The sequence below is a fragment of the Lentilactobacillus sp. SPB1-3 genome (genome assembly GCF_026913205.2).
Lineage (GTDB): Bacteria > Bacillota > Bacilli > Lactobacillales > Lactobacillaceae > Lentilactobacillus > Lentilactobacillus terminaliae.
Genome location: NZ_CP168151.1, coordinates 980,414 through 1,038,084 on the forward strand (window position 1 = coordinate 980,414; position 57,671 = coordinate 1,038,084).

Sequence of the window (57,671 nt, forward strand, 5' to 3'; positions counted from 1 at the left end):
TTTAATAGTTTCGATAATTTAACAAGATTATCTAAGTCAGGCGTTGATTCTCCTGACTCCCAACGATTAACCGCATCACGAGGTACAAATAATTTTTGCGCAATATCATCTTGTGAGAGATTCTTAGCAATTCTCAGTTTATTCAATTGTTCCGAAAATAAAATATTCATGAGCGCACCTCCTAACTACCTTAATTATCAGGGAATAATGCGTTCGGGGTAAAGTATAATGCACGGGAATTTATAATTATTAATACTTTAATTATTTGGAATTTATGATTAATGTGTTAATTCTAATCATTAGAAACGATTTTTTTCATTGAGAACTTATGAAATAGAGCTGATTTAACTTTAAGAGTAATTCCATAAAAATTCTTAGAGCGGTTAATACGAGCTGTAAAATAGGCGACGTTACCTGACCCCTGATTATCTGATGATGAACTTATAGTAATTTTACTAGATTTACTCAAAAGCCTAAATATTTTTTGGTTTCCAGATATATTAGACAATGCCTTATAGTGTCCTGATTGAATTTGCTGATTTAAGTAGTTTTCGGTATACAAATCCATATCACGAGTTTCGTTCCACTGCCAATGAAAAATACATACTATCAAAATTATAAACATCGAGATTAATTGTTTGTAGATCGACAAGATAGTCATCTCCCAAGTGTTATCTAAGATCCAATCTATAGTGTAGAACAACTAGTTATAGCAGAAGATAATGCACAAAAAGTTAACCGTTTCTTTAAAGATCATGGTATACAATCAAATTGAAAATCCCTGTACAGATTAAATTACAGCATGCATCGTTCATATATGTAATGAACGATTCTAACTTGTCATGTTACCTAGATTGGTTATTCTTATTAATTTATATTGGTGTAGCAGAATTGACTTCATATTAATGTCTACGCCGATATTCCCTTTAAAACCACTCACTTTGGCAGGAAAATATGCAATTCTTCCTGCGCCTTGGTTATCCGCAGTGAACTTTAGTGTGATTTTCTTCTGTGTTTTTAACTTGTTATATACTTCCTTATCTCGGACTATATTTTTCAATCTGGAGTACTTTTTATCTGTTAGGGCAGTATTGATATAGTTTTGTGTATAGGTTTCCATACTTTTGTCAGACATTACCCATTGAAAAATTGTTATTAAGACTAATAATCCAATTAAAAATACAAGCATGACATTAAATCCATTTTTCAATGTAAAGTCCTCCTTTTGAAATTCCCTATGCTTGAATCGGACGGGCGTTGGCCACCACGTAGGGGAGGTGATTAATATGATATATAACCAATATTATTATAGTGAGTTAATTAATAATTACTTCAAGAAATTTGTGTAAGTTAATTTATTTACTTTTTGAAATGAAAATCCTTGGGTATATAGTCGATTGTTAACTTTCTTGAAAGTTGCAGCTTCAGTACCTTGATTTGAATAATAGATCGTAACATATGGTTTAACATAAGTTACTTTTTTAATATTAAATGTAGGTGCCTTATCAAGTGAATATTTCTTCATATAATTTGAAGAAATTGCAAATTTGATATGCTTCATACTAATTGCCATTGAGAGAGGCTTTTTCTTGTTTAAAGAAACGTAATAACCTCTAATGCTTTGCGGAACCGTCTTATACGTTGCAGCGTTGGCATTGACTGCACTGGACATTCCAGTGAATGACAGAGCAACTAAACCAGCTAGCACATAATGCTTTAAATTCATAATCTTGTATCCCCAGATATATTCAGCTTTTATTGTCATCAGTGTTTGGACAATTCTCCTGGTTCGAATCGAACGAACGCGAGCTCACCAGAGAGGAGACTTAAAAGCTATTTATTTGTTTTCCCAACGGTTTCTACGAGTTGGTAGAACCATCAGAACGAAGAACCAAATGGTACCAATAAGGGGAATTAAATCAATTAAAATCCACCAACCAACGTGATCAGAATCATGTAGTCGTCTAATTTTAACTGAAATTGTTCCAATCCAAACGATTAGTGAAACAATGCGAGCAACAGTGTTAACTGATAAATCGTTCAGATTATAGATATCATTGATGGGGTGACCTAGTAAAGTATTGATAATAGCAATAATTAATCCACCTAATACATAATTAATAATTACAGGCCACCAATAATCAGCTCTACCTGATGTTCCAGAAAAGTTTAAAATATTTTCCCAGAATCTTTTATAAGAATTTACCATTTCCTAATCCTCCCATACATATTCAGCTTTTAACGTCATCAGTGTTTGGACGTATACTCACCAGCGGAATCGAACCACTGCGAATACCATAGTGAGTTATTACATATCTAGAATCTGCTTCTTTTTGTTATTAAATTCTTTTTGAGTGATTGTGCCATCATCCAATAATGCTTTGAATTTCTTAAGTTCGTCAGCATCTGACAATTTGTTTTCAGAGTTGTGATTGAGTAGATAATCTTCAACGAAATTTTTTATTTGTTCAATCTCATCGTTATGAATTTCTCGGAATACTACGTTATTTGCTTTATTGAAAGCTCCGTTACTAAATCCGGGTAGGGCACCAAAACCATTAGTTTTTTGATTGCCTGCAGCAGTAACAAAATTTATTTGACCGGCGATTAATTTTGATCGTTTAAAATTAATTCCAATCACACTTGAAAGTGGGATGACCTGCTCACCATTTTGGCCACGATTAAGAAAACTTCTAACTCCTAATCGAGTAATGACAATTTTAGCATCATCAACATCAATGATTACATGTTCAGGTATTTTAACTTCTACGTGCATTTTATATCCCTCCTTATTAAAAATTAGTTGTATCTTGCTTTGAAAATGGCACATGTTTAATAACTATTGAGTTTAATACAACATTTTCTATTATTCATTTTTTATTTATCAATTCTGTTAGCTTTAATTTCAGTAGAATCAAGATAAATTTAATTTTTGAAAGGTTTTCGAAATAGAAAGGTTAATATGGGAACAACTTTAAAATAACTTCAGATAAACATTAACTTATTTTACTATATCATTATGTTATGCATAAGTTAATAAAGTACAGTCTATAATATATGATAAAATGAAATCAATAACAATTCTCAAAAGGCGCTCACTTCTTCGGAGGTGGGCGCTTTTTTTATTGACTTTGAAAATTCATCTTCTGTTTTTGTGGTACAATTTTTTATAGTTAAAAAATTGGGAGAGTTATTATGTCAAAAAATAAAATTAGAAATTTCTTGTATTCGTCGGTCATATCTCTTAGTGTTATTGGAGCGCTTTTCGTTAATGCAAATGCTTCCAAAATTGCTTATGCTGACTCTGAAACCGGTTCAACGTCCACGTCAACTATCCAAAATGATGGTATTGCAAATGTTATGTACACTTTTGGGACAGAAAACCCACATTCTACGTTTACCAGTATGTCAACTAACGATCCTGACGATCCAATAATCGTGCCAAAAAACGTTTCTGCAATCCAAGTCAAAAATCTTTATATCAAACCTAATCAGATTCCAGGATCGTGGAATGTTAGTGTTTCAAATCCTGACACTAAGGAACCTGGCGCTAACACAATTGACCCATCATACAAAGTATCAAATATACTAAGTGATGCAGATGGGACGATATTTCACTTTGTATTTACTCCACAGGATAATAACATTGCTCCTTATAATCTTTATTTCAAGTATGTAAACGTTAGGAATATCACTGCTACGGACGGAGAAATATCTTTGGGTGATAATTTGGACACTAGTATTTTCAATGCTAGTGCCACTTTACAAGATGGTTCTGTCAACGATCCAATTACTAGCTTTAATATTCCTAATTTGGATTCTTCAAAGGCTGGAACTTATGATGTCACGATAACTTCTAGATCCGGTCAAACTAAAACAGTTAAATTGACTGTTAACGGTACTAAAAAGTCATTTACCGCTAGTGATGCTACGATCACTGTTGGTGATAAATTTAATATAGACATCTTTAAAGCAAAGGCAACCAACTCGGACGGTAGTGACGATCCAATTACGAGCTATAGTCCTGATCCTGTCGATACCAGCAAACTAGGTGATCAACAAATCACACTCATTACTAAATCTGGTCAACAAAAGACAGTTAAGTTAACCGTTCAGGCGAAGCCAACTGCTGGTGGAGGATCAACGGGGAATAACAATCCTTCAACGGGTAGTGGAACAGTAACTACTCCATCACAACCAAGCACACCAGCGCAACCTGTTCAACCATCACAACCAGTATTACCAACACCGAGCGTACCTGGTAATGATTCAACGGGATTACCAAACTGGGCTGCTGTAAAGGGACAATCAATTTATGGTATAAAAGGGTTCTACTTGTATAGTGATACTAATTTCTATACAAACGAACGTATCAAGCATTATGCTAAGACTAGTCGTGTAAACAGACCTCAATTTATCGTTAAGGGTTACAATTACGACGATAATGGTAAGTTAAGATATAAAGTTCAACAATATAATCCATACAAAGGTAAATATGTCGCCGGAACTAAGGGTTACATTACCGCTAATGAGAAATATGTTGTTAAGGCTTACTACGCTACTACACCAAAGAATAAGCGAATTAAAGTTATTAACAAAAATGGTGTTAAGTCGTACCGTAATGTTAAATTATCTGATAAAGCAAAGCTCTATAAACAGGGTAGCACTTTAAAAGTTAAATCAATTAAGAAATACAAGTTGGCTACACGTTACCGATTGACTAATGGTCAATACGTAACAGGAAACAAGAAATTTATTATTTGGAAATAAATATAAAAAAGCCACTCATCTTATTGCGAGATGAGTGGCTTTTTGTGTTAGAATTTATTTGAGGAGATGATGATTAATGATGGGATTACATCGTTCAAGAACTAATCGTGTTTTTGCGGGTGTTCTTGGAGGAATAGCTGAAAAATTCGGCTGGAATGCAAATGTTTTACGTGCTCTTTGGAGTGTTCTTACATTGACACCTTTTCCGGGATTAATAATTTATTTAGTATTATGGTTAGTAGTTCCTGAAGAGGATTAATTAACTATTAAATAACAGGCGTAAAAAGGTGTCTTTTTAAATAAGACATCTTTTTATTAGTGTTTTTAACCAATCCTGAAGTTAAAATGAAATGAATGATATAATTATTTTACACGCTTAATCGTAATTTTTGGTAAATCTGCCCAATTGGGCTTTTATTTTTGAACACTAAAGAACATACGTTCGATTATTTTTCAACTATTGAAAAAGAAATATAGAGAAGAGAATGGCAAATATAGCAAAAACTCAGTTCACGAATACTAACAAGCAATTCCAAGTACAATTTTTATCACTGCAAAAACAAATCGTAGATTTGCAGAAGGTCATTTCACCTAGCAAACCAGAAGATAATGTAAAGGAAGGTGCTTAATTATGGAAAACACATTATTTACTTTACCAAACATTGAAGTTGCTAAAGTATATGCCTCATGGGGTATGGACATTTCTTTTATGGTTAATTGGTCAATCACACCAGAACAGTACAAGGAAATCACAGGAAAAGACTTCAAGCCAGCTGAATAGAATAATAAAAAGCCGCCTAGATAAAACAAAGCGGCTTTTTACATAAACTATTTTTGGCTTGATTATTTTACTTCGGTTAATTTAACGTTTCTAACTGCCATAGGAGTTTCGCTTGCGGGAGTTCCTTTACTACCGGTAACAAATCCTAGTTCTAAGACATTCCAACTACCGATGGCGTCATCTGCAGGAACAGAATACGATTGAGTATGTTTAACCCATTTTCCGGATTGGTTTGTAAGTTTGATAAAAGTGCCTTCACCTGGTAGGTCACCAATTGGGGTATGAACAATTGGTTCAAACAATAATTGGCTTGAGCTAGTACCTTTATACTCGAAACTCATTTGATATTTTTTTAATGGAGCAGTTGATATATCTTGTCCTAGAGCTGCACCGGAATCAGGTACAGGATTAGTAAGTTCCGCGTAATTACCATCTTCATCAGTTTTTACTGAAACGTCACCACCACCAAAGCCTCCTGATATCCATGAATCAAGGCCTTGACTAAAATCACCATTTTGCATCAAATTATCTTCTGATTCATTAGCAGTTGATGTTTTTATCTCATGCTTAACCACGGATGATATTTCGGTAGTTGCGGCATTTACTGGGATGGCATTTCCCAATGCAAGACCACCTAAAATAGCTGCTGTACCTAATACAATATTAAATGATTTTTTCATAAGTGAAGCCTCCTTGTGTAATTTGGAACAATATAAATTTATCATTCGCTTTTATAACGTTCAAATTTAACGCTTGACGAATCATGAATGTTGATTCATATGATTTTTTAATAATTTTCTGTACATTATGACACCATATTTTAGTTGTTCACCATTGAACTAGATGGATTTTAAAATATTTCATTTACTAAGACACAGAATTAAGTGAATTTGTTTTTACACAAAAATAATATAAAGGGGGTGGAATGACGTTGCTTTGTAGATTTAAAAAATACGCTGACCACCTCATTATTGGAACTGCCCTGATAGGTATTGGTATTTACTTAATTACTCATGATAATTACTTCCAGTGGCCACCAATGGCAACGCCGTTTGCTAATGATGATTTATTCGGCGGCTTGTACGTCATTTGTGGCTTAGCAATTTCCTGGTGGGTTATGTCTAAGCATCACTCGCCACATTTGAATTCAGTTTTATTAACTATTGCGACTTTGCTTATGGCATTCTTATCAATTTATCAATTCTTGAATTTTATTTTTGCGGGAACTGATTACATGCCATGGATTTCGAATTTAGCTCTAACTGCAATGATTTTCACGACCGCTGATCGGAGTGATTCGAGTGAGTAATAATCTTATCAAACAGCTTTTAACAATTATTCCGACAATTTTGGCCGGAGCATATACTTTCTATTTGTCTCGTAAAAAATCAATTCATCAAATTGAACAAGATGATGTTAACTCTCGGAGAACATTGTATTCAGAGATGAAGATTAGGGCCGAGAAAGCAGAAAATAGAGCGGATAAGTTACAGCTAGAACTAGATAAGATAAGAAAGAAGGAAAACTAAAATGGATTTAATTCAACAACTTAATCTTGGATCAACGGCCGAACTGATGATAACAGTTTTGGTCGTTTTTTGTATTACACAAGCTTTTAAGACCACTAGTTTGGGTAATCATTATTTGCCATGGATTGCTATGTTCGTTGGTGTGGTTGCAGGTATCGTTGCAGTTGCTGCTACTGGAGATAGTAATTATGTAGCAAGTGGAGTTATGGGACTATTGGTCGGTGGCTTTACCTGTGGCCTATTTGACGGATTTAAAGGTTTCAAACAAATTGGAGGTATCAAGTAATGGGATATTCAATCAATAAAACATTCGCTTTATCAAATAATGAAGGTGACGGACGTATTGCTGTTAAGCGATTTATTATTGCTCATGATACCGGTAACGACAATAATAAAGGCAAGGGTTCGGCTCATAACGAGGCTAGTTATATGAAGTCACACTTTGAAGTAGCTTACACACACTTTATCGTTGATGACCAAGCAATCTATCAAGTTGGCGAACCTGGTTACGTTGCTTGGGGAGCGCTTGATGCTAATCCATACGCACCAATGCAAGTTGAGTTAGCTCACGTTGACTCACAAACTCGTTTCAACGAATCTTATAAAAGATACATCTGGTTGTTAAGATACTATGCGAACAAATATAATATTCCTTTGACGCTAGATGCTGGAGGTCAAGGTACACCAGGGATTAAGTCACATAAGTGGGTTACTCAAAACTTTGGTGGCGATCACGTGGACCCTTATGGTTATTTATCAAAGTGGGGGATCACTAAGGCACAATTTGCTAAAGACTTGAAGAATGGTTTAGGTGATAGTGCCGCACTTGCTAAAGCAAAGCCAGAGTACTATAAGACAAAAGCTCTTTATGAGGTTATTGCTCCGAAAGTTTACGCATATAAGGATATCAAAGCACAACAAAAGCGTTCTGTCCGCCTTACTAAAGGTAGTCGCTTCTATGCAAAACCTAAGAAGTACGGCAAGATTTATCGTTTCAAAACTGTTGTTGGTTACATCACGGCCAATAAATCTTACGTAAAGTTGATCAAAAAAATAAAATAGTGATAAAATAATATCAACAACGATTCTCAAAAGGCGCTCATCTCATTACGAGGTGGGCGCTTTTTTACGTTGGTATCTAACAACTTACCTGTTTTTCTATGGTACAATTTTTATGGAATAGAAAAAGTTGGGGAGAACTTTTATGTCAAAAAAGAAAATGAAAATTTTATTTTATTCATCGTTGTTGGCCTTAAGCATCGGTGCTTCATTTGGAATGACAAAAGTATCGGCAAAGGCTGAAACTAGCACTGTGAATACAGCTACATCAGCTATCGTTCAAAATTCTAATTTGGATGTAATGAGATATCTAACCGGTGAACACAAAACGCCAGTAAATGTTGATAATGAATTTTCAGTAGAACTTTATTACACCTTTGATGGAAACGATGGTAAGACTTATAAAAGCAACTATGGTCAAAATTTAAATGATGTTATGTCAGGTACTACGGACAAATATGATGCATATTCACTTTTAATGAAAGATGAGTTTAAACCGGACAGTTTAAAGGTCAACTTGGTCATTAAAAATATCACGAGGGTTGATCAGAAATTGGAAGCCGGATTGGGGCTACCTTTGTATTACTTAAGTCAGGTTCCTAATAATTATCCTTCACTGAATAAGTTTCCAGATGTCGTATATGCGGGCAATGGATCGATTGATTATAATTCTACAGAAGGAAGTAAAATTACCAACTTTAATCAACGGTTTGATGGTCTTAGTTCTGATGAAGATCAATCAGGACTTGGTCGTAATCCAGAAGATTTACAGGCAATTGTTATTAAAGGAAATGTAACGCCAGGTGGAGAAGTTCAAACTAGTCTGCCGTTGAAATATAAGAATATCGAATCCTCGTTTAAATTTTCAAAGGATGAACTTGATAAACTTGGAGATTCGTTTTATATGCCAATTAATATTGGCTTCCCATCTCTGTTAGATATCCGGACTGGCATTACTGGGTCTCACAATATTTTATACGTGGCTCCATCAGTCGCTAATCCGGCTACTGTCAATGTTGGTCATGTAGATGAGTCAGGTAATCCGATTGGTACTAATGAGGAATTAAAAGCGTGGGTTGGTGATTCTCTGACTATTCCGCAAGCGAAAATTGATGGGTATGAACTGGATACGTCAAAGGACAATCCAACAAGTTATCAAACCACTCAGAATGATACTGAAACACCAGCAAACATTACTTTGCACTACAAGAAAATGACGAATTCTGGTGGGGGATCAACGGGTACTAATAATCCATCAACAGGTGGCGGTGCAATAACATCTCCAACACAACCATCACAGCCAAGTACACCTGTGCAACCATCACAACCAGTATTACCAACACCAAACGTACCTGGTAATGATTCAACGGGGCTACCAAATTGGGCAGCTGTAAAGGGACAATCAGTTTACGGTATTAAAGGCTTCTACCTATACAAGAATGCTAACTTTAATCGTGGCCAACATATTAAATACTATTCTAAAACTAGTCGAGTAAACCGTCCGCAGTTCATCGTTAAAGGCTATAAGCATGATAATAATGGCAATTTGAGATATAAAGTTCAACAATACAATCCATATAAAGGTAAATATGTCGCCGGAACTAAGGGTTACATTACCGCTAGTGAGAAATATGTTGTCAAAGCATATTACGCTACTACACCAAAGAATAAGCGAATTAAAGTTATTAACAAAAATGGTGTTAAATCATATCAGAATGTTAAATTATCCGGTAAAGCAAAACTCTATAAAAAAGGTAGTACTTTAAAAGTTAAATCAATTAAGAAATACAAATTGGCTACTCGTTATCAATTAACTAATGGTCAATACGTAACAGGAAACAAGAAATTTATTATTTGGAAATAATCATAATTAAAGACGCTCATCTCATTACGAGGTGAGTGCCTTTTTTCATTACGTAATAACTTTAGAAATGGTATTATGAAAATAGTATTCAATTACATAGGGGGAATTATTCAAGATGAAATCAACAATCAAAAAAGTGCTAGTATCACTTAGTTTGTCACTTTCGATATTATCAGTTGTAGCGATAAACACATTTGCCGATGATACGAATCCAGCAAATAATCTTGCTACTTCTGAAGATAAGGCGTTGCTTTTTAATAAGAACAAAGATGGTTATAACGATACTTCTAATTTCGATAATACGAAGTTTGCAATGCAGTTGCAGAGTAGTGCTAATCCACAAAATATCATTGATGACGGTGTCACAGAAAATGATTTTAATATTAATAAATATGATCCAATGGGTACGGCAAATCTTCTAAATATATCCCATACATTAGTCGATCCTAATCGATTCCATGATGGAAAAGGATATTTAAATATTATGTTGAAGAGCTATAGTGAAAAAGATGTTGACCGTATTTTAGATATTCAGTTTGGTGGTGATCTATCCTATCTTGTTCCTGGTATAAAAACAAATCCAAAGATGTTACTCACTAGTGAGTCTGTGGAATATCTACAAAATATAGAAAGAAATAATGATGGAAAAATTTCAATTTATATGACCTCCAAAGATCCATTTGATACACAAAATTTCAGTGAAAGTGACCTAAATGATAGTATCAATGTGAATAACATTACAGATTTAGGTGATGCTAGTAAGTTTTCTAATATCATAGTTGTCATGCGTGATATTCAAAAAGATGATCCCGTTCAATTGGTTTTACCGATTGATATTACGTTTGATCAAAGTAAGTACTCAAACACTGATTTGTTGAGCCTTTTGCCAGGAGAAAACCTAGAAGAATTTGAGAATTTAACGAATTATGATACATCGTCAATGGCATTTTTACAGGCCACACTGTTATATTTTAATAATGTAGGTTATGGTAGAAATCCTGCTGGTAATGACCAGTTTTTTTCAACATTCAACCCAAAAAAATTGTTAGTTAGTCAACCGAAAGTCACTATCAGTGAAGGACAATCAAATTTTGATCCTGACAAATCATTCGAAGTTGATCCAGATGATGCAGATTATGTAATCACAAATGATAAAAATGCAATTGTCTTCGATAGTACTAAACAAGATAAATCCGACCTGCAAAAACTAACTGGTGGTTCATATACGATAACTTTTTCAAAGCCAGGATATAGTGATGGCACTGGTAACTTGACAATTAAGACTAACCAAACAAGCAATCCTGGTAATGGCGGAAATAATAACTCTGGTGGCGGTTCAGCAACAAATCCGACCCAACCAAGTACACCATCACAACCTGTACAGCCAAGCACACCTGTTCAACCATCACGACCAGTATTACCAACGCCAAGCGTACCTGGTAATAATTCAACTGGTTTACCAAATTGGGCGGCTGTAAAAGGACAATCAGTTTACGGTATTAAAGGATTATACTTGTATAGTGATACTAATTTCTATACAAACGAACGTATCAAGCATTATGCCAAAACTAGTCGTGTCAACCGTCCTCAATTTATCGTTAAGGGTTACAATTACGACGATAATGGTAAGTTAAGATATAAAGTTCAACAATACAATCCTTATAAAGGTAAATATGTGGCTGGAACAAAAGGTTACATTACCGCTAATGATAAATATGTTGTTAAGGCTTACTACGCTACTACCCCAAAAAATAAGAGAATTAAAGTTATTAACAAAAATGGTGTTAAGTCGTACCGGAATGTTAAATTATCCGGTAAAGCAAAACTCTATAAAAAGGGTAGTACTTTAAAAGTTAAATCAATTAAGAAATACAAGTTGGCTACTCGTTACCAATTGACTAATGGCCAGTACGTAACAGGCAACAAGAAATTTATTATTTGGAAATAGCATTAATTAAAAGACGCTCATCTCATTACGAGGTGAGCGCTTTTTTTATTGTTCATTTAGATTTGTACTTTCTTTGATAAAAGGAGGCACGCCATGAGTGATCCAAAATACGAATCTAGATTAATTGCTGGTAAGATTAAGCCATTATTCACACTGATGAATGGTGATCACTACCAGTTACAAATAGTAAAAGACGACCAAGCACATCAGTATACTTTCTTTTTCATGCGCTAATCAAGAAGGAGTAGCATGCTTATCAAGCCAGTTTATCAAGTTGACGATTACAACTTAAAGTATTTGGAAGCTGTCCTCCATGAACTAAAACAATATTATCAGTTTACAAATGTCTTCCGTGGCTTTGTTTGCTACCTATGGCCCATCAAATGGCGATCCAATTCAAAAAAACTAAGTATTAGCTATAAACAAATTCTCATCTTTTTTTGACAACTCCGCTTCAATCATATGAAATAATGCGTAAATTTTTGGGAAACAAAAAAGCGCCGATATTAACGATAAATTCGCTAATATTGTCGCTTTTTAAATGATATGCAATTATATGCAACTTTAGGTATAAAACCTTCAAATGGTACCTTATGTCACAGGAGAGATTCGAACCCTCGACCTACGGTTTAGAAGACCGTTGCTCTATCCAGCTGAGCTACTGTGACAAAATCACAAATCAACGTTTATAAGTATATGTGATTTTTGAAGCTTCGTCAATCTAAAATTGGTCAAAAATCACAAATTATTGATTTTTATTCAGAATAGATAGTTTAGGGATGATTAATCGTGTAATTCATCTAAAGTTGTCGAAGTTATTTGATCATTTGACCTTACTTTGAAAGATATAGTGTCAAATTTTAAAATGACCGGATCATCATAATTTAGATGGTTTTGAAACTTATTTAAATACTGTTGAATGTCATCAGTTATTTCGTCAATTGGAAACACATGTAAATTACCTTTGAGACAGATAGAAGAGTAATCAACATCTGAGAAAGAAAATACTGATGCCTGACTTTCTGATCTGATGTTCTTTGCGGTGGATGTGTCCCGATTTGTATAGAATAATATTGATCGGATTGATTTATTAATAGGAAGTGGAGTCAGTGCAACAGTATTCGGAAAATTACTCTTATCAATAGTCGTGACGGAAAAAACTGATACTGAGTTGATTAGTTTGCTAGCAAGTTTTATAGAATTTGTCATGAAAATCCTCCGATCAGGTTAAAGAAATAACTGCGTTCGTAATTTAAATTTAATTATAACAAATTTCTACTATAAAAGATAAATATACAAAAGAGATATTCATGTGAGTAGTTCAGAAGTATCAATACTTGATTGTTGAAACGCTGGACTTGCCCACTGAGTTGAGCTAGAAATTTTGATCCTTTCAATATTATGTTACATAGATTAAGCTATCAGTTTTCTACAGTCAGCGGGCAATAAAAAAACCAACTAAGGTTTTTCCTTAGATGGCTCATTTAATTCATAAGTATTAATTACCTGGTAACTGACCTCTCAAGACACACAATAAGCGTTCACCCTTGCTTGAAATCCAAGTAGAGTTGTCAGAATTTACGATATAGTGATCATCTTGAGTTGGTAAATAGGTGATTTTTAATAATTGATCGTGTTGATTATCCATGGATACTAGTTCCTTGAATAACTCTTTTGAATCATATCCCATGATTTGACCAGCTTTAATCATATCTTCGACCACATCTAAAGAAACATCATGGTTATATGGTAGTAGAAATTCCAGAATGAATTGACGTTTTTTATCAGTTGAGTTCATTGCGCACCTCCCGCATATTACTCAATACTCTCTATAAATTCATTATAAGGTCTGATTTTCTTACAATAAAATTTAAGGATTATCGGATGGAACATATAATTTGTTTTTCTGAATGTCCAAAAACTCTCAAAAAGCTCGGCGATATATTGTGATTTTCTTAAGATAGTTTAGATTTGGTTAAGTGACCTGCAAAATGGGAGCAAATATTTGGTTTACAAGCATATTAACTAGATAATGAAGATGCGTAAAAGAAAACGCACATTTTTAGGGGGTGGAAGTTGTGGAATTCGTTGTATTTATTGTACTTATATTTATTATTTGCGGTTTAATTCAATTATATTTGAATACTTCAACATCCATTAGAGAAAATGGCAAGCATCTTGCAAAGAAATAAATTTTGGGGAAAACCAATCGTTATCAGCGATTGGTTTTTATTTTATGTTAATACAGACCAATATTAATAATTATGTTGACGCAAGGGTGGATATTTTGTATACTAGTCACGTTGTAATTGTGGCTTCCACAGCTACAACCGCACGAAATGAGCTTCTAAGTCCGAAAGGCGCTTATTTTCGGCGAGTCTAAGCAAATTATAAGGAGGTGCACATATATGTACGCAGTTATTACTACAGGTGGTAAGCAATACAAAGTAACCGAAGGCGAAGCAATTTACGTTGAAAAATTAGACGCAAATGAAGGCGACAAGGTTACCTTTGATCAAGTTGTTATGGTCGGTGGCGATTCTACTAAGATTGGTTCTCCATTAGTTGATGGAGCATCAGTTGAAGGTACTGTTGAAAAACAGGGTCGTGAAAAGAAGGTTGTTATCTTCCGTTACAAGGCTAAAAAAGGCTCACGTTCAAAGAAGGGTCATCGTCAACCATACACCAAGGTTGTTATCAATTCTATCAAGGCCTAACTTAAATCGGGGGTGGCTAAATGATTCAAGCATCAATTGATCACTACTCAGGACACGTCAGCGGATTCCAACTAACTGGCCATGCAGATGCTGGAGAGTACGGACAAGACATCGTCTGTTCTGCTGTTTCGGTTTTAAGTATTACTACTGTTAATGGATTACAGGAAGTTGCCGGCGTTGATTTAACTGTCGATAGTGATGATGAGAATGGTGGTTATTTGTCGGTCTCGGTTCCAGTTTTAAATGATGCTAAGAAATCAGTTAAAGCTGATGCAATTTTAGATACTTTCGAGAATGGTATGAAAGACATTGCGGAAAGTTATTCTAAATATATTATTTTAAAAACTAACTAAATTAAATACGGAGGTGAATCCTATGTTGAAAATGAATTTACAATTCTTCTCTCACCATAAAGGTGGTGGATCAACTGCCAACGGTCGTAACTCTGCTGGTCGTCGTTTAGGTGCTAAGGCAGCTGATGGCTCAACTGTTACAAGTGGTTCAATTATCTACCGTCAACGTGGTACTCACATTTACCCAGGTAACAATGTTAAACGTGGTAACGATGACACATTGTTCGCATTGGTAGACGGTGTTGTTCGCTTTGAACGTAAAGGCCGCGATAAGCGCCAAGTATCAGTATATCCTCTTGAGGAAGCTGCTGCTAAATAAAGATTTACTAAAATTGGGCCCTTACCGGGTCCTTTTTTTATGCCAATATTTAAAAATTAACTATTTAAGGCAAAAGTATTATATAATCAAGTATGTTATAAAAATCGAGGAGGATTTAAAATGGCTATATCAACTGCTGATTTTAAAAACGGATTGACTATCGAAGTCGATAACGCAATCTGGAGAATTATTAGTTTCCAACACGTTAAACCAGGTAAGGGTGGCGCATTTGTTCGTTCAAAGCTAAAGAACTTAAGAACTGGTGCCGTTCAAGAAAAGACATTTAGAGCCGGTGCCAAAATGGAACAAGCTCAAATTGACACTCGTAAGATGCAATACTTGTATGCTGATGGCGATGATCACGTATTTATGGATCTTGATACTTACGATCAAATCAGCATCCCAGCTGCTCAAATCACACAAGAATTAAAATACCTACAAGAAAACATGGAAGTTAGTGTTATTCAATACGGTAACGAAACTCTTGGTGTTGAATTACCTAACACTGTAACTCTTGAAGTTGCTGAAACTGAACCAGGTATTAAAGGTGATACTGCATCAGGTGGATCAAAACCTGCTACAATGACAACTGGTTTAACTTTACAAGTACCATTCTTTGTTAACCAAGGCGACAAATTGGTTATTAACACTCAAGATGGTACTTACATTTCCAGAGGCTAATTTCTGAACTGAAACGGAGGCTATACAATGGCTGATGAAACTAACATTATTTTGCAAAGTGATGATCCTGAATTAGGTAACATTCAAATTGCACCTAATGTTCTTGAAATTATTGCTGGTGTTGCAACTACTGAAGTAGACGGAGTTAACCGGATGCGCAGTTCACTTGCCACCAGTTTAAACGAATTAATTGGTAGAAAAAAGGAACACGGTAAGGGAGTTAAGCTTTCTTACAACGCTGCTCATGAATTGGTAGTTGATATTGACGTTTTCTTGAACTATGGGGTTTCTGTTCCCAAGGTTGCCTTGGAAATTCAAGGCCAAGTTGAACAACAATTATACTTTATGACTGGACTTAAAGTCTCAGAAGTCAACGTTCATGTTCAAGGGGTTGTTCCTGAAAAGACTGAAAGTTCAGTTGACCCTAATAATCCGTTTGCTAACGATGACACAGAAAATGGTGAAACTAGTGGAAATTAATCGTCACAAGATTCGTGAAATTGCGTTTCAAACGCTGTTTGCGATGAATACCAACGCTAAAACTGATGTAAATGATTTTTACGCAGTGATTACCGATGGTAAATATGGTCAGGATGTTCCTGAATATTTAACTACAGTTGTTTCTGGCGTAGTTGAACATAAAGCTGAATTAGATGCTTTAATTGAAGATAACCTAACTAGTGGTTGGTCAATTTCTAGAATTGCTAAGACTGATTTGATTATTATTGAGGTGGCATTATTCGAAATGAAGTATGTCGATGATGTTCCTGCCAAAGTAGCAATTAATGAAGCCATTGAATTAGCTAAGAAGTTCAGTGATGATCGTTCAAGAAAATTTGTTAACGGGATTTTGTCACACGCCCATGAAGAACTGGTAAAATAGATTTACGAACTTGTAAATCTATTTTTTTATACATAAAATTATCTAAAGGAGTGGTTTGATTGGCAACATTAATTGACGGAAAGAATTTAGCGAAACGGTTAAACGAAATGACCGCTCAGCGAGTTGAAAAGTTGCGCACTAGTCATGATATTGTCCCTGGACTAGTGGTAATCATCGTTGGTGCTGATCAAGCTAGTCAACGATACGTCCGTAATAAACATAGAACTGCACAAAAGCTGGGTATTAATTCCACAATCAAGGAATTATCAAGTGATGTGTCTCAAGAAGAATTACTAACATTGATTCGTCAATTTAATGATGATAAGACTGTTAACGGCATTCTTGTACAAGATCCGTTGCCAAATCAAATTGATGAAAAATTAGTTACTAAAACTATTGCTCCAGAAAAAGACGTTGATGGTTTTCATCCTGAAAACGTTGGTAAACTATACTTAAACGACAATTCTAATTATCCAGTTGCATGTACGCCCAAGGGTATTATGACAATGTTTTCAGAATATAATATCGATTTGATGGGTAAAGATGTTGTGATGATTGGTCGGAGTGCAATCGTGGGTAAACCAATGGCTGCATTGATGTTGAATGCCGGAGCTAGTGTTACCATTGTCCACCGTCATTCTAAGGATGTAGCTAGTTACACTAAAAATGCCGATGTGATTGTTTCGGCCACTGGTCATTTGCACACTGTAACAGCTGACGATGTTAAGCCGGGAGCAGTAGTAATCGATGTCGGCCAAAATATGAACGAAGATGGTCACTTAGTGGGTGATGTTGATTTTGATGATGTCGAACCAAAGGCATCATTTATTACCCCAGTTCCTGGTGGCGTGGGTCCTATGACGATTGCTACTTTAATGCAACAAACTGTCGATTTGACTGAATGGAGTCTTTTGCGTGAATAACGAGTATTTAACAGTTACAGCACTAACTCAGTATCTTAAGAAAAAGTTTGATTACGATCCGTATCTAACTAAGGTATATTTAACAGGGGAAATATCTAATTTTCGTTTACGGGCTAATGCTCATCAATACTTTAGTTTGAAGGACAACAACGCTAAAATTAGTGCAATTATGTTTAAGTCAGCTTTTAATAAGTTAAAATTCACTCCTGAAGAAGGTATGAAAGTTCTAGTAGTTGGTCATATTTCATTGTATGAACCAACGGGAAGCTACCAAATATATATTGAACGAATGGAACCAGACGGCGTTGGCCAACTATATCAAGCGTATGAGCAATTAAAGAAACGCTTGGATGCTGAAGGCTTGTTTAGCCAACTTAAGCGACCATTAGTTAAATATCCGAAGAGAATTGCGGTCGTCACTTCACCAAGTGGTGCGGTTATTCGGGATATTATTACTACTGCCCGTCGCCGTTATCCCATTGCCCAAATAGTGTTATTCCCGGCGTTAGTTCAAGGAACTGAAGCTAGTAACGATATTGTTCGACAAATTAATCGGGTCAATCAATATGGTGATTTTGATACTTTGATTATTGGTCGTGGTGGTGGTTCAATCGAAGATTTGTGGCCATTTAATGAAGAAAACGTTGCACGAGCTATTGCGACTAGCGATATTCCCGTGATTTCTTCAGTGGGTCACGAAACTGATACCACGATTGCGGATTTAGTGGCCGATGTTCGAGCAGCCACACCAACTGCCGCTGCTGAATTAGCGGTTCCTAAATTAGACCAAGTATTATTGGATATTAATAACAATCAAAACCGTTTGATGAATGCTGCATATCAGTTAATCAAGCAAAACCGGTTAAGATTAGTCAAACTCCAAGAAGCGGCTGTTTTCAAATCTCCTCAGAGAATTTATGAAACTTATGCGCAACGAGTTGACTTATTGACACAACAGTTAATTGCCAACAACAATCAAAATCTTAACCGAGTCCAGACTCAATATAATGAATTGAATAATCGATTGAAAATCACTGCACCAACTAATCGAATTGATCAGCTGAAACAAACAGTTGAATCTATGAATTTGCGAATGGCGCAATCAGAAACATTGCGATTATCAGAAATCAAAAAACGATACCAAATTGCGGTATCATCATTGGATCATTTGAGTCCACTAAAAATCTTAGCTCGTGGGTATTCATTTACCACTGATAAAGATGAAAAATTGATTTCTTCTGTTGATCAAGTTCAAATGGGCGATGAACTAAACGTTCACATAAATGATGGAACATTCACAGCAGCTGTAACTAAAATTACTGAGGACAAGCGAGAGGAAAAAGATGGCAGATAGTAAAACTTTTGAAGAAAAGATGCAGGAATTAGAAGTTATTGTAAATGAATTAGAGCAAGGTAATGTACCCTTGGAAGAATCGATTACTAAGTTTAAGGATGGTATGCAACTAAGCGAAGATCTGTCCAAAACATTAACTACCGCAGAAAAGACCATGGCCAAGATTATTGATGATAGCGGTAAAGAATCAGCATTTGAAACTTCAGGAGACGACACGACAGACAATGATCAACATTAAACAATTTGAAGATGAATGGATACCTAAGATCAATCACTTATTAGAAGAGCAAGTTGCTGTTGATGGTACGCAGGTTCAACTAGTGTCCGCAATGCAATATTCCGTGGATGCTGGTGGTAAAAGACTGCGACCATTGTTAGCTTTGGCAACGTTGATTTCACTTGGCCAATCTGTAGAAAAAGACACATTAAAGGCAATATCAGCTGTTGAACTATTGCATACTTATTCATTGATTCATGATGATCTGCCAGCAATGGACGACGATGATCTTCGAAGAGGTAAACCTTCCAATCATGTGGTGTACGGTGATGCTTTGGCAACCTTAGCAGGAGATGCTCTTCAAGCGTTGGCTTTTCAATGGGTGAGTGACAATCAGCTTCTGCCAGAAATCAAAAGCGAGTTAGCTTTAAAATTAGCCATTGCTTCAGGTCCAGCTGGAATGGTAGCAGGCCAGGCTGATGATGTTTTAAACGAAAATCGTCAACTAAATGCTGATCAACTGCGAATTTTACACCAAAACAAAACGGGCGCTTTAATCCATTACTCTGTTGAATCTGGATTGATTGTTGGTGGTTTAAAGCCAAGTGAGCGTCAGCAATATCTCAGATTTGCGGATGATTATGGCTTAGCTTTTCAAATTTATGATGATATATTAGATGTAACCAGTAGCCAGGAAACACTTGGCAAGCCTGTTCATCAAGATGCCGGCAAGAATACATATCCTAATTTATTTGGTATGGAAGAATCAAAACGGCGCTTGAAAGCAACAATTAATGACGCTTTAGACGCTTTGAATCAGATTCAAAATGATCAGGGCTATGACACAGAAATTTTAAAAGCGTTATGTGGATACTTTAAGATTGAGGAAATATAATTAAATGGAAAAACAACGTGTAGATGTTTTATTAGTTGAACAAGGATTATTTGATACCCGAGAAAAGGCCAAACGAGCAGTGATGGCTGGTGAAGTCTTGGGCAAAAATGAAGAAAGACTCGATAAACCGGGTGTCAAAATTCCAGTTGATACGGAGTTGCATATTAAGGGCAAGCCAATGCCATACGTTAGTCGTGGTGGCTTAAAATTGGAAAAGGCTCTTAAAGTATTTAACGTAAGTGTTGCTGATAAAGTTGTTTTGGATATCGGTAGTTCAACTGGTGGTTTCACCGATGTGATGCTTCAAAATGGTGCTAAGTTAAGTTATGCCTTGGATGTTGGTAGTAATCAATTGGTTTGGAAGCTCCGCCAAGATCCTCGAGTAGTAGTAATGGAACATACTAACTTCCGTTACAGTAAAGTCGCCGACTTCACAGATGGCCAACCGGAATTCTCTTCAATTGATGTGTCATTTATTTCACTGAAATTAATTCTGCCAACTTTAAAAGATATTATTGTGCCTAATGGAGAAGTAGTTGCCCTGATCAAACCACAATTCGAGGCCGGTAAAGCCAAGGTTGGTAAGCATGGAATTGTCCGTGATCCAGCAGTTCACAAAGAAGTATTGAATACTATTTTATCGTTTGCAGTTGAAAGTGGTTTTGAAGTTGAAAACTTAGACTTTTCACCAATCAAGGGTGGCTCTGGTAACATAGAATTCTTAGTTTTACTAAAATCTGTTGAAGAACCATCAATTTCCGCAAATGTTTCAATTGAAAAAGTCATTGAAAACGCTTATTCTGAGTTAAAAAAGGACTAGGCCCAGGAGGTTATTATGAGAAAAAAGGATCGCCAAAGAATTATTCGTAGCTTGTTGTCAACAAATGACTTGGAAACTCAAGAGGACTTTGTGAAGGTTTTAGCGGATCAAAATGTTTGGGTGACTCAGGCCACGATTTCTCGTGATATTAAAGAAATGCAACTAGTTAAGGTTCCTTCTCCTAGTGGCGGTTATCGTTATAGCTTGCCAACGCAAAAGAACATCGATACCGAAAAAAAACTAGTTCAGTCTATTCAGGATTCTTTTGTCTCAATTGACACTCAGGATAAACTAGTCTTTATGAAGGTCTTACCTGGTAGTGGACCAATTATTTCAAGCTTGTTATATCAATTGAAGTTTGACGACGTTTTTGGCACGCTTGGTGACGACAACACAGTCTTAGTAATCTGTGTATCAGATCAAGCAGCAATTGAATTTAAAAATCGAGTAAACGAGATGCTTAAAGGCATCTAGTGAGAAGGTTGATTAATGTTATTAGAATTATCAATAACTGATTTTGCCATAATTGAACATTTGGATGTTGACTTTCAATCAGGGATGACAGTTCTAACTGGTGAAACTGGTGCAGGAAAGTCTATCATTATTGACGCAGTTTCGTTATTGGCAGGTTCCCGCGGTTCTAAGGATTTTATTCGAACTGGGGCTAAGAAAGCCATCATTGCCGGTAATTTTGTGCTGGATGAAAGTAACCCAACTTATGGTCTACTAGATGATTTGGAAATTGATCATGATGATGGTAGCGTGGTAATTGAACGTGAGTTATTTGAAAGTGGCAGAAACAGTTGTCGCGTCAATGGTCGTCTGGTTAACATTTCTACTCTTCGGCGAATTGGCGAAACTATCGTTGACATTCAAGGCCAAAATGACCACCAAGAGCTGATGAATCCCGAACGACATATTTCTTTGTTAGATGAATTTGGTGAAACTGAGCTAACTGATTTACTAACTGAATATCGATCTGAATACAGTAATTATTTAAAGCTCAAAACTGCTAGTGCTGAAAAAAGTCAAAACGAAAAAGCATGGGCTCAGAGATTGGACATGCTGAAATTTCAAATTAATGAAATCGATAGTGCCGAACTCTCTTCCGGTGAGGAAGAGGAGTTAATTGCTCAGCGAGATCGATTAAATAATTTCCAACGTATTCATGATGCCCTAGTCACTAGCTATGAAAGTTTGAATAGTGATGAGAGCAGTTCACTAGACGGTGTTGGTACGGCTATGAGTTCTATGCAGGCCATTGATGACCTTGATCCGGACTTTCATCAGATTTCTGAAGATATTTCTGGAGCATTTTACGCGCTACAAGACGCCGTTAATTCTTTATCAGATCAAATCAGCACACTTGAATTTAATCAAAACACACTGGATGAAGTGGAACAGCGGTTAAATTTAATTAATCAACTAGAGAAAAAATATGGTGATACTTTGAGCCAAGTACTTGAATATCGTAAGACGATTGGTGACGAGTTAGAACAAATGCAAGGTTCAGCTGCAGAAGATAGTGATCTAGCAGAACGTTTAGAGGCTTCTAGACAACAGTTGGTAGCGATGGCTAAGACAATTTCTAACAAGCGCCTGGCAGTAGCGGTCGAGCTGAAGAATGGTGTTCAACATCAATTAGCAGATCTATATATGGAAAAAGCAGTGTTTGAAGTCCACATTGAGCCAACTAAGGAATTAACTAGAAACGGGATGGATGCGGTTGAATTCTTCATCCAAACTAACCCCGGTGAAAAGTTATTACCATTGGTTAAGTCAGCTTCTGGTGGTGAATTATCGCGAATCATGCTTGCTTTGAAGACGATATTTGCTAAAGCCGTGGGCGTGACATCAATTATCTTTGATGAAGTTGATACAGGGGTGTCTGGGCGGGTTGCACAAGCAATCGCAAACAAAATCTATACAATTTCAGCTAAATCACAAGTGCTATGTATTACGCATTTGCCACAAGTTGCTGCAATGAGTGATCAACATTACTTTATTTCCAAACAAGTATCTGGTGATCGGACTATGACTCATTTACAAGAACTTGATAAAAATGACAGTATTAATGAATTGTCACGAATGTTAGCTGGTACTGAAGTAACTAAGATTACTAGAGAGCATGCTGAGGAATTATTAAAACTTGCTAGTCATGAAAAGGAAGTTATCAGAAAAAATCTAAAGTAATTTATATCAAAAAAGGCACCAATCATCTTGTAGAAACATTGATGATTGATGCCTTTAAAGTTATCGTGATGTTAAGCCAATTTACGAATAGCAGTCAATTCACTTAAAAAGAATAGTTTTGACAAATTAGTAGCCCGTTCTTGGATCAAGTAGCGGTCGTTACCTAAATGGAGTAGGTTGCCACTTAGAGCAATAGTATCATCATTAAAAGTTACTGTTACGGGAAAGTCTCTAGCGATTGCTTGATCAGCAAAGTATTGTAACTGTTGCCGTGGCATTTGTGCCATGTGTTGGTGAGAAGGTAGGACGTTCAATAATTTCTGATAATTCTGCTTAACGTTATTCGTGATATCGGTTAAATATGATTGATTGTTTTGCATTTTATAATCACTCCGAACATTTGTTTGTGTTTTCATTATACGAACTAATGTTCTGAATTGCAACCGGCAATTTGAAATGAAATTTTGCCCCCCTTGTCAAAACAGTCATTTAGAGAGATAATTATTGTTATTATTAAAAAGATGAAGGGATTTTTCAATGACAAAAAGAGGAATGTTAATCGTCCTATCTGGACCATCCGGAGTTGGTAAAGGGACTGTTCGTAAGGCACTATTTGATGAACCAGATATTGATTTTGAATATTCAACATCAATGACTACCAGAAAACCCAGAGATGGTGAAAAAGACGGGGTCGATTATTTCTTTGTTTCTAAAGAACAATTCGAAGACAATATTCAAAATGGTGAAATGCTTGAATACGCCAAATACGTTGACAATTATTATGGTACGCCATTAAAATATGTAAACGAAACATTGGAATCCGGTAAGGATGTCTTTTTGGAAATTGAAGTTAATGGTGCCATGCAAGTTCGGGCAAATTGTCCAGATGCAGTATTCGTATTCTTGACTCCGCCAGATTTAATGGAATTAAAACACCGTTTAATCGGTCGCGGAACTGACGATATGGACGTCATTAACAAACGGATCCAAACTGCTGTGTCAGAAATTCGCATGATGCGTAATTATGACTATGCAGTTTTAAATGATGAAGTTAATAAGGCGGTCGACCGTATTAAGTTGATTATTCGAAGCGAAAGACTTAAGGTTACTCGTGTGATGCCAGATTATGAATCTATGTTAGGAGATAATTAATATGTTACTATACCCATCTGTTGATAAATTATTGGACAAAATTGATTCTCGTTATTCATTGATTGCTTTAGCAAGCAAACGAGCTCATGAGCTTGATGCTGGAGCTAAACCATTGCTTAACGAATACAAATCACAAAAATCAGTTGGTAAAGCTTTGGAAGAAGTTGAAGCTGGCCTATTGAAGATTGACGAAAACGAAAAAGATTACGACTAAGCTTGATGGTAAACCGAGAATTTAAACGTTCTCGGTTTCTTTTATTTTGGTCACCTTTGTTACAATTGAATTGATAATAAATTAGGTGGTGAATGGGATGTTTTCAAATAAACGAGTAACATTGATCGTTACGGGTAGCATCGCAGTATATAAATCAGCAATTTTAGTAAGAGAGTTAATTAAGAATGACAACCAAGTTAGGGTAATTATGACCAAGGCGGCAGCAAAGTTCGTCACGCCCCTAACTTTTCAAACATTAAGTAAACAACAAGTCATCATTGATGAGTTTCAGGACTATGATGTCGATAAAGTTTTACATATTGATATTGCCGATCATACGGATGTGACAATTGTTGCTCCAGCGACGGCAAGCATCATTGGTAAAATGGCCAATGGTATTGGAGACGACGCTGCCAGCACTGTTTTATTGGCTAATCATGCACCGTTATTTGTCGTGCCGACGATGAATTCAAATATGTTAGCCAACCCTGCTAATCAACGAAATCTAGCTCAATTGCAAGCTGATGGTGTAAACATTATGAGTCCTGCTACTGGATTTTTAGCAGAGGGTTATAATGGTAAAGGTCGGATGCCAGAACCCACTGATATTTTAGAATGGGTAAATGGCGTTTTATTGCCGGAGCAAATTCTTAAGGGCAAACATATCATTGTGACTGCTGGTGGAACCAGGGAGGCAATCGATCCAGTTCGATACATTACCAATCATTCATCAGGTAAAATGGGCTTTGCCATTGCCCAAGCTGCTGCAAATGCTGGAGCTGAAGTAAGTTTAATTGCTGCCAACACGAGCATCCCTGTTCCCAATGGAGTTGATTTCATCCCCGTAGTCACTGCCAAAGAGTTAGAGGCTGCTGTTATGAAAAGATTTACTTCAGCCGATGGTTTGGTCATGTCCGCTGCAGTTGCTGACTTTCGGCCAGCCGTCGTCGCAGATCACAAAATTAAAAAGACTAAAGATAATGACAATTTGACGATATCAATGGTCAAGAATCCTGACATTGTCAAACAAGTCGGTGCCATCAAGCAGCCACAACAATTCGTCGTGGGCTTTGCTGCTGAGACCAATGATTTATTGGCCAACGCGACTAAAAAGATTCAGTCCAAAAATTTGGATTTGATTGTGGCCAATGATGTGGCTAATTCCCAAATTGGCTTTAACTCTGACCAAAACCAAGTCACCTTTATGTGGCCTGATGGTCAGACTAAAAAAACTGTAGTTGAATCCAAAGCAAAAGTGGCGGATGAATTAATTCAAATTATCGCTAAACTTTAGATTGGAGGGACGACCTTGCAAGTTGCGAAGGTTATCGTAGATGTACCTAGTCGACAAACGAATAAGCCATTTTCATATTTAATTCCAGATAACCTAAGTAGTGCCATTCTTGTGGGCATGCGCGTCCAGGTTCCATTTGGTCACCGGAAAATTACGGGGTTCGTGATAGAAGTCACTGACCATGTTGATTTTGACGGTAAACTAAAACCAATCGATTCAGTTATCGATTTGACACCCGTTATTAGTCCTGAATTAATGAGTTTGGCCATCAAGATGAGTGAAACAACCTATGCTTTTTTAATTAGTTGCTTACAAACTATGTTGCCAGGTGGCATGAAGGCTTCAATGACCAAAAAAATTGTTGCTACATCACCACAAGTAATTGCTGACAACGAAGAGTTGTTTCATGGTCAATCAGAAGTGCAACTAGCTTCAAATACTAATCCGCAGACAACTAGCCAAGTGCTGTCACTAATCAAGCAGGAACTAGTAACTGTCGACTACGATTTAAAACGGTCTGCGTCAGCTGTCGAATTATTAGGTGTCCAGGCGGCTATGTCCGTTGAACAACTGACATCTGAATTGACTACTGTCCGTGCTAATGCGACTGGCCAGCAACAATTATTAAAAAAGTTAATTGGCCATCCAGAGACCAATTTTGTCCAAGCTGATTTAGTCAAAGAAGGCATTTCTGCCAGCACGGTCAAAACCGCTGTTAATCGTGGGTGGGCACAAGCCACCAAGATACATCAAAACCGTGATCCATTTATGCAACCAGTTAAGCCTAGTCAACCACTTGAATTAAATAAGGACCAACAGGTAGCGGTCGATAAAGTTACTGACGCAATCAAGGCTAATCTAAATGAGTGCTTCTTACTTGAAGGTGTTACTGGTTCGGGTAAGACTGAAGTTTATTTACAAATTATGGACTTAGCATTGAAGCAAGGCAAAGCGGCTTTGATGTTGGTGCCAGAAATCACATTAACTCCACAAATCGTTAACCGAGTTCGTTCACGATTTGGTAATCAGGTGGCGATGCTTCATAGCGCGATGTCAAACGGTGAACGATATGATGAGTGGCAACGAATCAATCGTGGTGAAGCTAAAGTTGTCGTAGGTGTTCGTTCAGCTATTTTTGCACCCATTAACAACTTAGGTGTGATAATTGTCGATGAAGAGCACGATGCCAGTTATAAACAAACGGATAATCCGCGGTATCAAACTAGGGATGTTGCCAAGTTCAGAGCTGAGTATAACCATTGTCCAGTGGTTCTTGGTAGTGCCACACCTTCATTAGAATCACGAGCACGAGCCCAAAAGGGTGTTTACCAATTACTTAGGTTGCCACACCGGATCAATGATCAAGTTTTGCCCAAAGTTGACGTGGTTGATATGCGAGAAGCAATGAAGCATTCCAGTTCATTGCTAGCGCAAGCACTACAAACTAAAATCTCCGAAAAATTAACCCGCCATGAGCAGGTTATCCTTATGCTTAATCGTCGAGGTTACGCCTCATTTTTGATGTGTCGAAGTTGTGGGTATGTGCCTCAATGCCCTAATTGTGATATTTCATTAACTGTTCATAAGGGCAGTCATTCATTGAAGTGCCATTATTGTGGTCATGAAGAGCCCATTCCAGAAGCTTGTCCTCAATGCCAAAGTAAGAAGATTCGTAGTTTTGGTTATGGTAGTGAACAGCTAGAAGAACAAGTTCACAAGTTATTTCCTAGTGCTAAAACACTAAGAATGGATGTCGACACGACTAGAAAAAAAGGAGCTCATGAACGGATTATCAACGCCTTTGCCAATAAAGAAGCAGATATTTTGTTAGGAACCCAAATGATTGCTAAAGGACTAGATTTTCCGGATGTGACATTAGTTGGTGTACTGAATGCAGATTCAGCATTACAGTTCCCAGATTTCAGATCTAGTGAGCGGACTTTTGAACTACTAACTCAGGTGGCTGGACGAGCCGGTCGGGCCGATAAGACTGGTGAAGTGGTTATTCAAACATATAACCCTAATCACTATGCGATTCAGTTATCGCAACGCCAAGATTATGAAGCTTTCTATCAAAAAGAGATGGGTATTCGTCGAATCGGTAAGTACCCACCATTTTATTACACGATTAAAATCACTGGGAATTCCAAAAACGAGCGGACAGTGTTGAGTCAAATGCTGTCACTGACGAATTATCTTAAGGGTCAATTAAGTAACCAAGCAATTCTATTAGGACCAACTCCGAAGATGATTACTCGAATCAACAATCATTATTATTATCAAACCATCATTAAGTACCGGTTTGAGGATCAACTAAAGCCGGCATTAGATAAAATTTTGACTGAATCACAAAAATTAAAGGATGTTCAGTTATCGATAGATAATGAACCCTTAGACTTTATTTAGGAGGAAACTATTTTGACATCTGTTGTATTTATGGGAACCCCCAGTTTTGCAGTTCCAATTTTAAAAGGTCTAGTTGAACAGGACTACGACGTGTTATACGCAGTCACACAACCTGACCGCCCCGTTGGAAGAAAACACGAATTGAAAAAGACCCCGGTCAAACAAATTGCTGAAGAATTTGATATTCCGGTGTTAGCACCGGCCAAATTATCCGGTAGCGAAGAAATGGCCACAATCATTGATGCTAATCCTGATTTGATTATCACGGCGGCTTATGGACAATTTTTGCCAACCAAGTTACTGAATGCGGTAAATATCGCGGCAATCAATGTCCATGGTTCCTTACTACCTAAATATCGGGGAGGAGCCCCTGTTCAATATGCAATTATGAATGGGGATGAGCAAACCGGTATTACGATTATGTACATGGTAAAGAAGATGGACGCTGGAGATATTTTAGCTCAGGAAGCCATCGACATTGAAAACAACGACGATACTGCATCGATGTTTGACAAACTTAGTTTAGTGGGTCGAGATTTACTACTTGAGACACTACCAAAAGTAATTTCAGGTGAAATCAAACCCATCCCTCAAGTTGAAGATGAGGTAGTTTTTAGTCCCAATATCAAACCAGAAGAAGAGGAGCTAGATTTCTCTCAACCTGCCTTTTTAGTTGACGCCAAAATCAGAGCACTTAGACCTAATCCTGGTGCCTACACAGACATTAATGGCAAACGAGTTAAGATTTGGCAGTCTGCCGTCGAAGAACAGGTTACTGAACTTGCCCCTGGTACGGTAGTATCAAAGAGTAAACATGAATTACTGATTGCGGCTGGCGATGGCACTGTCTTATCACTATTAGTCGTTCAACCAGCAGGTAAACCCAAACAAAAAATAACTGACTACTTAAATGGTGCTGGACAAGCACTTCAAGAAGGTCAAAAGGTGATTAACTAAATGAAAATCGATTCAAATAATCCAAGAGAATTAGCAATGCAAACATTAGTCTTGACGGCTAAGGGAGCTTATTCAAATCTCCAAATCAATTCAGTTCTTGAAAAATCAACGATGAATGTTGAAGATCGGGCCTTGTATACAAATATCGTGTATGGTGTCTTACAACATATGCTAACTTTTGAATACCAATTAGCTCCATTCTTGAAAGACGCCAATGATACCGAAGACTGGGTCAAAGAACTCTTATACACTGCCATATATCAATTGGAATATCTTGATCGAGTTCCTAAACGGGCAATCTTTGATGAAACTATTAAAATTGCTAAGCGAAATGGGCATGACGGTATTCGTCGAATGGTAACTGGTGTTTTGCATGCCATTGACAGAAAAGGACTTTTAGACCCAAGCAAAATTAATAATCGTCCTGAAAGAATTTCCATTCAAACCAGTGTCCCCGTCTGGTTAGTTAAAACTCTTGACGAGCAATTAGGCAAAGACAAGACTGAAGCAATTTTGCGGTCTATCAACCATCCCGCTAAGCAATCAATCAGAATGAACCAACATGCTGATATGCCTAAAGATGAAATCGTTGCTACGTTAGAGGAAGAAGGCTTTAAGGTTTCTGAGAGCCCTGTCGCTACCAGCGGATTAATTCTTCAAGGTAAGTTAGCAATCAATAGTCAGTTGTACAAAGATGGCATTATTACTATTCAAGATGAAAGTGCTATGTTACCTGTTGAATCAATGACCATTTCAGGTGATGATAATATCTTAGATGCTTGTAGCGCCCCAGGAGGTAAGACTACTCAAATCGCTGAACAATTGAGTTCAGGGATGGTAACTGCTTTAGATATTCATGATAAGAAGTTGAGAGTAGTTAAGCGGAATGCCCAACGAATGGGTCTAGATGACAAAGTAACTACTTTAGCTTTAGATGCCCGAAAGGTCGACGAAAAGTTTGCTGATGAAACTTTTGATTCAATCTTAGTGGATGCTCCCTGTTCTGGCTTAGGGTTGATTCGCAGAAAACCTGAAATTCGTTATTCAAAGACTCTAGCTGATTCAGAAAAGCTAAGTAATATTCAACAAGAGATTTTGACTGCTGTTGCACCAAAGGTCAAAGTTGGTGGTACGATTACTTATAGTACTTGTACAATTTTGAACCAAGAAAATCAGGATGTGGTCGATAACTTCTTGGCTAGTCATCCAGACTTCTCTTTAGTCACTGTGGCAACTAATAGAGACTTATCTGCTAATATTGATAACAAATTATTAAAAATTTACCCTGACGACTATAAATCTGATGGCTTTTTCGTAAGTACTTTACGAAGAGATAAATAATGGAGTTGATTTAAGTGAAGATCGCCTATAATTCGGTAATTGGCAAAGTTCGTGATAAAAATGAAGATGCAGTTGGCACTTTTAAGAATCAGGCGGGGGTAACCTTAGCTTTACTTTCTGATGGTATCGGTGGCAATAAAGCTGGTGAAGTTGCCTCTCAATTAGTAGTTTCTAATTTAGGGAATAGTTTTGCCAAAACTGATCTGGCATCGATTGAAGATGCCCAGGCCTGGCTAGACCAAGAATTAAATAAAGTTAATGACGTGATCTTAGCCGAATCCAATACGGATACGAACCTTAAGGGAATGGGGACAACATTTGTTGCTGCGTTGATTTCTGGTGCCGACGGTTTTATTGCTAATATTGGTGATAGCCGGGGATACTTATTTTCTCATGGTCAACTTCAACAGGTTTCAGAAGACCATTCATACGTTAACGAACTGATTAAGACTGGTAATCTAACTCCTGATGAGGCCAAGAATAATCCATATAAGAACATTATTACTAAAAGTTTAGGGATCAATGATGCCTCGACCGCTGATTATATAGGTTTTCAACTTCAGGATAATGATCAAATTTTGCTATGTAGTGATGGATTGACCAACATGGTCGATGATGACACCATTGCTCGGGTATTAGGCGAATCAACTTCAGTTAAGGAAAAATGTGAAAAATTAATTACTTTGGCTAACGATAATGGCGGATTGGATAATATCACCGTTTTAATTATGAGCTATGAATCGGCAGGTGATACTGATGAATAGCGGTTATGTATTGAATGGGAGATATAAAATTATCTCCCGACTCGGCGAAGGTGGTATGGCAGATGTTTATCTGGCACAAGACCTGATATTAGACCGAAAAGTCGCTGTTAAGCTTTTACGCTTAGACTTTAGGGACAATCCTAAAGCCAAACGAAGATTTCAAAATGAAGCATTAGCTGTTACCCAACTAAATAATTCGCACATCGTCGGTGTGTATGACGTTGATGAAGTAGAAGGCATGCAGTACATCGTAATGGAGTGGGTCAATGGTGAAGATCTTAAGGACTATATCAAGGATTATTCACCCATCCCTTATGCGACAGTTGTCGATATTATGGAACAAATCTGTAGTGCCGTGGGAGAAGCTCACCGTCACGGTATTATCCATCGTGACCTGAAACCACAAAATATCTTAATTAATGGGGATGGCTACGTAAAGATTACTGACTTTGGTATTTCTCGAGTTACTAACGAAGATACTATGACGCAAACTAGGTCGATAATCGGTTCAATTCACTATTTGTCTCCTGAACAGATCAAGGGATTAATGGCAACTAAACGTTCAGACATTTATTCATTGGGAATCATTCTCTATGAATTGTTGACGGGTAATGTGCCATTCGATGGCGAAACGGCTGTTTCAATCGCCATCAAGCACTCTCAGGAGTCGATTCCATCAGTGAGAGACATTGACCCTAAAATTCCGCAACCGCTTGAGAACGTCGTTTTAAAGGCCACTGCTAAGGACCCTAATGATCGGTACGATTCAGTTGATGAATTAGCTGATGATTTAAAGACATCACTTTCTCTGGATCGTCTTTTAGAACCTAGATTCGAACCGAATCCTAAAGACAACAGCAATGATAAAACTCGGGTGATGCCATTCTCACCTCTTCAATCCACTGGTTTAAATTCAGATAAGCTAGCAGCTAAGGCGGCTCCTGAAGATAGTCAGGATCATGAAGAAAAGTCTGATGATACACCAAAACAAAAGTCTAAAGACAAAAAGCCCAAAAAGCGCCGTCATCATCGCCGTCGATGGCTTATCTTGGGTGGCTTATTAATCATTTTAATAATCTTTGGTGTGTTGATTGCTACGGCTAATGGTCGAACAAGAGTACCTCAGGTAACTGGATTAACTGAAAGTGATGCTAAGCAGAGTTTATTAGATGCTCATCTAAAAGTCGGTAAGATAACTTATAAGAATAGTTATTCTATTGATAAAAACCGAGTGATCAGTTCTACTCCGGATGAAGGTGTGCAACTGCATAAACGTGATAAAGTTAACTTGTTACTTAGTTCCGGTGTCAGGACGGTTAAGTTAGATAATTACGTTGGCCAATCATACAATAAAGTAGCTGTCCGGCTTAAAAACCAGGGATTTAAAGTTAAGCGACGAAGTGCTCCTTCAAGTTCATTTGCAGCCGGTAAGATTCTTCAACAAAATTTCAATCCTAACAGGCATTACGATCCTAATAAAAAGACATTAACCTTTGTCGTGTCTACTGGAATCAAAGAAATCACGTTAAAAGACCTTACTGGGATGACTAAAGATCAGGTGGTTGATTACACTAACAAGGTGAAATTGAATCCGACATTTGATTATGCTTATTCAGACGATGTCCCTAATGGTGAAGTTATTAGTCAAACACCAGCCGCTGACGAACAAGTCCAGCAGGGTAGCAGTATCATGGTTTACATTTCTCGAGGTAAGAAAACTTCTAATGATTTAAAGAGTTTTAGTACTAAGGTAACGATTCCATATCGAGATGATTCTAAGTCGATTACTCAATCAAACAATGACAGTTCCATCAGTTCAGATAGTACTTCTGGATTAACAGGAGATCCTGTTGGAAATAGTTCTTCGTCATTAGATGATCAGAGTTCATCTCAATCTAAAACAGAAAACGTTATTTTGATATATCTTAAAGATCATGATCATGATTTATCTAAAGTTTATAAACAGATGGTAATTTCCCGTGATACTACGGTCTCATTACCGTTTGAACTTACTAAAGACGAAATTGGTAAGTATAAAATCGTTCGGGATGGCAAGACGATATTACGGGATAACAACATTACTTATCAAATGCACTAACAGAAGTTAATGCAAAATCGAATCACTTCTCTTATAATAAAAGGGAAGTGATTTTTTATCGAGGTGATCAATTGGCAAAAGGCAAGATTTACCAATCCTTAAGTGGATTTTATGATGTGTTGTCAGATGATGATAATGAGATTTACCGGACTAGAGCTAGAGGTAATTTTAGGAAGCGGGGATTGACGCCGATAGTTGGGGATGAAGTTGAGTTTGAAGACGGGTACATATTAAAGCTGCTACCCAGAACTAATTCCTTAGTTAGACCGCCAATCGCCAATATCGATCAGGCAATTGTGACCACGGCTGTTAAACAGCCGGATTTTTCTAGTAATTTACTTGATCGAGAATTGTTGGCCTTAGAGGTTGCTGGTATTCAACCAGTGCTGTACTTTACTAAGACCGATCTGTTAAGTGAAGCTGAGTTAAAGCGATTTGAAGTGATCGCTGCAGGATATCGTCAGATTGGCTACGACGTTGTACTTCCTAAAACAGCTTTTTCAAAAGAATCACTAGCTGAAATCGAGAAGTTACTTTCCAGCAAGGAAAACGTGATTATGGGGCAGACTGGTGCTGGTAAATCAACTTTACTGAACCATATCACTCCACAACTTAACTTGGAAACAGGAGAGATTTCTGCAGCTTTAAATCGTGGTAAACATACCACCAGAAAAGTGGCATTACTAAAAGTTGGTGACGGACTGGTTGCTGACACTCCTGGATTTTCTTCTTATGATCCCATTCAGTTAGACGCTAGAGATTTGGGACAGTATTTCCCAGAATTCAAGCGAGCATCCGCTAAATGTCGTTTTAGAGGTTGCGTTCACGTTAATGAGCCTGACTGTGAAGTTAAGCGAGAAGTCGAGACAGGCGAAATTATGCAATCCCGGTATGACAATTATCTCCAAATCTACACTGAAATCAAAAATCGCAAACCAAATTATAAAACAAAGTGAGGAATTATTATGATTAAAGTAGCACCTTCAATTCTATCAGCAGATTATTTGAATCTTCAAAAAGACATTGAGACCGTTGAAAAGGGTGGGGCAGAATACTTGCACATCGACGTGATGGATGGAGCATTTGTTCCTTCAATCTCATACGGTCCCGGTTGGGTAAAAGCGATTCGTAAAGTTTCAAATATGGTTCTTGACGTGCATATGATGGTTGAAAACCCAGAAAGATACGTTGACGAATTCGCCGATGCTGGTGCTGATATTATCGGTGTTCAAGTTGAAGCTACTCAACACATTCACAGAGCACTTCAAATGATCAACAACAAAAACGTTGGCGCAGAAGTAGTTATTAACCCAGGTACTCCAGTTTCAGCAATCGAGCCAGTTCTTCACATGGTTAAGCAAGTATTAGTAATGACTGTTAACCCTGGTTTCGGTGGTCAAAAATTCCTTCCAGAAACTGTTGCTAAAATTTCTGAATTAAACGAAATTAAAAAGGCTCGTGGCTTGGATTTCGATATTGAAATTGATGGTGGAGTTAATAACGAGACTGTTGTTGCTGCCGCCAATGCTGGTGCAACAGTTGCTGTTGCTGGTTCATATGTATTTGGTTCAGATGATCCTGTAGCAAAGGTTAACGCAATTAAGGATGCCACAAAATGAAACGCCTAAATCTGCTAGTTGGGGGACCAACTGACTTATGGCCTGACAGTTTATCCAAGGGTCAAGTAGCGGGTAATTTTATTGGCATTGATCGCGGTAATTTACATTTGATCAATTTAGGTATTGATCCAATAGTGGCAATTGGTGACTTTGATTCTTTGAAGCCCAATGAATTAAAGCTCGTCAAAGACCATGTAGCTGACATTCGTCAGTCGATTCCTGAAAAAGATGACACGGATACTCAATTGGGGTTGAAGGTGGCTTTTGAAGAACTTGGGGCGGATGAATTAGTCGTTTATGGTGCCACAGGCGGTAGAATAGATCATTTTCTAGCCAATTTATGGATGGTTTTAGAACCTCGATTTAATAAGTATGCGGATAGAATTAAAATGATTGATCGCCAAAATAGTATTTCTTTTTTCTTACCAGGAAAATATACTATTGAAAAAGAAAATGATAAAAAATATTTGGCATTTGTTTGTTTAACACCGATGAACTCGTTGACTTTATATGATGAGAAATATCAATTAAATGATTATCACGTAACACAACCCACATCGTGGGCTAGCAACGAATTTGTTGGCCCACATGCTTCATTTGAATTTGATAGTGGGGTAATGTGTGTCATTCAAAGTGCTGATTTAAAGTAATAAAAAGATCGTGAAAAGGCAAATTATGCCCGTTCACGATCTTTTTAGTGTACAATCAGTCCTGTTAATTATGATTGAAATAAAATGAATTCAAAAAAAGTGCTAATAACATTATGTTATTAGCACTTAACTTTAGTAGGTCAACAGGCGATTAAACGCGAGTAACTTTACCAGATTTAAGAGTTCTTGCAGAAATCCAAACCTTCTTAGGCTTGCCGTCAACAAGGATACGAACTTTTTGCAAGTTTGGCTTCCAGCTACGACGACTAGAATTCAAAGCGTGTGAACGCTTGTTACCAAAACGAGTACGTTTGCCGTTAATAAAATCTTTTGCCATGGTTAACAAATCCCCTTTCTCATCGGTTTAATATTAACATTCTGATTTGTTCCACCCTAGTAATTTATCATAGTTACCCCTGCATTGCAATACTTTTCTTTCAAGTGATTTTACTTGACACTCAATTTTAAGATTACTAGTTTGCTTTGGTTTTTTGGTTGATTGTGGTAACATTAACTATCGTTAATGGTGTTACACATTATTTTTTCAAGGAGGCTGTATATTCATGGCCGTTAAAATTAAGACAAAATTCGGTACAGTAGATATTGATAATGACGTTATTGCTAACGTTGTAGGTGGAACAGCAACTGATAACTATGGTGTTGTCGGTATGGCTAGTAGAAACCAATTTCGGGATAATGTCAACGACATTTTAAAAAGAGAGAACTTCTTTAAAGGTGTCGAGGTTAAACAGAATGATAACCAGATTACCATCGATGTATATATTGTGGTAAGCTATGGTACTAAAATCTCAGAAGTTTCAAAGAGCGTTCAATCTAAGGTCAAGTATAATTTACAACACATGCTTGGCGTTTCTGCAAACTCGGTTAACGTTATCGTTCAAGGCGTTCAAGTGTTGAACTAATAATCGAACTTGCATAGGGAGGAAAATTAATTGAAAGTCACCAAGATAACCAATACCGAATTTACGGCAATGGTTTTAGCCGCATCACAAAAATTAGATAAAAATGCGGAATTTATTAACTCTTTAAACGTTTTTCCAGTTCCAGATGGCGATACTGGTACAAACATGAACTTATCACTTAGAAGTGGTTATAAATACGTTAATGAAAGTGTCAGTACTAGCGTGTCTGATTTAGCTAATGCATTAGCTAAGGGATTATTAATGGGAGCACGAGGAAACTCTGGCGTGATCCTTTCACAAATTTTCAGAGGATTTTCTAAATCAACTGAAGGTAAAACTGAGTTAAGTGCTCAAGACTTAGCTGATGGATTTATTGCTGCCACCGAGACAGCTTATAAGGCAGTTATGAAGCCAACTGAAGGAACTGTCCTTACAGTTGTTAGACTTGCTGCTCAAGCTGGTAAAAAGGCCGCAGGCACCACAGACGACGCCACAGTCGTAATGGATGCCATCTATGAAAACGCCAAGGACGCACTGGCTAAGACACCTGATTTATTACCTGTTTTAAAGCAGGTTGGGGTAGTTGATTCCGGTGGCCAAGGATTGACCTTCGTTCTTGAGGCTTTCGATGATGTATTAAACGGCAAAACAATTGATGATGAAGCTTATCAACCTGATTCATCTGAAATGGATGAAATGATTGATGCAACTCATCATCAAAGTGTTCAAAGCCAGTTAGATCCTGATGATATCGTTTATGGTTACTGTACAGAAATCATGGTCAGAATTGGCCGTGGTAAACAAGTTGATCATAAATTTGATTATCAAGAATTCTATGACTATTTAGCTAAACTCGGCGATTCATTATTAGTAGTTAACGATGATGAAATCGTTAAAGTCCATGTTCATACTGAACATCCAGGTAAAGTAATGGCTTGGGGACAAGAATTTGGTGATTTGGCCAAAGTTAAAGTTGATAACATGCGGATGCAACAAGAAACGATTATCGAAAACGATGACCAACCTGCTGCACCAGCTGTTGCTACAGAAGAAATCCCTGATACAGCAGTGATTTCAATTGCTAGTGGTAAAGGAATCGCTGAATTGTTCAAAAGCTTAGGTGTTACAAATATCTTAAGTGGTGGACAAACCATGAATCCAAGTACTGAAGATATTGTCAAAGCAATTGAAGCCACCAAGGCCAAACGAGCAATTGTATTACCTAACAACAAGAACATTTTCTTGGCTGCTGAACAAGCTGCTAAAGTTGCTAAGGTACCAGTTGAAATCGTTCATAGCCAAACTATTTCTCAAGGAATTACTTCAATGCTTGGCTTTAATCCAGATGCTTCACTTGCCGATAACAAGTCAGAAATGGAAGCTAATTTGGATACAGTTGTTTCAGGCCAAGTTACCAATGCCATTCGTGATACTGAAATTAATGATGTTCAGATCAAAAAAGGCCAATTCATGGGAATTATCGATGGCAAAATAAAATTAGTTAATGACGATTTACTTGAAACAACAGTCAGCATGATCAAAGACATGCTTGACGATGACAGTGAAGCCATCACAATCATTTGGGGAGAAGGCGCCAGCGCTGACTCAGCTCAAAAAGTTGCAGATGCAATCGAAGAGTTCGACGATGAATTAGAAGTAGAAGTTCATGAAGGTGACCAACCGGTTTATCCGTTCTTGGTTTCTGTTGAATAATATTTAATTTTAAGTTTGGCAATTGCCAAACTTTTTATTTGGATTGAAAGTAGGTGATTTCTTTGGAATTGAATGATCCCGTAAGTGTCTTAACTGGCGTTGGTGAAAAGAAAAGTGTTGCCTTAAATAAGTTGGGGATTAACACTGTCAACGACTTGTTAACGTATTTTCCTAGACGTTATGATGATTTATCAGTTAAGGATCCGCAGAGTGCCGAAAGTGGCCAAAAGGTAACTATTAGGGGCATTGTAGTTACAGAACCAACAGTTTCTTTTTTTGGTCGCAAAAAAAGTCGACTAAAATTCGCTTTAAAAATTAACGATTTAACGTATCCGGTAACTTTTTTTAATCAACCTTGGCTAAAAAAACAATTGACGGTTGGTAACGAAATCTCTGTATACGGAACTCTCGATGTTGCTCGTCAACAAATCAATGGCATGAAGGTCATTCAACAAGATCTCGGTGCCAACTTTGATTCTGTTTATCCTGCCACCAAAGAAGTCAAACAGTCGACCATTAAAAAGTTGATCAAAACTGCTTTTGATGAATATGAAACAGTGATTCCAGAAGTGTTACCTCAGGATTTACTGAATAAATACCGTTTAGAATCTTTTCATAACATGATTCAAAACGTTCACTTTCCTAAATCACCCAAAGATGCAGATAAGGCGTATCGAACTGCTAAATTCATGGAATTCTTTTTATTTTCAATGAGAGTTCAACAATTGAAACAGTCACAACGTAAAATTAATAAGAATAGTGAAATTAAATATCACGATAGTCTAGTCAAACAATTTATTGATAGACTGCCATTTGATTTGACTGATTCTCAATTAAAAGTTGCTGACGAGATTTTGAAAGATTTAAATAGTCCATACGCTATGAATCGGTTACTTCAAGGTGATGTGGGTAGTGGTAAAACAGTTGTAGCTGCTATTGCAATTTTGGCTACTATTTCTGCAGGCAAACAAGCGGTAATTATGGCACCAACAGAAATTTTGGCAGAGCAACATGCAGAAAATTTAGCAAATCTTTTTGCTGATTTTGATGTTAATATTGCCCTATTAACTGGTGCAACTTCAGCTTCTGCTCGGAGAAGCATGCTACCGAATATTGAAAATGGTGAAATCGACTTAGTGGTCGGAACGCATGCATTATTTCAGGATTCAGTTAATTATCATAATTTAGCCTTAGCGGTTATCGATGAACAACATCGTTTCGGCGTTAATCAGCGACAAGCTATGCGTCAAAAGGGTGTTGGTACTAATGTACTCGCTATGACAGCCACTCCAATTCCCAGAACATTAGCTATTACTATGTATGGTGATATGGACGTTTCAATCATCGATCAAATGCCAAACGGGCGAAAACCAGTCAAAACGACTTGGATTTCCTCGGCTAAAACTAACAGTGCACTTGCATTCTTGAAGAAACAATTATTGGCTGGCAAGCAAGCTTACGTGGTGACTCCGCTGATTGAAGAATCCGAAGCAGTTGATATGAAAAATGCAGTGGCCATTTTTGAACGATTTCAATCAATTTTTGAGCCAGAATTTAAAGTTGGGCTGCTTCATGGCCGAATGTCTAACGACGAGAAAAATCAGGCAATGGCCGATTTTTCTAACAAAAAATTTGCTGTTTTAGTTGCAACTACTGTTATTGAAGTTGGAGTGGACGTGAAGAATGCGAATACAATGGTTATTTTTGATGCTGATCATTTTGGTATTTCTCAACTTCATCAGCTTCGAGGACGAGTCGGTAGATCAAGTGATCAAGCATATTGTATTTTGATTGCTGATCCGAAAAACGAAAATGGTAAAAAAAGAATGAAAATCGTATCTGAAAGTTCTGATGGTTTTTATTTATCACAAAAAGATTTAGAATTACGTGGTCAAGGTGATATTACTGGCAAGCAACAATCTGGGGCCCCTGATTTCAAGGTGGCTGATCCAGTTGAAGATTTAAACATTCTAACCGTTGCTAATCAAGAAGCACAGAGAATTACTTCAGAAAGTGATTGGCAAAGAAAACCTGAAAATGTACAATTAGCTAAGTATTTAAAAATGAACCAACCCATCTTTGCGGATTAAGTGAGAGGATGACAACAATTGAAAATTGCTATTGATGCAATGGGTGGCGATTACGCACCCAAAGAAATCGTTGCGGGAGTTGAATTAAGCCGTGACGAAAATCCAGACATCCAATATGAATTGTTTGGAATAACAGATGAAATCAAGAAATATTTAAAAAATGACCAAAATATTGTGATTACTCAGGCAGACGAAGTTATCGAAATGGGTGAAGAACCCGTTCGAGCAATTCGTAAAAAGAAACAATCTAGTTTAGTTTTAGCCGCTCAATCAGTTAGTGACGGAAAAAACGACGCCTTCTTTTCTGCTGGAAATACTGGGGCCGTTTTAGCCGCTGGCTTATTTATCATTGGTCGGATCAAGGGAATTGATCGTCCAGGCTTAACTACCACTTTGCCAATAGTTAATGGGAAACCAGGCATGTCTGATAAGTTCTTAATGTTAGATGTTGGGGCGAACGCTGATTCAAAACCACTTAACTTGTATCAATTTGCTTTTATGGGAAAATACTACGCTCAAAATGTTTTGAACATTGAAAATCCTAGAGTTGGATTATTAAATAATGGAACAGAGCCTGACAAGGGCGACATGCTTCATAAGGAAGTTCACGAATTACTAGCTGCCAATAAAGACTTGAACTTTATTGGTAACGTAGAATCTAGAGAACTTTTGAATGGGGCCGCTGATGTGGTCGTTACCGATGGTTTCACTGGTAATGCTGCTCTTAAGAGTATTGAAGGTACAGCTTTAAGCATGCTTAGACTTATCAAACATGGCATCACTGATGGTGGTTTGAGAGATAAGATGGGCGCTCTACTATTGAAAAATGTGTTTGGTTCAATCGCTGATCAAATGGACTATTCAAAGTACGGTGGTGCAATGTTTCTTGGCCTAAAAGCACCAGTTATTAAGTCACATGGTGCAAGTAAAGCAGAAATCGTTAAAAATTCGTTAGCTCAGATTAAGACGATTCACGAATCGGGAATGATTTCCGATTTGGTAGATTATGTAAATGATCATCAGGCTGAATTAGACGCAATCAAAGAGAGCGTTAAAAATCGCAAATAATTTGATATAATGACTAAAGTACGTAAATAAAAAATAAATAGGTGTATTTAATGAATAAAGAAGAAGCTTTTAATAAGATTGCTGACATGGTCGCTGATCAATTTAATATTGATCGTTCAAAGATTACTGGTGATTTGAACTTTAAGAATGATTTAGATGCTGATTCAATTGATTTTGTTGAATTCGTTCTTGATTTAGAAGATACTTTCAACGCAGAAATCTCAGATGAAGATGCGGAAAAATTAAATACAATTAACGAAGCAGTAGATTTCGTTATAAAACATCAGTAATTCACAAATCAATCAGATAACTGGTTGATTTAATTATTTTGGAGGAAACAAATGATAACAGGCTTGAATGAAATGCTAAAACGGGATTTCGATATCACCATTAGCAATAAAGATCTTTTAGATGAGGCGTTTACGCAAGCATCATATGTTAATGAACATAAAGATCAAAATCTAAAATTTTATGAACGAATTGAATTTTTAGGTGACGCTGTATTGCAATTGGTAGTATCAGAATACATTTTCAAACGTTATGAGCGCTTACCACAGGGTAGATTGACTCGATTACGGGCCGCAATGGTTAATGAAAAAAGTTTTAGTACATTCGCTAGAGAATGTCATTTCAATGAATACATTCGGTTAGGTAAGGGTGAAGAACGGGCCAATGCACGTGACCGAGATTCTTTATTATGTGATATCTTTGAATCATTTGTTGGAGCACTCTATCTGGATCAGGGAAAAGAATCAGTTGAGAGATTTTGTCATCAAGTGATTTTTCCTAAACTTGACTCAGGTATGTTTGACGAATTCTTTGATCATAAAACCGAACTTCAAGAAGTGGCCCAAGAAGATGGACCAGTCGACATTGATTATGAGTTGATGGAAGAATTTGGCCCAGCTAATGATCGTATGTTCCGGGTTAAGGTTCTCATTGCCGATAAGGAATTTGGTATCGGTGAAGGACATTCAAAGAAGGAAGCCGAACAAAAAGCAGCGCAACAAGCTCTGAAGCACTTCGATACAAGTAATATGAATTTATTGTAGATTGGGGTTTGAATGGTCCTGTGCAATTAAAATCAATTGAAATCGTTGGATTTAAATCCTTCGCGGAAAAAACAAAAATAGATTTTCCAACTGGTTTAACTGGAATTGTCGGTCCTAACGGAAGCGGTAAGAGTAATATCGCAGAGTCCATTCGTTGGGTCCTTGGTGAGCAATCAGCTAAAACATTGCGTGGAACCAAAATGTTTGATGTGATTTTTTCAGGTTCTGCGGATCGTAAATCTCAAAATATGGCTTCAGTAACGTTGACTTTAGATAATGCTGATAATTATATTCAATCTGCATTACCAGAAATCAAAGTTGCTCGGAAGTTGTTTAGAAATGGTGACAGTTCATACTTTTTGAACGAAAAAGAATGTCGCTTAAAAGACATCGTTAATTTATTTATGGACTCTGGCATTGGTCAGGGTTCTTTGTCGATTATTTCGCAAGGAAATATCGATGCGATTTTGAACAGTACTTCTGAGGAACGACGAACGATTATCGAAAGTGTTGCTGGAATTTACAAGTACAAACAACAAAAAATGACAGCACAAAAAGAATTGACCACCACTAGTGACAACTTAGATAGAGTCAATGACATTATTAATGAGCTAGAGCAACGGATAGTTCCTTTAGAGGAACAGTCCAACTTGGCAAATGATTATCTTGATCAAAAAAAGCAATTAACTAAAATCGAAAAGACTAAGTTAATCGTAGATACTCAGAGGTTAATTAATACTGTGGATTCCCTGACTGCGAAACTGAAGCAGTTGTCATCTACTAAGGTAAATTTAACTCAAGAAATAAAAAGTCAGACTAGCAAGAAAATTGAGCTACAATCTGAATTAGAGAGTAACAATTCTCGAGCTGAAGAATTAGAAACTAAGTTAGTGGAAATTTCTAAAAAAATCGAACAGCTAAGAAGCCATAAACAATTAAGTTCGCAACAAGCCTCATTTACCAATGAAAATTTGAAACAAATCGTTGCAACGTTATCTGAGGCGGAAGAAACCAAGAAACAGTTGAGCCAGCAATTTAAAGACTTAGTTGCAAATCAAAATGATGTGAAACAAAAGCTAACACAAGTGCAATCTCAAATCGATGACCTTCAGTCAAAGTTACCGGAAAAATCTTCAAAGGAGCTTGCTGAAGAAATTCAAACTAATCGAGATAAATACATCGATTTGCTACAAAGACAAACTGAATTAAAGAATCAACTGTCTTTGCAAGAGAAAGATAATCAACAATTCAATCAACAAATTAACTCCCAATCTGAGAGAATCAATAATTTAACTGCTCAAGTGAATAGTCAAAAGGATGATTTTCAAGCTGAGAGTAGTAAGCTTGAAGAACTAAAAACTTCTCTTGATCAACAAGAGAAACAATTGACACAAGATAATCAAAATTACACTGCTGCCAAAAATGATTTAAATCAGGCAAATGATGAATGGCTGTCAGCTTTAAGAATTGCTGAGGAGGCCAAGGCCAAGTTAAAATCTTTACAAAATATCCATGATTCATATCGTGGTTATTATTTTGGTGTGTCTAATTTATTAAAACATCGTAACGAATTACCGGGAATTTATGGAACGGTGTCTGAATTCGTTAAAATTCAAAAAGAATATGTGTTAGCAATCGACATCGCTATGGGCGGTAGATCACAAAATATCATAGTGGAAACAAACGATGATGCATCACAAGCAATTCGTTTTTTAACTCAACATAAGTTGGGCCGAGTCACATTGTTACCTCTTAAAACGATTCGTGCTAAGTACATACCTGAATCAATCATCAGCGTGGCAAATAAAAATTCAGGATTTATCGGCATTGCCAGTGATTTAATATCGATTGATGATAAATTCCAACACATCTTTAAATTTTTACTTGGGACCACTATCGTTGCTGATAATTTAAAATCAGCGATTTCAATTAGTGGAGTAATCAATCATGCTTATCGGGTAGTTACTTTGGATGGTCAGGTCGTTAATCCAGGAGGGTCGCTAACTGGTGGTGCGACTAAGAAAAATACTCAAAGTGTTTTAAGCCAGCAAACAGAATTAGATGATTTGAGTCAAGTCGTTGCCGACATGAATCAGAAACTAGTTGTAAAAGAACAACGATTAGCAGAACTCAAAGAGCATGTCGATCAACTTGCCGAACAAGTGTCTGTTACACAAGAACATGAACGACAAGCCCGTCAAAGTGTTGCGATGCAAGAAAATCTGATTCAACAAAAACAAGTAGAACTCAATCAACTAACAAGACAGTTAAAGACCGTAAAACTTGGTTATCAAAACATAATAGCTGATAATGAGACTAACCAAGACCAAGATGTACAAACTAAATTATCTGATACGCAGCAACAATTGCAGTCAATAAATGCGTTGATTGATCAGTTGAGCACTAAGCAAAGTGACGTGCAGAATCTGGAATCAGAACAACAAGCTCAACGACAACAGTTGCATGAACAACAACTACTGTTAGAGCAATCGCAGCGGCAGTTAACCAATGAGTTAATTACTTTGCAAGAGCGCATTGACACAAACGACCGTTTGATAGATGAAAGCACTAGTAAAAAGAAAATCTTGGAAAATCAACTTACTGACCAGCCAACAAAGCAAGAGTTAGATGAGCAAATTAGTAAGGGTATGGTCACAGAACAAGATGTTAAACAAAATCTAGCGAAGATTAAACAAGAGGTCGCAAATACGAATCAAGAAATTGATTCTTTAAACGATACCCTGTCAAATCAACGGGTTAACTTGAGTAATGTTGATAATGAAATTGAAGTAAAAAATAATCAATTGGATAAAGATAAGCAGAGCGTTTCCTACAATTTTGATAAGCTTTTGGAAACATATGCAATGAAAAAAGCAGACGTTGAGAACTTCGACGTCAGTGGTGTCAATATTAGTGAATTAATCAGTCGAATCAACATGCTTCAAAGAGGAATTGAGGAGCTTGGTCCTGTGAACATTGGCTCGATTCAAGAATTTAATGATGTTTCGGCCAGATATAAATTCCTTGATAATCAACGTAAAGATTTAATTACTGCAGAAAACAAATTGCAAAAGACAATGTCATCTATGGATAACACCATCAGCACTAAGTTTGGAAATGCTTTTGAAAAGATTTCGGCAGCATTTTCGAAAGTGTTTGTCGATATGTTTGGTGGTGGCGAAGCAAAATTGGTTTTAACTGATCCTGACGATTTGTTGAACACAGGTATGGATATTATGGTTCAGCCACCTGGAAAAAATTATCGTGCACTAAATTTGTTATCTGGTGGTGAAAAGGCTTTGACGGCAATCACACTATTGTTTGCCATTATAAAAGTCAGTCCAGTTCCATTTTGTATTTTGGATGAAGCAGAAGCTGCTTTGGATCCGTTCAATGCAGATCGCTTCGCACAATATTTGAAGCAATACGGCAGTGACACTCAATTCATTGTTATTACTCATCGAAAAGAAACAATGATCTATGCTGATCAATTGTATGGAATTACTATGCAAGATTCCGGAGTTTCCAAAGTGATAACAGTTAATTTAGATAACATTCAAGAAGAGGTAAAATAATGGGACTTTTTGATATTTTTAGACGACGCTCTAAAGAATCTAAGGAAGAAAAACAGCCTGAAGAAACTGTTAAATCTTCCGAACAATCAGAACAAGAAACAAAGTTGGAGTCAGTGACTGATGCGCAAACGACTGCTGCAGACGCTAATGAAACTGAAGCTGAGAACACGGCTACAGAAGCAACAACAGACAGTACTTCAACTGATGATCAATCTGATGTCAAAGAAAATGAAGAGGCAGAAAAGCCTGTCATGAATGATTCTGAAGAATCAGATTCCTCATTTGATAGTAGTGAAGAAACCAATGAATCATCAACAGAAGAATCAGACAATTCACAAGCCACTGAGACTGTGAGTGAAGGCGATAATTTAGAAGATGTGAGTGATGATTCTGCAGTTGAAGACACTCGAGAAAAAACTACCACTAGACAAGATACTCAAAGTGAGACAATTGCTAACACTGATAGCGAAACAATCACAAACAATTTGGAAACCGAGACTGCTGCTAGTCAAGAAGATACAAATGAATCTGAAGAATCACCTGTTGAGGAGCCAACCAGTGTTGATAATCAGTCCACTGAACCGGACGATACTCAGAAGTTTGATGATACTAAACAGCCCACAGAAGACGGTGCCACGCAATATGAACATGGTCTAGCCAAAAGTCGTTCAACCTTTGGTCAAAGGCTGAACGCATTATTTGCTAACTTCCGAAGCGTTGATGAAGAATTTTTCGAACGTCTAGAAGACATGTTGATAGAATCAGATGTCGGTTTTGAAACTGCTATGAAGTTAACTGATGAATTAAGAGATGAGGTTAAACTTCAAAACGCCAAGAAACCTAAAGACGTCCAAAATGTTATCGTTCAAAAAATGATTGAATTATATGATTCTGAAGGCAACGGTGAAGATAATACTCTTCATTTAGCAAGCAGTGGTCCAACCGTTCTTTTATTTGTTGGGGTTAACGGTGTTGGTAAAACTACTACCATCGGTAAACTAGCAAAACGATTCAAAGATGAAGGCAAAAAGGTTCTTCTAGTTGCCGCTGACACGTTTAGAGCTGGTGCTATTGAACAATTAAATGTTTGGGCACAACGAGACGGTGTCGATATTGTAAAAAAAGAGGCCGGATCTGATCCAGCTGCCTCAGTCTTTGACGGTGTTAAAAAAGCCAAAGCAGAAAATTATGATATTTTGATGGTTGATACTGCTGGTAGACTTCAAAATAAAGTCAATTTAATGAATGAGTTGGCTAAAATGAAGAAAATACTGACTAGAGAAATTCCTGACGCTCCGCATGAAGTGTTGCTAGTCCTAGATGCTACAACTGGTCAGAATGCTATGACGCAGGCCAAAACGTTTAAGGATACAACTGATGTGACTGGTATCGTGTTAACTAAGCTTGACGGTACTGCCAAAGGTGGTATTGTGTTAGCAATTAGGAATGAATTACATTTACCAGTTAAACTTGTCGGTTTAGGTGAAAAGGTTACTGATTTGGCAGACTTTGATGCAAATAACTTTATCTATGGATTGTTCAAAGGGTTATTTAAGGATTAATAGCTGTAAACGATCTTGATGACTGGTGAGAATTAGTTGATGTTAGTTAGCTAATTCTCACTTTTTTGCTTTAATTGACTTGCTCAATAAAAATCAGTACTGTAAACTAATGTGGAACCGGAAAGGAAGCAATTATGGAACTAGAAAAAAACAACTATATAAATTCCTTGTTTGCTTTTTATGAACCGCTTTTAACCGGTAAGCAAGCTAGTTATCTGGAACTATACTATGCTAATGATTATTCTCTGGGAGAAATTGCTGAAGAGTTTAGTGTCAGTCGGCAAGCCGTCTACGATAATATCAAACGGTCAGAAAAAATCTTAATTAGCTATGAACAAAAACTAAACCTATATAAGAATTACACAGACCGTAATTCAAAATTAGATCAAATTCAGGCATATGTTCAATTGAACTATCCTAATGATGCAGAACTAAATAAATTAATCAGTTCGTTAGAAACAACTGAAGAAGAATGAGAGTGGTGTAAATATGGCATTTGAAGGCTTAACAGAGCGTCTTCAAAACGCAATGAAGAAGCTTCGTGGTAAGGGTAAGATCAGCGAAGCCGACTTAAGAGAAACGATGCGTGAAATCAGATTGGCTTTATTAGAAGCCGATGTTAATTTTACGGTCGTTAGAAATTTTGTTAAAACTGTCCAGGATCGTGCTAAAGGGGCAGACGTTCTTGAAGGGTTAAATCCTTCCCAACAAATCATCAAGATCGTTGACGAAGAGTTAACTAAGATGATGGGTGAGGAAGCTGTACCGCTAAACAAGGCTCCTAAGATTCCAACCATCATTATGATGTCCGGTCTTCAAGGGGCTGGTAAAACCACTACTGCAGGTAAATTAGCCCTTAAATTAAAGGATGAACAGAACGCTCGACCTTTATTAGTTGCCGATGACGTTTATCGTCCTGCCGCAATTGATCAATTGCAAACAGTTGGGGAACAAATTGATGTTCCTGTATTTCAATTAGGAACAGATGTTGATCCCGTAGAAATTGCTAAACGTGGTGTTGCTCATGCCATTGAGAACCACAATGATTATGTAATTATTGATACTGCTGGTAGATTGCAAATTGATGAAGCCTTGATGGGTGAACTTAAAAACATTGAATCAGAAGTTAAACCAAACGAAATTTTGTTGGTTATCGATTCAATGACCGGACAAAATGCAGTTGCTACTGCCGAAGGATTTAACGATGCTTTGGATATCACTGGTGTTGTTTTAACCAAATTAGATGGTGATACTCGTGGTGGTGCTGCTTTATCAATTAGAGCAGTTACTGACAGGCCAATCAAATTTGTTGGTCAAGGTGAAAAGATGACTGATCTGGATGTCTTTTATCCAGATCGAATGGCTTCCAGAATTTTGGGTATGGGAGACATGCTTTCCCTTATCGAAAAAACTCAAAAAGATTACGACGAGAAAAAGGCTCAAGAGTTAACTGAAAAGATTCAAGAAAATAGTTTTGATTTTAACGATTTTCTCGATCAAATCAGTCAGATTCAAAAAATGGGACCATTAGAAGATATCATGAAGATGATTCCAGGAATGGCCAATAATCCTGCTCTTCAAAACGTAAATATGGATCCTAAGGATATGGAACATATCAAGGCCATTGTTTACTCAATGACTGAACAAGAACGTGAAGATCCAGATGTATTAAATCCTTCACGCCGTCGCAGAATTGCTGCTGGTTCTGGTAGACCGATCCAAGAGGTTAATCGGATGATCAAGCAATTTAATCAAATGAAGAAAATGATGAACCAAGTCTCTAAAGGTAACATGTCTGGTATGGAAAACATGATGAATGCCACGGGCATGGGTGGCGGAAGTGGACTTGGATCTAAGATGTCTAACTTAGCAATGAAACAAATGAGCCGTAAACTACGCAAAAACAAGAAAAAGCGATTAAAGTCTAAAAAGAAACGCAAGTAATTATCAATATTTATCAAGGGTTTGGTGGTGTAAAGAAAAAAACCTTTACAACCGTTCAAATTGTTGGTATATTATAATACGTTAAAAGATTATAGGAGGAATAAACATGTCTGTTAAAATTCGTTTAAAGCGCATGGGTTCAAAGAAGCGTCCATTCTACCGTATCGTAGTTGCTGATTCACGTAGCCCTCGTGACGGACGTTTCATCGAAAACGTCGGAACATACAATCCATTAGTTGAACCATCAAAGGTAACTTTGGAAGAAGATTCAATTCTTAACTGGTTAAACAATGGTGCACAACCATCAGATACTGTTCGTAATATCTTATCTGATGCTGGCATCATGAAGAAGTATCACGAAGCTAAATACTCAAAATAGTAAAGTGAGTGATTCTACGACATGGTTAATGTTGATGAATTAATAAAAACTATAATTGAACCACTGGTTGATGATAAAGATGATATTAGAATTAGTCATCAGGAAACTGATCGGTTTAATGAATATCATCTTCATTTAAGCGATGATGATGTCGGTCGAGTAATCGGCAAGCATGGTCACGTAATTCAAACAATCAGAACACTGGTTTACAGTGTCCCTGTTTCAGGTTCAAAAAAAGTGCGTCTTGTTGTTGATGACGGCAAGAAATAAAAAGTTCTTATTCGAAACGGTGGTTTTGTTTAAGAGCTTTTTTATTATCTATCGATATAAATATAGGAGATATAATTTGAATTATTTTAACGTTGGTAAACTAGTTAACACTCAAGGCATCAAAGGTGAAGTTCGGGTCATTTCAACCACGGATTTCCCGGACCAAAGATTTAAAAAGGGAAACCACGTTTTTGTGGATGATGAACAAACTCATTCAATGATTCAGTTAGAAATTGATGGGGTTAGAAGCCAAAAGAACTTTATCATTCTACATTTTAAAGGCTATGATTCAATTAACGATGTTCTCAAATTTAAGCCTGCTATTTTAAAAGTTGATGAGGATAGCTTGTCAGACAACGATTTAGCAGACGGAGAATACTACTATCACCAAATTATCGGTTTAGATGTTGTCGAAAACGGCACTGTCATTGGTACAGTCAAGGAGATTCTTGCGCCTGGTGCTAACGATGTCTGGGTAGTTAAACGAGACCATAAATCAGATTTACTATTGCCTAAAATTGATTCCGTTGTAAAAGATGTGGATCTTGATAAAGGCATTATAAGCGTTGAAGTTCCGGAGGGGTTAGACGATGAAGATTGATGTTTTAAGCCTATTCCCAGAAATGTTTGCGGGACCTATGCATGATTCTATAATTGGTAAGGCTATCGAAAATAATATTATTGATTTCAACGTCACTAATTTCCGCGAATTTACCACAGATAAGCATAACCACGTTGATGATTATCCATTTGGCGGTGGGGCAGGTATGTTGCTACAAGCTCAACCCATTCTCGATGCATTCGAACATACTCAACAAGAAGCGCAGGCCAAAGGAATTCCTGATGGTAAAGTCATTTTAATGGATCCAGCCGGAAAACAATTCAAGCAGTCTGATGCAGAATCACTTGCTAAGTCTGAACATCTAACATTTATTTGTGGGCATTATGAAGGTTATGACGAACGTATTAGATCTATCGTCACTGATGAGTACTCATTAGGTGATTACGTGCTAACTGGTGGGGAATTACCAGCAATGGTCATGATCGATGCCATTTCTAGACTTATCGATGGTGTATTAGGTAACAACGAATCAGCTGTTACTGAATCATTTTCAACTGGTCTTTTAGAAGGGCCTCAATATACACGTCCTGCCGAATTTAGAGGTATGAAAGTCCCAGATGTTCTCATAAGTGGTGACCATAAGAAGATATTCGAGTGGAATCAAAAGGAATCGTTGAGAAGAACATATACTAGACGACCTGATCTAATCGACCACCAAAAACTTACTGCTATTCAAAAAAGATTGTTGTCTGATGTTAGAATTGAAGAGGAAGAGAAGGGAAATAAATAAAAATTTCCCTGACAAGAAAATTCTCTTTACAGACAATCGCGAATTATGATACACTAACATCTGGTGTAAACCGTAAATCAACATTCCGCTGTCGAGTAGATAATGAATGCTATCGAAAGGAAGATTTTAGTCATGAGACAAAATCAATTAATCGAAAAGCTTAACAACGACCAATTGCGTAGCGACATTCCAGAATTCCGTACTGGTGACTCTGTTAAAGTTTACGTTAAGGTTGTTGAAGGTACACGTGAACGTATCCAATTGTTCGAAGGTGTTGTAATCAAACGTAAGGGTTCAGGTATCCAAGAAACTTATACTGTTCGTAAGATCAGTAACGGTGTTGGTATCGAACGTATCTTCCCATTACATTCACCACGTGTCGACAAAATCGAAGTAGTTCGTCATGGTCGTGTTCGTCGTGCCAAACTTTACTACTTACGTGCATTACAAGGAAAAGCTGCTCGTATTCCTGCATCACGTCGTGCAAGATAAGCTTTACCGAAAAGAGGTCAAACCCAATTTACTTGGGTTTCGGCCTTTTTTGTTTATATTTATTAATTTTTTGAAAACGGAACCAATCCATGATTGATAATCTGGTATGATTAATAAGGATAAGGGGGTGTGGACTTGATTAGTGCAGCAGATAAAAATTTAAATTGGTTTTTAAAGTATTTAAAAAATGAACGAAAGTATTCTGATGAAACTGTTTCATCTTATCAAAGAGATATCCAAGCTTTTATCAGTTTTTTAAATCAAACTAACCAAGAAGACGCTTCAATTCTTAAGGTAGACGCGTATGACGTCGAGGCATATTTAACTAACCTTCACGATCATGAGTATTCAAAAAATTCAGTTGCACAGAAGGTTTCGGCCCTTAGAACGTTTTATAACTACCTAATTAAAAATGATTTAGTTTCGGTAAATCCATTTGAATATGTGCATTTAAAAACAGAGAATAAAAAATTGCCAAGGTTTTTCTATCAATCAGAAATGCAGGCGTTATTTGATAGCGTTGAAAAAGATGATGAGAATCCATTAAGCTCAAGAAACCTCGCGTTGCTGGAGGTATTTTATGCCACTGGAATTCGAGTTAGTGAATGTGCAGGAATTACCCTTGACAGAATCGATTTTACTAATAAAATGATGTTAATCTTCGGAAAGGGAAACAAACAACGGTACGTCCCTTTTGGTGAACACGCCAAGAATGCCCTCAATAATTATCTACCTGTGAGGGAAAAAATTATGGTGGATCACAATGAAGATCATCAGTATTTATTTATTAATCATTACGGCAAACCAATTAGTGCTCGTGGGATTGAATATGTATTGAACGACATCATTAAGAAAAGTAGTCTAAGTTCCGATATTCATCCCCATATGCTGCGCCATACCTTTGCTACAGCGATGTTAAATAATGGTGCTGATATGCGGACGGTTCAAGAATTATTAGGGCATGCTAGTTTGTCATCGACCCAAATTTATACTCATGTAACGAAGTCTCATCTAATGCATGACTATAATCAATTCTTTCCCCGCTCAAATAAAAATCAAGAATAGGAGTTCATTTAATTTATGCCAGTAAAATTTGAAGCAACTACAATTTGTGCCGTTCGACACAATGGTCACCTAGCAATGGCCGGAGACGGTCAAGTCACTATGGGTGAAAAAGTAATTATGAAGGGAACTGCCCACAAGGTTCGTCGGATTTTTGACGGTAAAGTCGTCGTTGGATTCGCCGGCAGTGTTGCAGATGCCTTTAATCTAGAAGAGCGATTTGAAGCTAAGTTAGGTCAATATGATGGTGATTTAAAACGTGCTTCTGTTGAATTAGCTCAAGACTGGCGCAAGGACCAAGCATTACAAAAACTAGAAGCGCTTTTAATCGTTATGAACGATAAAGATTTACTTCTTGTTTCTGGTTCCGGTGAAGTCATTGAACCAGACGACGACATTTTAGCTATCGGTTCAGGTGGTAACTTTGCTTTAGCAGCTGCAACTGCCATGAAACACCATGCTGAAAATATGAGTGCCAAAGAGATTGCTGAGGCTGCTATCCATATTGCAGGTTCTATTGATATCTTTACTAACCAAAATGTTATTTCAGAAGAGTTGTAGGAGGAATAAATAGTGGACGAATCACAAATCACCCCAAAACAAATTGTTGAAACATTAGATCAATACATCATTGGCCAAAATGATGCTAAAAAAGCCGTTGCGGTCGCTTTAAGAAATCGCTTCAGAAGAATGCAGTTGTCTAGTGATATGCAAGATGAAATTTCTCCTAAGAACCTGTTGATGATCGGACCTACAGGAGTTGGTAAGACTGAAATTGCTAGACGTTTAGCTAAAATTGTCAAAGCACCATTTGTTAAGGTTGAAGCTACTAAATTTACGGAAGTTGGTTACGTTGGATCAGATGTTGAATCAATGGTCCGTGATTTAGTTGAAAATGCGGTCAATCTTCAACGGGAAGAAGCATATAAAAACGTCCGTGTGGATGCTGAAATAGAAGCTAATAACCAACTAGTGAAACTATTGGTTCCTGCCAAGAAGAAAGAAAATAACAAGAATGACATGCAAAATCTGATGAGCATGTTCTCTGCAATGCAAAAAGGTGAAATGCCAACAGACAGCGCCCCTGAAGAAGACATCACAGATGATGTGCGCGAACAACGTATGTCTACTTCAGAAAAACTTCGTGCCGGATTACTAGAAGACAATGAAGTTAAAATCAAGGTTGATGACCCTTCAAGCAATCCTGCTGGCCAAAATAGTATGATGAACCAAATGGGAATCGACTTGAATGATACTTTATCTGGCCTAATGCCTAAGAAGCAAATCGAAAGAACTGTGACTGTTAGAGAAGCGCGTGATATTTTGGCTCATCAAGCAGCTGAAACTTTAATCAATCAAGCCGATCTTTATCATGATGCCATCACTAGAGCAGAAAACACTGGAATCATCTTCATTGATGAAATTGATAAGATTACTGGTGGTAATTCTAATAACTCTGGTGAAGTATCACGAGAAGGTGTTCAAAGGGATATTTTACCAATTGTTGAAGGTTCTCAGATCAATACTAAGTATGGATCAGTTAACACCGATCATATCTTATTTATTGGTTCAGGAGCGTTTGCGACAAGTAAACCGTCTGATTTAATTCCAGAGCTTCAAGGTCGTTTCCCAATTCGAGTGGAACTTGATGACTTAAGCAAGGATGATTTTGTTCGCATTCTAACGGAACCAACTAACGCTTTGACTAAGCAATATGTTGCCTTGATTGGTACTGACAACATCAATATCACATTCACCATTGAAGCTGTGAACAAAATTGCAGAAATTGCATCAGATGTTAACCATAATACAGACAATATTGGTGCCAGAAGATTACACACCATCCTTGAAAAATTATTGGAAGATATTCTTTACGAAGGCCCTGATATGCAAATGGGTGACATTACTATTACCGAACAATATGTCGAAGACAAGGTTGGCAAATTAGCTGGTAATAAGGATCTTTCAAGATATATCCTATAAAATTAGAACTAGGGGTGCGGGGAAACGATGATTAGACTTACAAACGACTATTTAACGGTGTTAATTAACCCATTTGGTGCCGAATTAACTAGTGTTAAGTCAAGTGATACAGAATACATTTGGACGGCTGATAAGCAATACTGGGGGCGTCATGCACCCATCTTATTTCCAATTGTCGGCCGGCTTAAAGACAACCAGTATCAGTATCAGGGTGAAACATATCAAATGACTCAGCACGGATTTGCTAGAGATAACGAATTTCAAGTAGACTCACAGACTGATGATCAAGTCACCCTGAGTTTGACTCAGAATTCTGAAACACTAGCTAAATACCCATTTAAATTCAAATTAACGGTTAAATATGAGCTTAGAGATCATGAACTCAGTGTTTCAATGACGGTCACAAATATCGATGAAAAAGAAATGATTTTTCAACTAGGAGCTCATCCTGGATTTAATGTGCCATTTAATCCTTTCGAGGGGGGCTTCGATGATTACCATATTCGCTTTGCGCCGCAAAAAGATTACACTAGGGTGCCATTAAAACCTCCTTACAGTGATCCTGACGATACCTCAACGGTTGATCTAAGAAAGCCGGTGGAGTTGAACCACGAGCTATTTAACCAAGATGCGCAGGTATTTGAACTCGATGGGGAACAAGTAACTTTACTCTTGGGTAATAATTTGAGTGAAACAGGAGTTTCAGTTCATATTGATAATGCTAAATATGTTGGTGTCTGGTCACCATATCCCAAGGAATCACCATTCGTTTGTATTGAACCATGGTGGGGCCTAGCTGATACGATCAATGCAGATGGAAACTTGGAACATAAATTTGCTACCAATCGTTTAGCACCACAGGATAAATTTACTGGAAAATACGAAGTAACATTTTTTTAACATTTACAGAGATAAAAAATAACCGGTCTAGTTATCAGAGAAAACTCTGAAGGCTAGATCGGTTATTTTGATCGACTCAACAAAACATATGTTCACAATAGAATTAATTGTGTTATGATTAGTTGTCGTTATTAGGAGTTCAGTAGCATCATGCTACATGAACAATAAAAAATCAGTGGAATTATATCCACTGATTTTTTGTGACTCGAAGTTAATTTAAATTATTTTTTTGATTTATGAAGCCAGTAGTATAGTCCAAACGATACGTTATTTTCAGTTCCGTGCAACATTCTAATAACATTTTCCCAATGGCGATAGATAATGAAAATTGTGAGGACAGAAGCCAAGATACTCAGCAAGATATCATGAGTGAAAAAGATAATGATCGTAATTAGTATAAAGGCCACAATGCTGGCAAAACTAACGGTACTTGAGATAAAAATCAGGAATAACCACATTGAGATGGCAATGATAAACAAGACAGGTTGGTATGCTAGCAGCATTCCGGCACTCACGGCCACTGCTTTGCCACCTTTGAATTTATCAAAGATCGAGAAGGTATGGCCTAAAATGGCCATCAAACCAAAAACCAACGGTGTTATGGTATGATTCCCAAAGAATGTTGGAAGTAAGGTGGCGACGACACCCTTTGAAATATCCATAATCATTACGATAGTTCCTGCAATTGGACCTAAAACTCGATAAGTGTTTGTCGTACCAATGTTTCCAGAGCCGTGTCTGCGAATATCGATTCTAAAAAAAAGCTTACCGATCCAAACTCCACTAGGGATAGAACCTAATAAATATGCCAAAATCAACATTATTATAATTTCGTATGTACTATTATTCACTTTAGAACCTCGTTAATTATCAATTTTTAGTTTTCACAAGCAAGAGTTATTTTAGCATTTTTCTAAAGTTTAGCCAATAAAATTCGTTTTCAAAGCCGTTGTTTTAAGGTATTATGAAATAGATTGCAAGTAAAGGAGTCAGAATAAATGTCAAAGCAAAGCCAAAGTTACGATGATTCCTCAATACAAATTTTAGAGGGACTGGATGCTGTTCGTAAACGTCCAGGAATGTATATTGGATCAACTGATGCAAGGGGATTGCACCATTTGGTCTATGAAATCGTTGATAACGCTGTTGACGAAGTGTTATCAGGTTTCGGTAAAGAAATTAACGTAACCATTCACGAAGATAACAGTATTACTGTTGTTGACCACGGTCGTGGTATGCCAGTAGGTATGCATAGTTCCGGTAAGCCAACGGTGGAAGTTATCTTCACTCAATTGCATGCAGGTGGTAAATTCGGCCAGGGTGGTTATAAAACCTCAGGTGGTTTGCATGGAGTAGGTGCGAGTGTTGTTAATGCTTTATCATCTTACGTAAAAGTAGATATTATTCGTGATGGCTATCGATATGAAGAAGTATTCGAAAATGGCGGTCACGTAGCTAAACCATTTAAAAAAATTGGTAAAACTAAAGAATCTTCCGGTACAACG

General features: G+C 37.1%; 66 protein-coding genes, 1 tRNA gene and 1 other annotated feature (2 of these 68 running past the window's edge). Of the genes, 55 read left to right on the plus strand and 12 right to left on the minus strand.

Annotated features, from left to right (window positions below):
* The 5 genes from O0236_RS04915 to O0236_RS04935 all read right to left on the minus strand — a co-directional run.
* On the minus strand, positions 1 to 170 hold the 5' portion of the coding sequence (locus O0236_RS04915; RefSeq protein WP_268912997.1) for a helix-turn-helix domain-containing protein. 151 nt of this gene lie to the left of the window's left edge; only the first 170 of its 321 coding nucleotides appear in the window; its start codon is at positions 168 to 170; its stop codon lies beyond the left edge, outside the window.
* Positions 171 to 832: 662 nt separating this feature from the next.
* The gene (locus O0236_RS04920) at positions 833 to 1,210 is read right to left on the minus strand and encodes a hypothetical protein (RefSeq protein ID WP_268912998.1); all 378 of its coding nucleotides are present in this window, start codon (positions 1,208 to 1,210) and stop codon (positions 833 to 835) included.
* Positions 1,211 to 1,327: 117 nt separating this feature from the next.
* Positions 1,328 to 1,726 (minus strand): hypothetical protein, encoded by a 399-nt coding sequence (locus O0236_RS04925; RefSeq protein WP_268912999.1) that lies wholly within the window; start codon positions 1,724 to 1,726, stop codon positions 1,328 to 1,330.
* 111 nt (positions 1,727 to 1,837) lie between these two features.
* Complete coding sequence (locus O0236_RS04930) at positions 1,838 to 2,209, minus strand: DUF805 domain-containing protein (protein ID WP_268913000.1); 372 nt, start codon at positions 2,207 to 2,209, stop codon at positions 1,838 to 1,840.
* Between the two features lie 99 nt (positions 2,210 to 2,308).
* Positions 2,309 to 2,776 carry an SHOCT domain-containing protein gene (locus O0236_RS04935; protein ID WP_268913001.1) on the minus strand — a complete coding sequence of 156 codons (468 nt, stop codon included), beginning with the start codon at positions 2,774 to 2,776 and terminating at the stop codon, positions 2,309 to 2,311.
* Between the two features lie 419 nt (positions 2,777 to 3,195).
* Here O0236_RS04935 and O0236_RS04940 point away from each other — a divergent pair, with 419 nt between their 5' ends.
* From O0236_RS04940 to O0236_RS04955, 4 genes are all read left to right on the plus strand, one after another.
* Complete coding sequence (locus tag O0236_RS04940; protein WP_268913002.1) at positions 3,196 to 4,770, plus strand: DUF5776 domain-containing protein; 1,575 nt, start codon at positions 3,196 to 3,198, stop codon at positions 4,768 to 4,770.
* Between the two features lie 76 nt (positions 4,771 to 4,846).
* Positions 4,847 to 5,029, plus strand: a complete 183-nt coding sequence (locus O0236_RS04945; RefSeq protein ID WP_191984818.1) for a PspC domain-containing protein — start codon at positions 4,847 to 4,849, stop codon at positions 5,027 to 5,029.
* Positions 5,030 to 5,255: 226 nt separating this feature from the next.
* Positions 5,256 to 5,399, plus strand: coding sequence for a hypothetical protein (locus tag O0236_RS04950; RefSeq protein WP_268913003.1), 144 nt, complete (start codon positions 5,256 to 5,258; stop codon positions 5,397 to 5,399).
* 2 nt (positions 5,400 to 5,401) lie between these two features.
* A complete protein-coding gene (locus tag O0236_RS04955; protein ID WP_268913004.1) occupies positions 5,402 to 5,551 on the plus strand; it encodes an XkdX family protein in 150 nt (49 codons plus the stop codon).
* A gap of 62 nt (positions 5,552 to 5,613) precedes the next feature.
* Here O0236_RS04955 and O0236_RS04960 read toward each other — a convergent pair whose 3' ends face one another.
* A complete protein-coding gene (locus tag O0236_RS04960) occupies positions 5,614 to 6,231 on the minus strand; it encodes a carbohydrate binding domain-containing protein (protein WP_268913005.1) in 618 nt (205 codons plus the stop codon).
* A gap of 245 nt (positions 6,232 to 6,476) precedes the next feature.
* Here O0236_RS04960 and O0236_RS04965 point away from each other — a divergent pair, with 245 nt between their 5' ends.
* The 7 genes from O0236_RS04965 (at position 6,477) to O0236_RS04995 (ending at position 12,185) form a co-directional block, all read left to right on the plus strand.
* Complete coding sequence (locus O0236_RS04965) at positions 6,477 to 6,860, plus strand: hypothetical protein (RefSeq protein WP_372790983.1); 384 nt, start codon at positions 6,477 to 6,479, stop codon at positions 6,858 to 6,860.
* A complete protein-coding gene (locus O0236_RS04970; RefSeq protein WP_268913007.1) occupies positions 6,853 to 7,080 on the plus strand; it encodes a hypothetical protein in 228 nt (75 codons plus the stop codon). The genes O0236_RS04965 and O0236_RS04970 overlap by 8 nt, the downstream gene beginning before the upstream one ends.
* 1 nt (position 7,081) lies before the next feature.
* A complete protein-coding gene (locus O0236_RS04975; protein WP_268913008.1) occupies positions 7,082 to 7,366 on the plus strand; it encodes a hypothetical protein in 285 nt (94 codons plus the stop codon).
* Positions 7,366 to 8,142: an N-acetylmuramoyl-L-alanine amidase gene (locus O0236_RS04980; RefSeq protein WP_268913009.1), complete on the plus strand. Its 777-nt coding sequence runs from the start codon at positions 7,366 to 7,368 to the stop codon at positions 8,140 to 8,142. Before O0236_RS04975 ends, O0236_RS04980 begins: the two co-directional genes overlap by 1 nt.
* Positions 8,143 to 8,284: 142 nt before the next feature.
* Positions 8,285 to 10,003: a DUF5776 domain-containing protein gene (locus O0236_RS04985; protein ID WP_268913010.1), complete on the plus strand. Its 1,719-nt coding sequence runs from the start codon at positions 8,285 to 8,287 to the stop codon at positions 10,001 to 10,003.
* Between the two features lie 115 nt (positions 10,004 to 10,118).
* Complete coding sequence (locus O0236_RS04990; protein ID WP_268913011.1) at positions 10,119 to 11,951, plus strand: DUF5776 domain-containing protein; 1,833 nt, start codon at positions 10,119 to 10,121, stop codon at positions 11,949 to 11,951.
* Between the two features lie 93 nt (positions 11,952 to 12,044).
* Positions 12,045 to 12,185: a hypothetical protein gene (locus O0236_RS04995; RefSeq protein WP_268913012.1), complete on the plus strand. Its 141-nt coding sequence runs from the start codon at positions 12,045 to 12,047 to the stop codon at positions 12,183 to 12,185.
* Between the two features lie 360 nt (positions 12,186 to 12,545).
* Here the strand turns inward: O0236_RS04995 and O0236_RS05000 are convergent.
* The 3 genes from O0236_RS05000 to O0236_RS05010 all read right to left on the minus strand — a co-directional run bounded on the left by O0236_RS05000 (position 12,546) and on the right by O0236_RS05010 (position 13,749).
* A tRNA-Arg gene (locus O0236_RS05000) sits at positions 12,546 to 12,619 on the minus strand.
* Between the two features lie 115 nt (positions 12,620 to 12,734).
* On the minus strand, positions 12,735 to 13,160 hold the full coding sequence (locus O0236_RS05005; protein WP_268913013.1) for a pyridoxamine 5'-phosphate oxidase family protein: 426 nt from the start codon (positions 13,158 to 13,160) through the stop codon (positions 12,735 to 12,737).
* A 289-nt stretch (positions 13,161 to 13,449) separates the two neighbouring features.
* Positions 13,450 to 13,749: a hypothetical protein gene (locus tag O0236_RS05010; protein ID WP_268913014.1), complete on the minus strand. Its 300-nt coding sequence runs from the start codon at positions 13,747 to 13,749 to the stop codon at positions 13,450 to 13,452.
* Between the two features lie 520 nt (positions 13,750 to 14,269).
* Positions 14,270 to 14,342, plus strand: a sequence feature (ribosomal protein L21 leader region).
* 17 nt (positions 14,343 to 14,359) lie between these two features.
* Between O0236_RS05010 and rplU the strand changes: the two genes are divergently transcribed.
* From rplU to recN, 13 genes are all read left to right on the plus strand, one after another.
* A complete protein-coding gene (gene rplU, locus O0236_RS05015; RefSeq protein WP_125008122.1) occupies positions 14,360 to 14,668 on the plus strand; it encodes a 50S ribosomal protein L21 in 309 nt (102 codons plus the stop codon).
* 20 nt (positions 14,669 to 14,688) lie between these two features.
* Positions 14,689 to 15,021 (plus strand): ribosomal-processing cysteine protease Prp, encoded by a 333-nt coding sequence (locus O0236_RS05020; protein WP_268913015.1) that lies wholly within the window; start codon positions 14,689 to 14,691, stop codon positions 15,019 to 15,021.
* A gap of 25 nt (positions 15,022 to 15,046) precedes the next feature.
* Entirely contained in the window at positions 15,047 to 15,340 is a 294-nt protein-coding gene (rpmA, locus tag O0236_RS05025; RefSeq protein ID WP_191984825.1) for a 50S ribosomal protein L27, read from the plus strand.
* A 120-nt stretch (positions 15,341 to 15,460) separates the two neighbouring features.
* Positions 15,461 to 16,021, plus strand: a complete 561-nt coding sequence (gene efp, locus O0236_RS05030; RefSeq protein WP_268913016.1) for an elongation factor P — start codon at positions 15,461 to 15,463, stop codon at positions 16,019 to 16,021.
* A gap of 27 nt (positions 16,022 to 16,048) precedes the next feature.
* A complete protein-coding gene (locus tag O0236_RS05035) occupies positions 16,049 to 16,501 on the plus strand; it encodes an Asp23/Gls24 family envelope stress response protein (RefSeq protein WP_268913017.1) in 453 nt (150 codons plus the stop codon).
* Positions 16,491 to 16,904, plus strand: coding sequence for a transcription antitermination factor NusB (nusB, locus tag O0236_RS05040; protein WP_268913307.1), 414 nt, complete (start codon positions 16,491 to 16,493; stop codon positions 16,902 to 16,904). The genes O0236_RS05035 and nusB overlap by 11 nt, the downstream gene beginning before the upstream one ends.
* 59 nt (positions 16,905 to 16,963) lie before the next feature.
* On the plus strand, positions 16,964 to 17,827 hold the full coding sequence (locus O0236_RS05045) for a bifunctional 5,10-methylenetetrahydrofolate dehydrogenase/5,10-methenyltetrahydrofolate cyclohydrolase (RefSeq protein WP_268913018.1): 864 nt from the start codon (positions 16,964 to 16,966) through the stop codon (positions 17,825 to 17,827).
* The gene (gene xseA, locus O0236_RS05050; RefSeq protein WP_268913020.1) at positions 17,820 to 19,181 is read left to right on the plus strand and encodes an exodeoxyribonuclease VII large subunit; all 1,362 of its coding nucleotides are present in this window, start codon (positions 17,820 to 17,822) and stop codon (positions 19,179 to 19,181) included. The genes O0236_RS05045 and xseA overlap by 8 nt, the downstream gene beginning before the upstream one ends.
* Positions 19,171 to 19,419, plus strand: coding sequence for an exodeoxyribonuclease VII small subunit (locus O0236_RS05055; RefSeq protein WP_268913021.1), 249 nt, complete (start codon positions 19,171 to 19,173; stop codon positions 19,417 to 19,419). Before xseA ends, O0236_RS05055 begins: the two co-directional genes overlap by 11 nt.
* Complete coding sequence (locus O0236_RS05060) at positions 19,406 to 20,293, plus strand: polyprenyl synthetase family protein (RefSeq protein WP_268913022.1); 888 nt, start codon at positions 19,406 to 19,408, stop codon at positions 20,291 to 20,293. Before O0236_RS05055 ends, O0236_RS05060 begins: the two co-directional genes overlap by 14 nt.
* Before the next feature lie 4 nt (positions 20,294 to 20,297).
* The gene (locus O0236_RS05065) at positions 20,298 to 21,113 is read left to right on the plus strand and encodes a TlyA family RNA methyltransferase (protein WP_268913023.1); all 816 of its coding nucleotides are present in this window, start codon (positions 20,298 to 20,300) and stop codon (positions 21,111 to 21,113) included.
* 15 nt (positions 21,114 to 21,128) lie between these two features.
* Positions 21,129 to 21,587: an arginine repressor gene (locus O0236_RS05070; protein WP_268913024.1), complete on the plus strand. Its 459-nt coding sequence runs from the start codon at positions 21,129 to 21,131 to the stop codon at positions 21,585 to 21,587.
* 15 nt (positions 21,588 to 21,602) lie between these two features.
* Positions 21,603 to 23,306, plus strand: a complete 1,704-nt coding sequence (gene recN, locus O0236_RS05075; RefSeq protein ID WP_268913025.1) for a DNA repair protein RecN — start codon at positions 21,603 to 21,605, stop codon at positions 23,304 to 23,306.
* Between the two features lie 71 nt (positions 23,307 to 23,377).
* On the opposite strand, the gene O0236_RS05080 is transcribed toward recN, so the two are convergent.
* The gene (locus O0236_RS05080; protein ID WP_268913026.1) at positions 23,378 to 23,686 is read right to left on the minus strand and encodes a hypothetical protein; all 309 of its coding nucleotides are present in this window, start codon (positions 23,684 to 23,686) and stop codon (positions 23,378 to 23,380) included.
* 157 nt (positions 23,687 to 23,843) lie between these two features.
* On the opposite strand from O0236_RS05080, the gene gmk reads away from it, so the two are divergent.
* The 11 genes from gmk (at position 23,844) to O0236_RS05135 (ending at position 35,801) form a co-directional block, all read left to right on the plus strand.
* On the plus strand, positions 23,844 to 24,458 hold the full coding sequence (gene gmk / locus O0236_RS05085) for a guanylate kinase (RefSeq protein ID WP_268913027.1): 615 nt from the start codon (positions 23,844 to 23,846) through the stop codon (positions 24,456 to 24,458).
* 1 nt (position 24,459) lies between these two features.
* On the plus strand, positions 24,460 to 24,672 hold the full coding sequence (gene rpoZ / locus O0236_RS05090; protein WP_268913028.1) for a DNA-directed RNA polymerase subunit omega: 213 nt from the start codon (positions 24,460 to 24,462) through the stop codon (positions 24,670 to 24,672).
* Positions 24,673 to 24,769: 97 nt separating this feature from the next.
* Positions 24,770 to 25,966 carry a bifunctional phosphopantothenoylcysteine decarboxylase/phosphopantothenate--cysteine ligase CoaBC gene (gene coaBC / locus O0236_RS05095; protein WP_268913029.1) on the plus strand — a complete coding sequence of 399 codons (1,197 nt, stop codon included), beginning with the start codon at positions 24,770 to 24,772 and terminating at the stop codon, positions 25,964 to 25,966.
* A 15-nt stretch (positions 25,967 to 25,981) separates the two neighbouring features.
* The gene (priA, locus tag O0236_RS05100; RefSeq protein ID WP_268913030.1) at positions 25,982 to 28,372 is read left to right on the plus strand and encodes a primosomal protein N'; all 2,391 of its coding nucleotides are present in this window, start codon (positions 25,982 to 25,984) and stop codon (positions 28,370 to 28,372) included.
* A 12-nt stretch (positions 28,373 to 28,384) separates the two neighbouring features.
* Positions 28,385 to 29,329: a methionyl-tRNA formyltransferase gene (gene fmt, locus O0236_RS05105; RefSeq protein WP_268913031.1), complete on the plus strand. Its 945-nt coding sequence runs from the start codon at positions 28,385 to 28,387 to the stop codon at positions 29,327 to 29,329.
* A complete protein-coding gene (rsmB, locus tag O0236_RS05110; RefSeq protein ID WP_268913032.1) occupies positions 29,330 to 30,670 on the plus strand; it encodes a 16S rRNA (cytosine(967)-C(5))-methyltransferase RsmB in 1,341 nt (446 codons plus the stop codon).
* Positions 30,671 to 30,684: 14 nt separating this feature from the next.
* On the plus strand, positions 30,685 to 31,434 hold the full coding sequence (locus O0236_RS05115) for a Stp1/IreP family PP2C-type Ser/Thr phosphatase (RefSeq protein ID WP_268913033.1): 750 nt from the start codon (positions 30,685 to 30,687) through the stop codon (positions 31,432 to 31,434).
* Positions 31,427 to 33,532 (plus strand): Stk1 family PASTA domain-containing Ser/Thr kinase, encoded by a 2,106-nt coding sequence (pknB, locus tag O0236_RS05120; RefSeq protein WP_268913034.1) that lies wholly within the window; start codon positions 31,427 to 31,429, stop codon positions 33,530 to 33,532. The genes O0236_RS05115 and pknB overlap by 8 nt, the downstream gene beginning before the upstream one ends.
* A gap of 71 nt (positions 33,533 to 33,603) precedes the next feature.
* Complete coding sequence (rsgA, locus tag O0236_RS05125) at positions 33,604 to 34,488, plus strand: ribosome small subunit-dependent GTPase A (RefSeq protein ID WP_268913035.1); 885 nt, start codon at positions 33,604 to 33,606, stop codon at positions 34,486 to 34,488.
* A gap of 9 nt (positions 34,489 to 34,497) precedes the next feature.
* Entirely contained in the window at positions 34,498 to 35,151 is a 654-nt protein-coding gene (gene rpe, locus O0236_RS05130) for a ribulose-phosphate 3-epimerase (protein ID WP_268913036.1), read from the plus strand.
* Complete coding sequence (locus O0236_RS05135) at positions 35,148 to 35,801, plus strand: thiamine diphosphokinase (protein ID WP_268913037.1); 654 nt, start codon at positions 35,148 to 35,150, stop codon at positions 35,799 to 35,801. The genes rpe and O0236_RS05135 overlap by 4 nt, the downstream gene beginning before the upstream one ends.
* Before the next feature lie 151 nt (positions 35,802 to 35,952).
* On the opposite strand, the gene rpmB is transcribed toward O0236_RS05135, so the two are convergent.
* Positions 35,953 to 36,138, minus strand: a complete 186-nt coding sequence (gene rpmB / locus O0236_RS05140) for a 50S ribosomal protein L28 (protein ID WP_125008138.1) — start codon at positions 36,136 to 36,138, stop codon at positions 35,953 to 35,955.
* A 226-nt stretch (positions 36,139 to 36,364) separates the two neighbouring features.
* Between rpmB and O0236_RS05145 the strand changes: the two genes are divergently transcribed.
* From O0236_RS05145 to O0236_RS05235, 19 genes are all read left to right on the plus strand, one after another.
* Positions 36,365 to 36,724: an Asp23/Gls24 family envelope stress response protein gene (locus tag O0236_RS05145; protein WP_125008139.1), complete on the plus strand. Its 360-nt coding sequence runs from the start codon at positions 36,365 to 36,367 to the stop codon at positions 36,722 to 36,724.
* A 30-nt stretch (positions 36,725 to 36,754) separates the two neighbouring features.
* The gene (locus tag O0236_RS05150) at positions 36,755 to 38,437 is read left to right on the plus strand and encodes a DAK2 domain-containing protein (protein WP_268913038.1); all 1,683 of its coding nucleotides are present in this window, start codon (positions 36,755 to 36,757) and stop codon (positions 38,435 to 38,437) included.
* Positions 38,438 to 38,499: 62 nt separating this feature from the next.
* Positions 38,500 to 40,527 (plus strand): ATP-dependent DNA helicase RecG, encoded by a 2,028-nt coding sequence (gene recG / locus O0236_RS05155; RefSeq protein WP_268913039.1) that lies wholly within the window; start codon positions 38,500 to 38,502, stop codon positions 40,525 to 40,527.
* An 18-nt stretch (positions 40,528 to 40,545) separates the two neighbouring features.
* The gene (plsX, locus tag O0236_RS05160; RefSeq protein WP_268913040.1) at positions 40,546 to 41,595 is read left to right on the plus strand and encodes a phosphate acyltransferase PlsX; all 1,050 of its coding nucleotides are present in this window, start codon (positions 40,546 to 40,548) and stop codon (positions 41,593 to 41,595) included.
* Positions 41,596 to 41,645: 50 nt separating this feature from the next.
* Positions 41,646 to 41,885, plus strand: coding sequence for an acyl carrier protein (gene acpP, locus O0236_RS05165; protein ID WP_268913041.1), 240 nt, complete (start codon positions 41,646 to 41,648; stop codon positions 41,883 to 41,885).
* A 51-nt stretch (positions 41,886 to 41,936) separates the two neighbouring features.
* Positions 41,937 to 42,647 (plus strand): ribonuclease III, encoded by a 711-nt coding sequence (gene rnc / locus O0236_RS05170; RefSeq protein ID WP_268913042.1) that lies wholly within the window; start codon positions 41,937 to 41,939, stop codon positions 42,645 to 42,647.
* Between the two features lie 20 nt (positions 42,648 to 42,667).
* Positions 42,668 to 46,222 (plus strand): chromosome segregation protein SMC, encoded by a 3,555-nt coding sequence (gene smc / locus O0236_RS05175; RefSeq protein WP_268913043.1) that lies wholly within the window; start codon positions 42,668 to 42,670, stop codon positions 46,220 to 46,222.
* Positions 46,222 to 47,784, plus strand: coding sequence for a signal recognition particle-docking protein FtsY (ftsY, locus tag O0236_RS05180; RefSeq protein ID WP_268913044.1), 1,563 nt, complete (start codon positions 46,222 to 46,224; stop codon positions 47,782 to 47,784). The genes smc and ftsY overlap by 1 nt, the downstream gene beginning before the upstream one ends.
* 134 nt (positions 47,785 to 47,918) lie before the next feature.
* A complete protein-coding gene (locus O0236_RS05185; protein WP_268913045.1) occupies positions 47,919 to 48,260 on the plus strand; it encodes a putative DNA-binding protein in 342 nt (113 codons plus the stop codon).
* A 13-nt stretch (positions 48,261 to 48,273) separates the two neighbouring features.
* Complete coding sequence (gene ffh / locus O0236_RS05190) at positions 48,274 to 49,728, plus strand: signal recognition particle protein (protein ID WP_268913046.1); 1,455 nt, start codon at positions 48,274 to 48,276, stop codon at positions 49,726 to 49,728.
* Positions 49,729 to 49,834: 106 nt separating this feature from the next.
* Positions 49,835 to 50,107, plus strand: coding sequence for a 30S ribosomal protein S16 (gene rpsP / locus O0236_RS05195; protein ID WP_268913047.1), 273 nt, complete (start codon positions 49,835 to 49,837; stop codon positions 50,105 to 50,107).
* A 21-nt stretch (positions 50,108 to 50,128) separates the two neighbouring features.
* The gene (locus O0236_RS05200) at positions 50,129 to 50,377 is read left to right on the plus strand and encodes a KH domain-containing protein (protein ID WP_268913048.1); all 249 of its coding nucleotides are present in this window, start codon (positions 50,129 to 50,131) and stop codon (positions 50,375 to 50,377) included.
* A 76-nt stretch (positions 50,378 to 50,453) separates the two neighbouring features.
* Entirely contained in the window at positions 50,454 to 50,978 is a 525-nt protein-coding gene (rimM, locus tag O0236_RS05205; protein WP_268913049.1) for a ribosome maturation factor RimM, read from the plus strand.
* Positions 50,968 to 51,729: a tRNA (guanosine(37)-N1)-methyltransferase TrmD gene (trmD, locus tag O0236_RS05210; protein ID WP_268913050.1), complete on the plus strand. Its 762-nt coding sequence runs from the start codon at positions 50,968 to 50,970 to the stop codon at positions 51,727 to 51,729. The genes rimM and trmD overlap by 11 nt, the downstream gene beginning before the upstream one ends.
* Before the next feature lie 132 nt (positions 51,730 to 51,861).
* On the plus strand, positions 51,862 to 52,221 hold the full coding sequence (gene rplS / locus O0236_RS05215) for a 50S ribosomal protein L19 (RefSeq protein WP_268913051.1): 360 nt from the start codon (positions 51,862 to 51,864) through the stop codon (positions 52,219 to 52,221).
* 129 nt (positions 52,222 to 52,350) lie between these two features.
* Entirely contained in the window at positions 52,351 to 53,286 is a 936-nt protein-coding gene (gene xerC / locus O0236_RS05220) for a tyrosine recombinase XerC (protein WP_372791005.1), read from the plus strand.
* A 15-nt stretch (positions 53,287 to 53,301) separates the two neighbouring features.
* Positions 53,302 to 53,844 carry an ATP-dependent protease subunit HslV gene (gene hslV / locus O0236_RS05225; protein WP_268913052.1) on the plus strand — a complete coding sequence of 181 codons (543 nt, stop codon included), beginning with the start codon at positions 53,302 to 53,304 and terminating at the stop codon, positions 53,842 to 53,844.
* A 12-nt stretch (positions 53,845 to 53,856) separates the two neighbouring features.
* Complete coding sequence (hslU, locus tag O0236_RS05230) at positions 53,857 to 55,266, plus strand: ATP-dependent protease ATPase subunit HslU (RefSeq protein WP_268913053.1); 1,410 nt, start codon at positions 53,857 to 53,859, stop codon at positions 55,264 to 55,266.
* 27 nt (positions 55,267 to 55,293) lie between these two features.
* Complete coding sequence (locus tag O0236_RS05235) at positions 55,294 to 56,166, plus strand: aldose 1-epimerase family protein (RefSeq protein ID WP_268913054.1); 873 nt, start codon at positions 55,294 to 55,296, stop codon at positions 56,164 to 56,166.
* A gap of 221 nt (positions 56,167 to 56,387) precedes the next feature.
* Here O0236_RS05235 and plsY read toward each other — a convergent pair whose 3' ends face one another.
* Positions 56,388 to 57,017 (minus strand): glycerol-3-phosphate 1-O-acyltransferase PlsY, encoded by a 630-nt coding sequence (gene plsY / locus O0236_RS05240; protein WP_268913055.1) that lies wholly within the window; start codon positions 57,015 to 57,017, stop codon positions 56,388 to 56,390.
* Between the two features lie 147 nt (positions 57,018 to 57,164).
* Here plsY and parE point away from each other — a divergent pair, with 147 nt between their 5' ends.
* Positions 57,165 to 57,671, plus strand: partial view of a DNA topoisomerase IV subunit B gene (gene parE / locus O0236_RS05245; RefSeq protein WP_268913056.1) — the beginning only. 1,452 nt of this gene lie beyond the right edge of the window; the window shows 507 of its 1,959 coding nt (coding positions 1–507); the start codon lies at positions 57,165 to 57,167; its stop codon lies beyond the right edge, outside the window.

What these genes read in the sequence shown, in the direction of transcription:
- O0236_RS04925 (WP_268912999.1), bottom strand. Translation starts at nt 1,726, where the DNA reads ATGAATTTAAAGCATTATGTGCTAGCTGGTTTAGTTGCTCTGTCATTC.
- O0236_RS04930 (WP_268913000.1), bottom strand. Translation starts at nt 2,209, where the DNA reads ATGGTAAATTCTTATAAAAGATTCTGGGAAAATATTTTAAACTTTTCT.
- O0236_RS04935 (WP_268913001.1), bottom strand. Translation starts at nt 2,776, where the DNA reads ATGCACGTAGAAGTTAAAATACCTGAACATGTAATCATTGATGTTGAT.
- O0236_RS04940 (WP_268913002.1), top strand. Translation starts at nt 3,196, where the DNA reads ATGTCAAAAAATAAAATTAGAAATTTCTTGTATTCGTCGGTCATATCT.
- O0236_RS04945 (WP_191984818.1), top strand. Translation starts at nt 4,847, where the DNA reads ATGATGGGATTACATCGTTCAAGAACTAATCGTGTTTTTGCGGGTGTT.
- O0236_RS04950 (WP_268913003.1), top strand. Translation starts at nt 5,256, where the DNA reads ATGGCAAATATAGCAAAAACTCAGTTCACGAATACTAACAAGCAATTC.
- O0236_RS04955 (WP_268913004.1), top strand. Translation starts at nt 5,402, where the DNA reads ATGGAAAACACATTATTTACTTTACCAAACATTGAAGTTGCTAAAGTA.
- O0236_RS04960 (WP_268913005.1), bottom strand. Translation starts at nt 6,231, where the DNA reads ATGAAAAAATCATTTAATATTGTATTAGGTACAGCAGCTATTTTAGGT.
- O0236_RS04965 (WP_372790983.1), top strand. Translation starts at nt 6,477, where the DNA reads ATGACGTTGCTTTGTAGATTTAAAAAATACGCTGACCACCTCATTATT.
- O0236_RS04975 (WP_268913008.1), top strand. Translation starts at nt 7,082, where the DNA reads ATGGATTTAATTCAACAACTTAATCTTGGATCAACGGCCGAACTGATG.
- O0236_RS04980 (WP_268913009.1), top strand. Translation starts at nt 7,366, where the DNA reads ATGGGATATTCAATCAATAAAACATTCGCTTTATCAAATAATGAAGGT.
- O0236_RS04985 (WP_268913010.1), top strand. Translation starts at nt 8,285, where the DNA reads ATGTCAAAAAAGAAAATGAAAATTTTATTTTATTCATCGTTGTTGGCC.
- O0236_RS04990 (WP_268913011.1), top strand. Translation starts at nt 10,119, where the DNA reads ATGAAATCAACAATCAAAAAAGTGCTAGTATCACTTAGTTTGTCACTT.
- O0236_RS04995 (WP_268913012.1), top strand. Translation starts at nt 12,045, where the DNA reads ATGAGTGATCCAAAATACGAATCTAGATTAATTGCTGGTAAGATTAAG.
- O0236_RS05005 (WP_268913013.1), bottom strand. Translation starts at nt 13,160, where the DNA reads ATGACAAATTCTATAAAACTTGCTAGCAAACTAATCAACTCAGTATCA.
- O0236_RS05010 (WP_268913014.1), bottom strand. Translation starts at nt 13,749, where the DNA reads ATGAACTCAACTGATAAAAAACGTCAATTCATTCTGGAATTTCTACTA.
- rplU (WP_125008122.1), top strand. Translation starts at nt 14,360, where the DNA reads ATGTACGCAGTTATTACTACAGGTGGTAAGCAATACAAAGTAACCGAA.
- O0236_RS05020 (WP_268913015.1), top strand. Translation starts at nt 14,689, where the DNA reads ATGATTCAAGCATCAATTGATCACTACTCAGGACACGTCAGCGGATTC.
- efp (WP_268913016.1), top strand. Translation starts at nt 15,461, where the DNA reads ATGGCTATATCAACTGCTGATTTTAAAAACGGATTGACTATCGAAGTC.
- O0236_RS05035 (WP_268913017.1), top strand. Translation starts at nt 16,049, where the DNA reads ATGGCTGATGAAACTAACATTATTTTGCAAAGTGATGATCCTGAATTA.
- O0236_RS05055 (WP_268913021.1), top strand. Translation starts at nt 19,171, where the DNA reads ATGGCAGATAGTAAAACTTTTGAAGAAAAGATGCAGGAATTAGAAGTT.
- O0236_RS05060 (WP_268913022.1), top strand. Translation starts at nt 19,406, where the DNA reads ATGATCAACATTAAACAATTTGAAGATGAATGGATACCTAAGATCAAT.
- O0236_RS05065 (WP_268913023.1), top strand. Translation starts at nt 20,298, where the DNA reads ATGGAAAAACAACGTGTAGATGTTTTATTAGTTGAACAAGGATTATTT.
- O0236_RS05070 (WP_268913024.1), top strand. Translation starts at nt 21,129, where the DNA reads ATGAGAAAAAAGGATCGCCAAAGAATTATTCGTAGCTTGTTGTCAACA.
- recN (WP_268913025.1), top strand. Translation starts at nt 21,603, where the DNA reads ATGTTATTAGAATTATCAATAACTGATTTTGCCATAATTGAACATTTG.
- O0236_RS05080 (WP_268913026.1), bottom strand. Translation starts at nt 23,686, where the DNA reads ATGCAAAACAATCAATCATATTTAACCGATATCACGAATAACGTTAAG.
- gmk (WP_268913027.1), top strand. Translation starts at nt 23,844, where the DNA reads ATGACAAAAAGAGGAATGTTAATCGTCCTATCTGGACCATCCGGAGTT.
- rpoZ (WP_268913028.1), top strand. Translation starts at nt 24,460, where the DNA reads ATGTTACTATACCCATCTGTTGATAAATTATTGGACAAAATTGATTCT.
- coaBC (WP_268913029.1), top strand. Translation starts at nt 24,770, where the DNA reads ATGTTTTCAAATAAACGAGTAACATTGATCGTTACGGGTAGCATCGCA.
- rsmB (WP_268913032.1), top strand. Translation starts at nt 29,330, where the DNA reads ATGAAAATCGATTCAAATAATCCAAGAGAATTAGCAATGCAAACATTA.
- pknB (WP_268913034.1), top strand. Translation starts at nt 31,427, where the DNA reads ATGAATAGCGGTTATGTATTGAATGGGAGATATAAAATTATCTCCCGA.
- rpe (WP_268913036.1), top strand. Translation starts at nt 34,498, where the DNA reads ATGATTAAAGTAGCACCTTCAATTCTATCAGCAGATTATTTGAATCTT.
- O0236_RS05135 (WP_268913037.1), top strand. Translation starts at nt 35,148, where the DNA reads ATGAAACGCCTAAATCTGCTAGTTGGGGGACCAACTGACTTATGGCCT.
- rpmB (WP_125008138.1), bottom strand. Translation starts at nt 36,138, where the DNA reads ATGGCAAAAGATTTTATTAACGGCAAACGTACTCGTTTTGGTAACAAG.
- O0236_RS05145 (WP_125008139.1), top strand. Translation starts at nt 36,365, where the DNA reads ATGGCCGTTAAAATTAAGACAAAATTCGGTACAGTAGATATTGATAAT.
- acpP (WP_268913041.1), top strand. Translation starts at nt 41,646, where the DNA reads ATGAATAAAGAAGAAGCTTTTAATAAGATTGCTGACATGGTCGCTGAT.
- rnc (WP_268913042.1), top strand. Translation starts at nt 41,937, where the DNA reads ATGATAACAGGCTTGAATGAAATGCTAAAACGGGATTTCGATATCACC.
- ftsY (WP_268913044.1), top strand. Translation starts at nt 46,222, where the DNA reads ATGGGACTTTTTGATATTTTTAGACGACGCTCTAAAGAATCTAAGGAA.
- O0236_RS05185 (WP_268913045.1), top strand. Translation starts at nt 47,919, where the DNA reads ATGGAACTAGAAAAAAACAACTATATAAATTCCTTGTTTGCTTTTTAT.
- ffh (WP_268913046.1), top strand. Translation starts at nt 48,274, where the DNA reads ATGGCATTTGAAGGCTTAACAGAGCGTCTTCAAAACGCAATGAAGAAG.
- rpsP (WP_268913047.1), top strand. Translation starts at nt 49,835, where the DNA reads ATGTCTGTTAAAATTCGTTTAAAGCGCATGGGTTCAAAGAAGCGTCCA.
- O0236_RS05200 (WP_268913048.1), top strand. Translation starts at nt 50,129, where the DNA reads ATGGTTAATGTTGATGAATTAATAAAAACTATAATTGAACCACTGGTT.
- trmD (WP_268913050.1), top strand. Translation starts at nt 50,968, where the DNA reads ATGAAGATTGATGTTTTAAGCCTATTCCCAGAAATGTTTGCGGGACCT.
- rplS (WP_268913051.1), top strand. Translation starts at nt 51,862, where the DNA reads ATGAGACAAAATCAATTAATCGAAAAGCTTAACAACGACCAATTGCGT.
- hslV (WP_268913052.1), top strand. Translation starts at nt 53,302, where the DNA reads ATGCCAGTAAAATTTGAAGCAACTACAATTTGTGCCGTTCGACACAAT.
- O0236_RS05235 (WP_268913054.1), top strand. Translation starts at nt 55,294, where the DNA reads ATGATTAGACTTACAAACGACTATTTAACGGTGTTAATTAACCCATTT.